Raw genomic sequence first — 57,671 nt, 5'->3', positions numbered from 1 at the left:
CTCCCCCGATGTAGTAGTGGAACGGGGTGATCCAGGCAAGCCAGTCGGCGTCGAGCTGACCGGCGAAGGTGCTGGCCGTGTAGGCCAGGACGCCGACGGCGGCGCTGACGGCGAGCACGACGTTCCGCTTGCCCGTCGCCGCGCCCACGCCCAGGGCGAGGGCGCCGAAGAAGACGGCGAGCAGCGCCAGGTTCAGGCACTGCGCCAGGAACTCCAGCGGCGTGACGCTCGTCAGCTCCGCACTGCTGCGGACGGTCAGCAGTCCGAGCCAGACCAGCACGGCGATGCCCAGGGCGCCGACGGTCAGCGCCCAGAAGCGCTGCGCCGCCAGACTCGTCCGCGTCACCGGATGGGCCAGCAGGAGGTCGAGCTGCCCGCTCTCCTCGTCACTGGCGACGGCGCGGGAGCCCGCCATGATGCCGTAGACCATGGCCAGCAGGGGCAGGATGACGCCGAAGACGCTCGCGTGCAGGTAACCCGCGGCGGTCGCGTCGATGTTGAGGCTCTCGCGGAGGGCCTCCGGAAGGTTGGCGGTGTTCTCCTTCTGGGACGGGTAGGTGCTGGCGTACACGACGCCGACCAGGGCGATGCCGACGGCCCAGCCGATGAGGCCGCGGCGGCTGTCGGAGAGGGACTTGGCGAAGACGGCGGAGCTCACGTGGGTCCTTTCGAGGGTTCCGGGCGGCGGGCGACGGTCAGGACCGACTCGCCGACGTCGCCTGCGGGGCGGCTTCCGCGCCGTCGTAGTACGAGTGGAAGAGCTCCTCCAGGGCGGGCTCGGTCGCCCGCAGGCTGAGGACCGTGTGGGCGGCGAGCGCCTTGACCAGCGCGTCCGGGCTGCCCGCCACCTGGCCCGTCAGGACCGTCCGCGTCTCGTCCAGCCGCAGCCGGTCGGCCCCCGGCACGCCCTCGAACGCGCCCGGGGGTACGGCCGCGTCGAAGGTGACCTCGATGTCCCTGACCGTTCCCGAGCGCAGGTTGGCCACCGCGTCGAGGGCCACCAGGCGCCCGTCGCGGATGATGCCCACGCGGTCGGCGACGGCCTCCACCTCGCTCATGATGTGGCTCGACATGAAGACGGTCTGCCCGGCGGCCGCGGCCTCGGCCACCATGTCCAGGAAGGTCTGCTGCACGAGCGGGTCGAGACCGGCGCTCGGCTCGTCGAGGATCAGCAACTCCGGCTCGTGCATGAACGCCTGCACGAGACCGACCTTCTGGCGGTTGCCCTTGGACAGGCTCTTGATCCGGGCCGTCTGGTCGAGCCCCAGCCGGTCGGCCAGCGCGTCGATCGCGGTCTGCGGGACACCGCCGCGCAACGCGGCGAGGAACCGCAGGTAGGCCCGGACCGACTGGCGACCGTCGCAGACGAAGTCACCGGGGAGGTACCCGACCCGGCGGCGCAGGGCCACACCGTCCGCACAGGGGTCCAGCCCCAGCACCCTCGCCTCACCCGACGTCGGCTTGATCAGGTCGAGGAGCAGCCGGATGGTCGTGGACTTGCCCGCGCCGTTGGGCCCGAGGTAGCCGAACACCTCGCCCCGCCTCACCTCCAGCGTCAGCCCGGTGAGGCCACGGCGCGCACCGTACGCCTTGGTGAGCTCTCGGAGCTCCATCACATTGTCCATGGCGACAGAGTAACAGTGTTCAGAGATTTTTGAAGCCTCTGATTTCTGTTCGGATTCGTTATGCTGGTGCCAGTTGCCGAGGAGGAATCGCGTGGACGAGATGGATGAGAAGGACGCACAGCTCCGTGAAGCGGCCGAGCGGCTCGCCCTGACGCTCTCCGAGAGCGGCATGCAGAAGGCCACGGCCCGGGTCATGACCGCGCTCCTCTTCAGCCGACACGAGACCATGACCGCGGCCGACCTGTGCAAGGAGCTCCAGATCAGCACCGGCGCGGTCTCCGGCGCCGTCAAGCAATTGATCCCCACCGGCATCGTCGAACGCGCACCGGCCCCCGGAAGCCGCCGCGACCACTACCGCTTCCGCGAGCACGCCTGGGCCACTTTGATGGGCAAGCAGAACGCCCTGCTGGACAGCATGTGGGACGCGGCCTCCGAGGGCCTCAAGGTGGTGGGCAAGGACAGCGCCCCCGGCCGCCGCCTGGACGAGATGCAGCACTTCTACGGCTTCATGCAGCGGGAGATGGCCGCCCTCATCGACAAGTGGCTGGAACAGTACGAGGCAGGCCAGGACTGACCACGACCGTCACGCCCACCTCACCGCGGTGAGGTGGGCGTGACGGTTTCCGAGGGTCTCAGGCGCCCATCATGTGCACGCCGCCGTCGACGTGCACGATCTCGCCGGTCGTCTTGGGGAACCAGTCCGACAGCAGGGCGACGACGCCGCGCGCGGCCGGCTCCGGGTCCGTGAGGTCCCAGGTGAGCGGGGCGCGGGAGTTCCACACGTCGGCCAGCTCCTCGAAGCCCGGGATGGACTTGGCGGCCATCGACTTGATGGGTCCGGCCGAGACGAGGTTGCAGCGGATGTCCTTCTCGCCCAGGTCGCGGGCGAGGTAGCGGGAGGTCGACTCCAGCGCGGCCTTGGCCACACCCATCCAGTCGTACTTCGGCCAGGCCACCTGGGCGTCGAAGTCCATGCCGACGACCGAGCCGCCGCGCTGCTCCAGCAGCGGCAGCAGGGCCATCGTCAGCGACTTCAGGGAGTACGCCGAGACCTCGACGGCCGTGGCGACGGACTCCCAGCCGGTGTGCAGGAAGTTCCCGCCGAGGGCGTCCTGGGGGGCGAACCCGATGGAGTGCACGACGCCGTCCAGTCCGACGCCCTCCCCGAGGTGCTCGGTGACGCGGGCGGCGAGGGAGTCCAGGTGCTCCTGGTTCTGGACGTCCAGCTCGATGACGGGCGCCTCCTTGGGCAGCCGCCGGGCGATCCGCTGCACCAGGGTCAGCCTGCCGAACCCGGTGAGGACGACCTCGGCACCCTCCTCCTGGGCGAGCCTCGCGACGTGGAAGGCGATCGACGCGTCCGTCAGCACCCCGGTGACCAGGATGCGCTTGCCGGCAAGCAGTCCACTCATATCGTTCAGTGCCCCATGCCCAATCCGCCGTCAACGGGAATGACGGCTCCGGTGATGTACGCGGCCTCGTCCGAGGCCAGGAAGCGCACGGTCGCGGCGACCTCGTCGGGCTGCGCGTAGCGGCCCAGCGGCACCTGATCGGTGATCGCGGCGCGCTGCTCGTCGCTCAGGACGCGGGTCATGTCGGTGTCGACGAACCCGGGCGCGACGACGTTGCAGGTGATGCCGCGCGAGCCGAGCTCCCGGGCGAGGGAGCGCGCGAAGCCGACCAGACCGGCCTTGGAGGCCGCGTAGTTGGCCTGTCCGGCCGAACCGAGCAGCCCCACGACGGAGGAGATCAGGACGATCCGGCCGGTGCGGGCGCGCAGCATGCCGCGCGCGGCGCGCTTGACGACGCGGAAGGTGCCCGTGAGGTTCGTGTCGAGTACGGCCGCGAAGTCGTCCTCGGACATGCGCAGGAGGAGCTGGTCGCGGGTGACGCCGGCGTTGGCCACCAGCACCTCGACCCGGCCCTGCTTCTCCTCGACCTCCTTGTAGGCCTGCTCCACCTGCTCGGGGTCGGTGATGTCGCACTTGACCGCGAGGAATCCGGCCGGCGGCTCGCCCGATCGGTAGGTGATGGCGACCTGGTCACCGGCGTCCGCGAGTGCGCGGGCGATGGCGAGGCCGATGCCGCGGTTTCCTCCGGTGACGAGAACCGAGCGGCTCAAGGGACCACCCTCCCAATCTGTCGAGCTGTGCGTCTTGTCCGTCGTGTGGTCAGGCCCGGTCGTGCCGGTCAGGCCGTGCACCATGCAAACTATCGGTCCCGCCGACGCGGTACGGACTCGGGCGCCCACAGGGCCCCCGGCACACCCCTGTGGACTTCCTACAGAACCGGCGCCCCGCCCCGCCGGTGGCCCGGAACCGGGTGGGAAACGCGGCGGGGGCAGGGCATGATCGGCGTGCGACCTCGGGAGGACTGCTGTGCCACGATCGATCGACGAGACCTTCGCGGCGTTGCCGCTGCGACAGCTGGCGGACGCCGCCCTGGCCCGGGCCAGGGCGCTCGGCGCCGACCACGCCGACTTCCGGTGCGAGCGGGTGCGCAGCGCCGACTGGCGGCTGCGGGACGCCCGGCTCTCGGGCTCCTCGGACACCACGGACGCGGGATACGCGGTGCGGGTGGTGCACGGCGGGGCGTGGGGCTTCGCCGCCGGTGTGGACATGACGATGGAGGCGGCCGCGCGGGTGGCCGCCCAGGCGGTGTCGATGGCCAAGCTGTCGGCGCAGGTGATCCGGGCGGCCGGCTCGGGCGAGTGGGTGGAGCTGGCGGAGGAGCCGGGGCACGGCGAACGGACGTGGATCTCCGCCTACGACGTGAACCCCTTCGACGTCCCGGACGAGGAGAAGACGGGGCTGCTGCGCGAGTGGAGCGAGCGGCTGCTGGCCGCCGAGGGCGTGGCGCATGTGGACGCCGCGCTGCTCGCGGTGCAGGAGAACAAGTTCTACGCCGACACGGCGGGCACGACGACGACTCAGCAGCGGGTACGGGTGCATCCGCAGCTGACGGCGGTGGCGGTGGCGGAGTCCGGCGAGTTCGACTCGATGCGCACCGTCGCTCCGCCGGTGGGGCGCGGCTGGGAGTACCTGACGGGCACCGGCTGGGACTGGAACGCGGAGCTGGCCGTGCTGCCGGGGCTGCTCGCGGAGAAGATGGCCGCGCCGAGCGTCGAGGCGGGCGCCTACGACCTGGTGGTGGACCCGACGAACCTGTGGCTGACGATCCACGAGTCGGTGGGGCACGCGACGGAGCTGGACCGGGCGCTGGGCTACGAGGCCGCCTACGCGGGCACGTCGTTCGCCACCTTCGACCAGCTCGGCACCCTGCGGTACGGCTCGCCCGCCATGAACGTCACCGGTGACCGCACGGCCGAGCACGGGCTCGCCACGATCGGGTACGACGACGAGGGTGTGGAGACGCAGTCCTGGGACCTCGTCCGGGACGGGGTGCTCGTCGGCTACCAGCTCGACCGGCGCATCGCGAAGCTGACGGGGCTGGGGCGCTCGAACGGCTGCGCCTTCGCCGACTCCCCCGCGCACGTCCCCGTGCAGCGCATGGCGAACGTCTCGCTGCGGCCGGCGCCGGACGGGCCGTCCACCGAGGAGCTGATCGCCGGGGTGGAGCGGGGCGTCTACGTCGTCGGGGACCGGTCGTGGTCGATCGACATGCAGCGCTACAACTTCCAGTTCACGGGACAGCGGTTCTTCCGCATCGAGAACGGCCGGCTCGCCGGGCAGTTGCGGGACGTGGCCTACCAGGCCACCACGACGGACTTCTGGGGCTCGATGGAGGCGGTCGGCGGGCCGCAGACGTACCTGCTCGCGGGGGCGTTCAACTGCGGCAAGGCCCAGCCGGGCCAGGTCGCCGCCGTGTCGCACGGTTGCCCGTCCGCGCTCTTCCGCGGCGTCAACATCCTCAACACCACCCAGGAGGCCGGCCGATGAGCAAGCCCACCGCACCGCACGAGATCGTCGAGCGCGCCCTGGCCTTGTCGCGGACCGACGGCTGCGTGGTCATCGCCGAGGAGGAGTCGTCGGCGAACCTCCGCTGGGCCGGGAACGCGCTGACGACCAACGGCGTCACGCGCGGCCGCAGCGTCACCGTCGTCGCGACGGCCGACGGCGGGCGGGGCACGGCGTCGGGTGTCGTCTCGCGGGCGGGGGTGACGGAGGCCGACCTGGAGCCGCTGGTGCGGGCGGCGGAGGAGGCAGCGCGCACGGCGGGGCCGGCCGAGGACGCGCAGCCGCTGGTCTCCGGCGTCGCGGCGTCGGCGGACTTCACCGCTCCGGCGGCCGAGACCTCCGCGGAGGTGTTCGGGCGGTTCGCCCCGGCGCTCGGCGAGTGCTTCGCGGCGGCCCGCGCGGGCGGCCGGAAGCTGTACGGCTTCGCCCACCACGGTGTCGTCTCCACCTACCTCGGCAGCTCCACCGGACTGCGGCTGCGGCACGACCAGCCCACCGGAACGCTGGAGCTGAACGCCAAGACCGACGAGCACAGCGCCTGGACCGGGCGGGCGACCCGGGACTTCGGGGACGTCGACCCGGCCGAGCTGGACGCGGAGCTGACGCGGCGGCTGGCCTGGTCGCGGCGCCGGGTGGAGCTGCCCGCCGGGCGCTACGAGACGCTGCTGCCACCGACGGCCGTGGCCGACCTGATGATCTACCAGCTGTGGTCCTCCGGGGCGCGCGACGCCGCCGAGGGCCGGAGCGTGTTCAGCACGCCGGGCGGCGGTACGCGCATCGGCGAGAAGCTGGCCGCGCTGCCGCTCACCCTGCGCAGCGACCCGCACCACCCGGGGCTGGAGGCGGCGCCGTTCGTCGTCAGCCACGCCTCGGGGGACGACGCGTCCGTCTTCGACAACGGGCTGCCGCTCACGGCCACCGACTGGTTGCGTGAGGGCAGGCTGAGCCGCCTCCTCACCACACGGCACTCCGCCGAGCTGACCGGGCTGCCGCTGACACCGCCGGTGGACAACCTCATCCTGGACGGCGGCGGTGAGCGTTCCCTGGAGGAGATGGTCGCCGCCTCCGGCCACGACGGGCCCGCGCTGCTGCTGACCTGCCTGTGGTACATCCGCGAGGTCGATCCGGCGACGCTGCTGCTCACCGGGCTCACCCGGGACGGCGTCTACCTGGTGGAGGGCGGCGAGGTGACGGCGGCGGTGAACAACTTCCGGTTCAACGAGTCGCCGGTGAGCCTGCTGGGCCGCGCCACCGAGGCGGGGCGCACCGAGCGCACCCTGCCGCGCGAGTGGTCGGACTACTTCACCCGGGCGGCGATGCCGGCCCTGCGCGTGCCGGACTTCAACATGAGCTCGGTGAGCCAGGGGGTGTGACCGGCATAGACTCTTCCCCGACCCATCCGTACCCCGATCCTTTGGACGCAACGTGACACGCCTCGGCGATTCCGTGCGGCGCGCTACCGCGCTGCTCGCGCAGGACCTCTCCTCCGACGCCACGGTGGAGCAGCTGCTCACCGAGACGGGCTCGCGGCGCTATATGGACCTGGCCGACCTCTCGGCGAAGGACCAGGCGGAGCTGATCGCCTCGCGCTCGGTGGAGCTCCTGCCAGGCGCGGAGAAGCTGGCCGAGCAGATCGAGGCGCGGCGGGCCGAGGGCCGGGGGCTGCACGTCAAGCTCGGCATCGACCCGACGGGCGCGGAGGTGCACCTCGGGCACGCGGTGCCGTTCATCGTGCTCAGCCGCTTCCAGCGGATGGGCCATGACGTGACGGTGCTGATCGGCGACATCACCGCCAAGATCGGCGACCCCTCGGGCCGGACGGCGGAGCGGCCCCCGCTGACCGACGAGGACATCGCCCGCAACCTCTCCACCTACCGGGAGCAGGTGCGGCCGTTCTTCGACTTCGAGCGGGTCCGCTTCGTGCACAACAGCGAGTGGCTGGGCGGCATCACGCTCCCGCGGCTGATCGGCATCCTCGCGCAGGTCCCGGCCTCGCAGCTGCTCCAGCGGGAGGACTTCCGCAACCGGCTGGCCGCCGGGTCCGGGCTGACGATGTCGGAGCTGATCTACCCGGTCGCGATGGCGATCGACTCGGCCGAGCTGCACTGCGACCTCGAGCTGGGCGGTGTGGACCAGCTGCTGAACATGCAGATGGGCCGGCGGGTGATGGAGATCTACGGCCAGCAGCCGCAGCTCATCGCCGCCATGCCGCTCATCGAGGGCACGGACGGCTCGGGAGCGAAGATGTCCAAGTCCAAGGACAACTACATCGCGCTCACCGCCCCGGCCGACGATGTGTTCGGCAAGATCATGTCCATCCCCGACCGGCTGATGGTCCCGTACCTGCGGGCCTGGACGGAGTGGACGGACGCCGAGCTCGACGTCGTCTCGGCGCGGATCGAGGAGCGTTCCCTGCACCCGATGGACCTCAAGAAGGTCCTGGCGGGCGAGGTCGTCTCGGCGCTCCACGGGCAGGAGGCGGCGATGGCGGCGCGCGCCGGGTTCGTCGCCCAGTTCTCGAAGAAGTCCTTCACCGACGTGGAGACGCTGCCGGTGGTGGACGTCGCCGAGCACGGCGGGGAGGGCATCGCGGCCGTCCTCACCAAGGTGCTTCAGTTCACCCCGAGCGCCTCCGCGGCCCGGCGGATCGCCAAGCAGAACGGACTGCGGATCGTCGTCGAGCCGGCGGACGGCGGTGAGCAGCGGGCGGTCGTCCTGGCCGAGGGGGAGGCGCTGCGCCCGCTGGCCGAGGTGGCGGCCGAGAAGCTGACGGAGCTGGACGTGCGGGGGCCGGTGTACCTGAAGGCGGGCCGGAAGGTCGCCGAGGTGCGCGGGCTGTAGCGGGCGCTGGCGGACGCCGGACGTGCGGCGCCGGACGGACGACCCGTTTCCGGGGGTTCCGTCCGGCGCCGCACGCGGTCCGGCGGGGCGGTGTGGGCCGTCCTCCACCGGGATGGGCGCCATCGGGCACGCGCTACCGGGAATGGGAGCGTTTCCCCCGCCTGATGGACACCCACAGGGGCGCTCCGACGGCGACGATCAGAACGGCGCCGGCGAGTTGCAGCAGGTGCCGGATCCAGTCGATGCCGTCGGTGTCGTCGACGCCCATCCACCCCGCGACCGCGTTGCCGAGCAGACTGCCGAGGATGCCGAAGATGATCGTCAGCCAGATCGGGATGTCCTGCTTGCCGGGGAGGATCGCTCGGGCCAGCACTCCCAGGACCAGACCCACGATGATTGCCCACAACCAACTCATGTCGCCTCCTAGCGCGGCGTGCGTGTGGACGTGCGGCCTCCAGGCTGCCCACAGAATCCGGCGGTGCTCACCCGCTGCTGACCCGAACGGGTGAGGTCCCGGCGGCGGGCCCCGGGGCCGGGCGGCACGGCGGGTGGGCGTACCGTGGAGACGTCGGGCGATATCCACGGATACGCCGGGAACGGCGGGCGAGCGGGTGGTTCAGGGTGAGGCATAAGCAGCACGGCCCCGAGGTGTACCGGATCACCGGGGCACGGCAGGGCCTGACGGACGACGTGCGCCGGCGCCAGCGGCGCTATGTGATCTCCATGCTGATCCGGACGCTCTCCGTGGTGCTGACGGTGCTCCTGTGGAACGTGTGGGTTCCGCTGGCGGTGGTGACGCTGGTCCTGGGCGGGGTGCTGCCGTACGTGGCGGTGGTCGTCGCCAACGCCGGGCGGGAGAACGCGCCGGGGCTGCCGTCGACCTTCGACGTCCCGCCCGAGCGGGCGGCGCTGGCGCCCTCGCACGTCGAGACGGCCGGGGAGCGGCCGGCCGCCCCGGGGGGCGCGGGCACCGGCGCGGAGGACTCCACGGCACGCGGTGCCACGTCGGTGCCGGACGGTGCGCCCGGGCCCGGGCGCCGTTCGGCCTACGGCTGACGGACACCGGGGCGAAGGCTCAGCGGAAGCTCAGACCAATCATGGCCGTTCGGGTCACGCGGCCGTGCCCTGCGTGCCATACTGCCTAAGCGCTCCGTATCCCCCGTCGGAGCGACGATCGACGCCGGGCAGCTCCCCCCGTGGCTGCCCGGCGTCGTCATGTCCGCAGGTCACATGTTTGGATGGGCGGGTGACCGAGGATGCGACGCCGATCTGTTCCGCCAAGGGGTGCCGGGCCCCCGCCGTGTGGGTGCTGGCCTGGAACAACCCGAAACTGCACACCCCGGAACGGCGCAAGACGTGGCTGGCGTGCGAGGAGCACCGCGAGCACCTGGCGCACTTCCTCGGCGTGCGCGGCTTCCTGAAGGACGTGGTGGCGCTGGCGGAGTGGGAGGCGCCGGGCGGACCCGGCGACCCGGGCGGGCCGGAGGGCGGAGCGGGATCAGCCGCCGATCGCTGACATCGGGCGGTCCGGCTGGATGAAGGACGGGTCGTCGATGCCGGCGCCCGCCTTCTTGCCCCACATCGCGGTGCGCCAGAGCCCGGCGACCGTGGCGTCGTCCGCGCCCGAGCGCAGCGCCCCCCGCAGGTCGGACTCCTCGGTGGCGAACAGGCAGGTGCGGACCTGCCCGTCGGCCGTCAGCCGGGTGCGGTCGCACGCCCGGCAGAAGGGCCGGGTGACGGAGGCGATGACCCCGACGCGCTGGGGGCCGCCGTCCACCAGCCAGCGCTCGGCGGGCGCGGAGCCGCGCTCGTCCTCCCGCTCGGCGGTCAGGGTGAAGCGGGTGCGGAGGGAGGCGAGGATGTCCCCGGCCGTGATCATGCCCTCGCGCTTCCAGCCGTGCTGGGCGTCCAGCGGCATCTGCTCGATGAACCGCAGTTCGTAGTCGTGCTCGACGGCCCAGGCGAGCAGGTCGGGCGCCTCCGCGTCGTTGAGGCCGGGCATCAGGACGGCGTTGACCTTGACGGGCGTGAGCCCGGCGGTGCGGGCGGCGGCCAGGCCGCGCAGCACGTCGGCGTGGCGCTTGCGGCGGGTCATGCGCTGGAACACCTCGGGGTCGAGGGTGTCCAGGGAGACGTTGACGCGGTCGAGGCCGGCGTCCTTCAGCGCGGTCGCCGTGCGCTCCAGGCCGATGCCGTTGGTGGTCAGCGACAGCCGTGGCCGTGGCTCCAGGGACGCGCAGCGCTCCACGAGGGACACCAGTCCGGGGCGCAGCAGCGGCTCCCCGCCGGTGAAGCGCACCTCCTCGACGCCCAGCTCCGTGACGGCGATGCGCACGAGGCGGACGATCTCGTCGTCGGTGAGGAGTTCGGGCTTGGCGAGCCACTGCAGACCCTCCTCGGGCATGCAGTAGGTGCAGCGCAGGTTGCAGCGGTCGGTCAGCGATACCCGCAGGTCGGTGGCGACCCGGCCGTACGTGTCGATGAGCATGCGCGCCAGTCCTCCGACGGTTGAAGCCTTGCCTGGCAGCGTACGCGAGCCCGCCGCCATTCAACAGATCGTTGAAGTGACGATATGACCACCCTCTGTTAATTTCTGATGTATATCTGACTCATCATTGCCGTTCGACGTCGGGCGGCGATAGCTTCCCTCCGACCCCCGAACGGCCAACGCCGTTTACCGGACGGCGGGTTGACGCGCCGCGCCCGGACGGCTGACGCCCAGCGGCGCGCCACGCCACAGTCCGATGCGGCCGAACGGCCCGAGGGGACCCGTACGGCCCAAGGGGACCCGGGCAGCCCGAGACCACGAGCACCCCGGGAAGCACGACCACTCAAGTCCACCCCCCGACCACATGGAGACCCCATGGCATTGAGCCCCCTGTCCAGACGGCGCCGCCTGCTCGCGGTACCCGCAGGCGTGGCGCTGACCGTCTCGCTCGGGCTGATGCCCGGCGCGACCACGGCGCTCGCGAAGGGGAAGCCCGCCGCAGAGGAGGGCCCGACGCTGTCGTACGTGCTCAACACCGACGCGTCGAAGAAGGCGGTCAAGAAGGCCAAGAAGGCCGTCAAGAAGGCGGGCGGCACCGTCGTCACGGCCTACGAGGAGATCGGCGTCGTCGTCGCGCACTCCGGCGACCCGGACTTCGGCGACGAGATGCGCGCCAAGCGGGGCATCGACTCGGCGGGCGCGACGCGCACCGCGCCGCTCACGCCCGCGGCGACGACGGACGTCGGCGAGCCGGAGTACGTGAAGCCGCCGAAGGACGGCTTCCGCGCGGCCGGGGCCGACGGTGCGACGAACGAGCCGCTGGAGTCGCTGCAGTGGCCGCTGCCGCAGATCAGGGCGGACGAGGCGCACCGGATCAGCGAGGGCAGCCGCGACGTGACCGTCGCCGTCATCGACACCGGCGTGGACGACACCCACCCGGACCTCGCGCCGAACTTCTCCGCCGCCCAGTCCGCCAACTGCGTCGGCGGCGTCGCGGACACCAGCGCGGGAGCCTGGCGCCCCTACGTGGACGGCAGCTACCACGGCACGCACGTGGCCGGCATCGTGGCCGCCCCCCGCAACGGCATCGGCGTGGCCGGGGCCGCCCCGGGCGTCCAGGTCTCCTCCATCAAGGTGAGTGAGCCCGGCACGAGCCTCTTCTACACCGAGGCCGTCGTCTGCGCCTTCATGTTCGCGGCCGAGACCGGCGTCGAGATCACCAACAACAGCTACTACATCGACCCGTGGCTGTTCGCCTGCCGCGACGACGAGGACCAGGGCGCCCTCGTCGAGGCCGTGACCCGGGCGATGACGTACTCCACGCGTCAGGGCGTCGCACACGTCACCTCCTCGGGCAACTCCAACATGGACCTGGCCGCCGACGAGCTCACCGACACCTCCAGCCCGAACGACACCACCCCCGTCGAACGGACCGTCGACCCGAGCGTGTGCCCGGACATGCCGACCCAACTGCCGGGCGTGACCTCGGTCGCCTCCACCGGCTCACACGGCGTCAAGTCCTACTTCTCCAACCACGGCCTGGGCGAGATCGACATCGCCGCGCCCGGCGGCGACGCCCGCTACCAGATCCCGGACGCCCCGGCCAAGAACGGCGGCGTCCTGTCGACCATGCCGGACGGGGAGTACGCGTTCCTCCAGGGCACCTCGATGGCCGGACCGTACGTCGCGGGCGTGGCCGCGCTCATCAAGAGCGAGGACCCGCGCGTCACGCCGCAGGAGCTGGCCTGGCGACTGAAGGCACAGGCCGTCAGCACCCCGTGCCCCGAGGGCGAGTTCGACCCCAGCGGTGACGGACGCTGGGCCGCCACCTGCACGGGCACCCAGCACATCAACAGCTTCTACGGCTACGGCATCGTCGACGCCCTCGCCGCGGTGAAGTGACCTGACGGCGTCCGCCGGCCCGCCCCGGCCGACGCGCCGCCGTGAGCCTGCGGCCGGACCCCGCCCGGGTCCGGCCGCTCGGCGTTTCCGGGGCGGACGGACGAAGGACGGACAAGCCGGACGAAGCAGGTACTAGGGCGGCAAACCGAACCGGCGTCAAAGCCCTTGCGTGCCAGCGGGCTTGTCCGGGCGCACGGTGGGCGATGTCAGTCGGGGCCCGTATCCTCTGTGACCATGCTCGAAGATCAGACGGCACCGGGGAACCGGACTCAGACGGCGGCCAGCGCACCGCGGATCCCCGCACAGCAGCCCGCGGAGTCCGGCTGGCCGTCGGACTACCCCGCCGGCTACGCCGTGGTGGACGTGGAGACGACCGGGCTGTCCCGCGAGGACAGGATCGTGTCGGCCGCCGTCTACCAGCTCGACGCCCGGGGCGAGGTGGAGGACCACTGGTACTCCACGGTCAACCCGCAGCGCGATCCGGGACCCACCTGGATCCACGGGCTCACGAGCGCGGTGCTGGCGGACGCCCCCCTCTTCGGGGAGGTCGCGGAGGAGTTCGGGCAGCGGCTCGACGGCCGCGTCCTGGTCGCCCACAACGCCATGTTCGACTGGACGATGATCGCCCGCGAGTTCGCCCGCACCGACCGCGAGCCGCCGGTGCGGCAGCGGCTGTGCACCATCGCCCTGTCCAAGTCCCTCGGCCTCCCGCTGGCCAACCACAAGCTGGAGTCACTGGCGGCGCACTACGGCGTCGTCCAGCAGCGCGCCCACCACGCGCTCGACGACGCCCGGGTCCTGGCGGAGACGTTCCGCCCGAGCCTGCGGCTGGCGGCGGCGGGCGGCGTCCGGCTGCCGCTGCTGTCCTGCACCCCGCTGACGGAGTGGTCCGCCACTCCCTACGGCGGCCCGCACGGCCAGGGGGGCGCCCGCCCCTACGCGGCGGCGACGTGGCGGCCCTCGCGCAAGCGGCCGGCCTGCCCCTACCCGAACCCCGGCCGCTACCGGCCGGGCGGCACCCTGGTCCAGGGCATGCGGGTGGCCATCTCCGGGGACACCCAGACCGAGCGGGAGCTGCTGGAGGACCGCGCGATCGAGGCGGGTCTGCACATCGCCACGAGCGTGTCGCGGCTGACGAGCCTGCTGGTGACGAACGACCCCTCCTCCCCCACCGGCAAGGTGAGCCGCGCCCGCTCCTTCGGCACCCCGATCCTCGACGAGGCGGCCTTCACCCAGCTGCTGCGGGACGTGGCCCCAGCGCCGGGGAGGTGAGCGCGGCGCGGTACCGTCGATGGTCGTGTACCGCTTCCTGTTGTCCCGCCAGTGGGTGATCCTCACCCTCCTCGGCCTCGCGCTGATGCCGGTCATGGCGCAGCTCGGCTTCTGGCAGCTGCACCGGCACCAGGACCGCGTCGCGCACAACGAGCTGATCGCCGACAGCCTCGCCGCCGACCCGGTACCCGTCACGGAGCTGACCGGGACGGAGAGGCAGCCTGCCGCCGAGGACCGGTTCCGCCGGGTGACGGCGAGCGGGGTCTACGACACCGAGCACGAGGTCGTCGTGCGCCGCCGCACCGCCGCCGACGGCCGCGAGGTGGGCTACTTCGTGCTCACCCCCCTGATCCGCGAGGACGGCACCGCGCTGCTGGTGAACCGGGGCTGGGTGCCCGGCAACGGCGACCAGCGGGCGTTCCCCGAGGTCCCGGACGCCCCCGGGGGCACGGTCACCCTCACCGGCCGGCTGATGCGCGACGAGACGACGGAGGCGACGGGCATCAAGGTCCGCGAGGGCCTGCCGGACCGCCAGGTCATGCTCATCAACAGCGCGGACCGGGAGAAGGAGCTGGGCCGGCCGGTGCTCGGCGGATTCGTCGAGCTGACGGACACCGCGCCGCGGCCCGGGCCGGACGAGCTCGCCCAGCAGGTCCCCGAGCCCGACCACAGCGGCATCGGCGCGCACATGGCCTACGCCGTCCAGTGGTGGCTGTTCACCGCCGCCGTCCCCGTGGGGTGGGTCGTGCTGCTGCGCCGGGAGCTGCGGGACCGCCGGGCGACCGCCGCTCCGGCCGCACGGACGGCGCACGGGGCGGGGCGTGGCGCGCCCACCGAGGGGCGTGACGCGCCCGCCGGGCCCCCCGCCCGCACGGCCGCCGGGGCGGGCACGGCAGACTGACGCCCATGGATCTCGGGCTCAAGGACACGGCGTACCTCGTCACCGGCGGCACGCGCGGACTCGGCTTCGCCACCGCGCGGCAGCTCACCGCCGACGGGGCGCGCGTACTGGTCACCGGACGGGAGCGGGAGACGGCCGAGGCGGCGGCCGGGCGGCTCGGGCCGTCGGCCGTCGGCATGGCCGCCGACAACGCCGACCCGGCCGCCGCCGAGCGGCTGGTGGACGCCGCCTTCACGCACTTCGGGCGCCTCGACGGCGTCCTCGTCAGCGTCGGCGGCCCACCGGCCGGCGGCGCCGAGACGGCGACCGACGAGCAGTGGCGGACGGCCTTCGACGCGGTGTTCCTCGGCGCGGTGCGGATGGCGCGGGCGGCTGCGGCCCGGCTGCCGGAGGGCGGGGTGATCGGCTTCGTGCTCTCCGGTTCGGTGGCCGAGCCGATCCCCGGCCTGACGATCTCCAACGGGCTGCGGCCGGGGCTCGCGGGCTTCGCCAAGTCACTGTCCCTGGAGCTCGGGCCGCGCGGCATCCGGGTGGTGGGGCTGCTGCCGTCGCGCATCGACACCGACCGCGTCCGGGAGCTCGACGCGCTCTCCGGAGATGCCGACGCCTCCCGCGCGCGCAACTGCGCCGCGATCCCGCTCGGCCGCTACGGCACGCCGGAGGAGTTCGGGAAGGCGGCGGCGTTCCTGCTCTCCCCCGCCGCGTCCTACCTCACCGGCACGATGCTGCCGGTGGACGGCGGCGCCCAGCACCGCTTCTAGGGTGTGTGGGTCAGGTGAGGCGTTCGGGGCGGCCGCGCGCCCCGCGCAGCCGTGCCTCGGCGGGCAGCGACTCCAGCCCGGCCGAGTCCCGGGCGTGTTCCAGCGGGCCCCGGCGCAGCGCGCGGACGAGGTCGGCCGGGCGCGCGTCGGCGCTCACCAGGACCCCCACGCGGGCCCTCGGCGCCCGCCGCCGCCCCACCAGACGGGTGCGGGCGCCGCGCACGCCGGGCAGCTCCTCGGTCTCCGCCGTGATGACGTCGGCCAGCGCCGACCCGCGCACCTCCGCTCCCGCGCCGTCGCCGCTGTCCACCAGGACGGCCGCGACGCGCTGGGAGCGCAGCTGGGCGATCAGCCACCACAGCACCACGAGCAGCAGCACGCCGAGCACGGAGAAGACGACGGGCCACCACCAGCTCTCGTCGGTCCACTGGGTGCGGTCCTCGGGGGTGAGGAGGACCTCGTCGGGGTTGCGCCAGGAGTAGCCGTCGGGCGGCGTGACGTCGAGGCGACGGAAGAGGTCGGTGCCGCCCGCGAGGCAGGCCGCCCCGAGGCCCAGCAACGCCAGGCCGGTGATCGCCAGCAGCACCCGGTTGACGGTTCTCAGCATCGGTGCACCTTCAGTGTCGGTCCGGGCGGCGGACGTGGACCGACAGCCGAGGCTGCCGTGCCAGTCCCAGATCGGCCAGGGTGTCGGCCAGGACGCCGGTCAGGTCCGTGCGGACCTCCTCGACCTCCCGGAAGTGGGCCACCGCCCGCACCCGGGCCCTGCGGCGGCGGACCCGGACCTTGGCGCTGCGCACGCCCGGCACCTGGACCGCCTGCTCACGCAGCACCCCGGCGGCGGTCCCCCGGTCGAGCCCCGCCCGCAGCCCCGGCGCCCCGCGCATGGTCAGCAGGGCCCGCAGACCCGGTGTGAGCGCCAGGAGCAGCAGCCACAGGCCCAGCGCCGCGACGAGCGCCGCACCGGTGATCGTCCAGGCGTCGCCGAGCTCGCGGGTGGCCAGTTCGTCCGCGAGGCCGGTGCGCCACCCGGCGGCCTCGCGGCCGGCCCGGACGGCGATCAGGTCGTACAGGAGGAAGCCGATGCCGAAGAGCAGCACGACGGCGACCAGGACCGAGGGCAGCCGGCGTACCGACCAGAACCGGCCGCGCCGACCGGAGCCGGGTTCCGGCTCCGCGGTGTTCCTCTTCACGCCGGGCGGGTCCGTGACGTCACGGTCGGCGGGCGGTGGGTCGAGGGTGCGGGGTGCGGCGCCGGGGGACTCGTCGGTCACTGCACCCTCCCCGCCCGGTCGCCGCCCAGGTGCGGGGCGTTGAGCCGTTCGACGTCGACGGCCACCTCCCGCACCGCGAAACCGGCCAGCTCCCGCACCCGGGCCACCACCCTGCGGCGCACCGCACGGCACTGGGCGCCGATGTCGCTCGGATACCCGAGCTCGACGGACACGCGCAGCCGGGCGGTGTCCGGCTCACCGGCCCGGCGGGCGCGGGAGCGGGAGGAGACCGAGGCGTTGCGGGCCCGGCTCCCGGGCGCCGGCACCTCAGCCGGTCCCCCGGACGGGTCCTCGGACGGGCCCTCGGGCAGCACGTGTGCTCCCGAGGAGCCACCGGCGGGGGCGGCCGGTGCCGGTCGCGAGGCCCCGGCCGCGTCGTCCGGGCCGCGCAGTGCCTCGTGGGCGGCCTGGACCGCGATCTTGGCGATCACCTTGTCCGCGATCCGCGTGGCCCCGCGCTCAGCGGCGGGGACGGGTTCGAGCGCCACGGATCACCGCCGACGATCGGTACGGCCCCGGGCGCTGAAGAACTCGCCCGGGTCCAGGTCACCGTCGGCGAACCTGCCGATGACGAATCCCACGGCGCCCAGCGCCGCCACGAGCAGAAAGGCTCCGAATCCGCCGAAATAGCCGGCGAAGCCCAGCGCCATTCCGGTGATCAAGCCGACGACCGCCATACTCATCCTGCGCTCCTTGCATCGCTCCGCCCGGACCTCACCGGGGCGCCGCCTCTCCTCGCGGGTCTGCCCCGCCGCGGGCCCGGCCACCCCACCCCGGTCTACCGCAACCTGGGCTCTTCCTCTTCCTCGTCATCGTCCGGCTCGTCGGGGAGCTTGACGTCGCTGACGGCGATGTTGACCTCCACGACCTCAAGCCCGGTCATGCGCTCGACGGCCTCCACGACGCTGGTGCGCACGTCGGCGGCGACGTCGGAGATGGCGACGCCGTACTCCACCACGATCTCCAGGTCGAGGGCCGCCTGCACCTCCCCGACCTCCGCCTTGACGCCGCGCGTCACGGAGCGGCTGCCGCCGGGCACGCGGTCCCGTACGGCGCCGAAGGTGCGGGCCATACCGCCGCCCATCGCGTGAACGCCCTCGACGTCCCGCGTGGCCATACCGGCGATCTTGGCCACCACTCCGTCGGCAATGGTCGTCTTGCCGCGGCTGGCGGGGTCGCCGCCGCCCCGGTTGGCGCCCTGGGAACGGCCTGCCTGGCCGGTGTCCTTGGCCCCGGCGGATGTCGTCTCGGTCATCGCCTTCACCCCTTTCCGATAAGGCTGCTGGGGAGGCGGAGGGGCCTGCCCCACTCCGTGACTCACCCTAGGTCTGCCCCAGACGCGTACCCACCCGTTGCACGGCCGAACGGGTGGGTACGGGCCGTTTTCCGGCCGCGTACCCACCCGTTCGGCGTGCTGCGGCCACTCGCCGAGGCCGATCGCGCCTACTCGCCGAGCCCGGTCGCACCTACTCGCCGAGCCCGGTCGCACCTACTCGCCGAGCCCGACCGCACCTACTCGCCGAGCCCGGCGAGGTCTTTCAGCCGCCGGCCCTGGGCCGCCCGCTCGGCCACCCGCTGCTCCTCGTCGTCACGGTGGAGTGCGCCCTGGAGCAGCGCCTTCGTCTCGATCACCGCGTCGCGCGGGGCGGCGATCAGGGCCGCCGCGAGATCGGCGGTCGCCGCCGCCAACTCGGCCTGCGGCACGGTGAGGTTGGCCAGCCCGCAGCGTTCGGCCTCCTGGGCGTGGACGAAGCGGCCGGTGGCACAGATCTCCAGGGCGCGGGCGTAGCCCACCAGATTGACCAGGGGATGGGTGCCCGTCAGGTCGGGCACGAGGCCGAGGCTCGTCTCGCGCATGGCGAACTGGGCGTCGTCCGCACAGACCCGCAGGTCACAGGCGAGGGCCAGCTGGAAGCCCGCGCCGATGGCATGCCCCTGGACGGCGGCGATGGTGACGACGTCCGGCCGCCGCCACCAGGTGAACGCCTCCTGGTACTCGGCGATGACGGCGTCCATGTCGGCCGCCGGGCCCCGTGCCAGGTCCAGGAACGAGGGCTCGCCCTCGAAGCCCTCCGGCGTGAAGGCCTGCCGGTCCAGCCCGGCGGAGAACGACCGGCCCTCGCCGCGCAGCACGACGACCCGGACGCTGCCGGGCAGTTCCCGGCCCGCCGCCGCCAGCGCGCGCCACATGGCCGGGGACTGGGCGTTGCGCTTGTCCGGGTTGGCCAGCGTGACCGTGGCCACGGCACCGTCGTTCTCCGGATCGACGGTGAGTCGCACACCGTCCTGGTCGAGCAAGGTCATCGCGTCCTCCGGTGGCTTGCCGCAGTGAAGTGACTGCAGAGTAACCACCCGGCCGGTCCGGGGATCGGCCGGGTGGGCGCCGAAGGATGCGTCCCACCCGCTCCGGGGGAACGGGTGGTCAGCCGGCCTTCTTGCCCCGCGTGGCACCGCCGCGACCGCGCAGGGTCACACCGGCCTCGCTGAGCATGCGGTGCACGAACCCGTAGGACCGGCCCGTTTCCTCGGCCAGCGCCCGGATGCTCGCGCCTGAGTCGTATTTCTTCTTCAGGTCCGCCGCGAGTTCCTCGCGCGCGGTGCCGGTCACCCGGCTGCCCTTCTTCAGAGTCTCGGTCACCCGTGCCTCCTCTTGGGAAGTGCGCTCTGAGTTCTCATGATCACCCCTCCCGCCGGTTCTGGCCACCCATTCGGCAAGGTCGATGGGATGAGCTTGACGCTGCGGACACGCGCTGTGACGGGCGCCGACGCGCCGGGAGCGCGGCACGGACACCGCCGAAGACCGTCACCGGAGCGCAAAGGGGCAGGTCAGCAACGAGCACCCGAGCGCCGACGCGGATGCGCGGTGAGCGCCCGCCCGGTGACGTCCGCATTCCGGAGTGACCGGGGATACGAGCCGTCCTCACTCGGATGAAGGATCATGCGTCTACCCGCGCTCCGCGCGGCGACGTGAAGTTCGTGACGTCTCGCACCCGGACGATCGCACGGCGTCATGAAGGGTGGCTCAGGCCAGCGCGACGAGATCCGCGTAGTCGGCACCCCACAGGTCCTCCACGCCGTCCGGCAGCAGGATGATCCGCTCCGGCTGGAGGGCGTCGACGGCGCCCTCGTCGTGGGTGACCAGCACCACCGCGCCGGAGAACGTGCGCAGGGCGCCGAGGATCTCCTCGCGGCTGGCCGGGTCGAGGTTGTTCGTCGGCTCGTCGAGCAGCAGCACGTTGGCGGAGGAGACGACCAGGGTGGCCAGCGCCAGCCGCGTCTTCTCGCCCCCGGACAGCACACCGGCCGGCTTGTCGACGTCGTCCCCGGAGAAGAGGAACGAGCCGAGGACCTTGCGGATCTGCACGAGGTCCATGTCGGGCGCCGCCGTGCGCATGTTCTCCAGCACCGTGCGCCCGGGGTCCAGCGTCTCGTGCTCCTGGGCGTAGTAGCCGAGTTTGAGGCCGTGCCCGGGGCGCACCGCGCCCGTGTCGGGTTCCTCTACCCCGGCCAGGAGCCGCAGCAGCGTCGTCTTGCCGGCGCCGTTGAGCCCGAGGATGACGACGCGCGAGCCGCGGTCCACGGCGAGGTTGACGTCGGTGAAGATCTCCAGGGAGCCGTAGGACTTGGACAGGCCCTCGGCCGTCAGCGGCGTCTTCCCGCAGGGGGCGGGGTCCGGGAAGCGGAGCTTGGCCACCTTGTCGGACTGCCGCTCGGCCTCCAGGCCCTGGAGCAGCTTCTCGGCACGGCGGGCCATGTTCTGGGCCGCCACCGCCTTCGTCGCCTTGGCCCGCATCTTGTCGGCCTGGGTGTTGAGCGCGGCGGCCTTCTTCTCGGCGTTGGCCCGCTCCCGCCTGCGACGCTTCTCGTCGGCCTCGCGCTGGGTGAGGTACTGCTTCCACCCCATGTTGTACTGGTCGATCTGCGAGCGGGTGGCGTCGAGGTAGAAGACCTTGTTGACGACCGTCTCCACGAGGTTGATGTCGTGGGAGATGACGACGAGTCCGCCCCGGTAGGTCTTGAGGAAGTCCCGCAGCCACACGATCGAGTCGGCGTCGAGGTGGTTGGTGGGCTCGTCGAGCAGCAGGATGTCGGCGTCGGAGAAGAGAATGCGGGCCAGTTCGACGCGGCGCCGCTGGCCGCCGGAGAGCGTGTGCAGCGGCTGGGCGAGCACCCGGTCGGGCAGCCCGAGGCTCGCGGCGATGGTCGCGGCCTCGGCCTCGGCGGCGTAGCCGCCCTTGGTGAGGAACTCCGTCTCCAGGCGCTCGTACTTCTTCATGGCGCGCTCGCGGGTGGCGCCCTTGCCCCCCGCCATCCGCTCCTCGTTCTCCCGCATGCGGCGGATGACGACGTCGAGGCCGCGCGCGGAGAGGATGCGGTCGCGGGCGAGGGTGTCGAGGTCGCCGGTGCGGGGGTCCTGGGGGAGGTAGCCGACCTCGCCGGTGGAGGTGATGGTGCCCGAGGCCGGCTGTGCCTGGCCGGCCAGGCACTTGGTGAGGGTGGTCTTGCCGGCGCCGTTGCGGCCGACGAGGCCGATGCGGTCGCCTCGGGCGATGCGGAAGCTGGCCGACTCGATGAGGATGCGGGCGCCGGCGCGCAGCTCAAGGCCGGAAACGGTGATCACGGAAGAACTCCTGGACAGGGCGACGTACGTACGGGCTGGCGGGCTTCGGGACGCGTGCCGCGGAACGCCACGTGGGCGACGAGCGCGTCGGGCGCGGCGGACGGCAGGCGGACGTACGTCGTCTGCTAATGCGTGCGGGGAGTTTCCATGCCGGGAAGTCTACCGGCGCGCCGCAACCGCTTTTCCCGCCGCCCGCGTCCCGTCAGGCGCCGCCGGAGTGGACCTGGAAGGCCGCCCGGCGCACGGCGCGGGCCAGGGCCGGGTCGGGATGCGCGGCGGCGAGCGCGACCAGGACCTGGACGGTGCGCGGGTGCCCGGTGGCCCGGACCTCCTCCAGGAGCCGGGGCACCGAGTCCCGCACGGCCGCTTCCAGGTGGTCCACAAGGAGCTGGCTCTCCCCGTGGTCCGCGACGGCGGCCGCCGTGTCCACCCACAGCCAGGCGGCCTCCGCCCGGCTGAGGACACCGGGGGCGCCACCGGCCAGGTCCTCGGGGTCGGCGCCCTCGTGCTCCGCGAGCCACAGCAGCGCGTAGGGGCGCAGCGCGGGCTCGTCGGCGGCCTCCCGGACGGCGGGCTCGGCCGGGGCGCCGACGACGCGCAGCGCCTCGAAGGCGAGGGCACGCACGAGGGCGTCCTCGCCGCGTGCCGCCGTGAGCAGCTCGCCGACGGCCGGGCCAGTCGGTCGGGCCGCCAGCCAGGCCCGGTACTCGGCGCGGGCCGGGCCCGGGGAGAGCCGCGCGCAGCCGCGCAGCATGTCCTCGGCGCACTGCTCGATGTTCCCGGCCGGGCTGAGGGCCGCGACGCAGATCTGTTCCAGCTTGACCCACACCGCCCAGTCGCCGAGGGGGGTCAGCACGGCCTGGCCGGGCCCGTCCTCCTGCCCGGGAGCCTCGCAGCGGGTGAGGGCGCCGACGGCGGAGAGACCGTCCAGGACCCAGCCGAGCAGGGTCGACAGCTCCGCCGCGTCGGCGGGACGGGCCGGGGCGCCGGCCGCGGCGCGCTCGGCGTGGAGTTCGTCGATGCGCTGGTTCAGCAGCTCCAGGAGGGCCGGTTCGGCCATGGGTCCGGACGTCAGGTGCATGACCGACAGCAGCTGGGGCGCGGCGACGACGACGTCCCCCACCAGCGCGGCGTCGGCGCTCTCGGGGGCCGGACAGGCCAGCGACCAGGCGTCGAAGAGGGCGACCCAGCCGCGCAGCACGGCCGAGTCGTCCCGGTCCCAGGCGCGCAGCCGCCAGCCGGCCCGCACCGTTCCGGCGTGCAGCTCGACCAGTCCGGCCAGCCGGGCCCGGTCCCACTGGACGGCCACCTGGTCCAGGGGCATGCGCAGGGCCTCGGCGGGCGGCCCCGGGTCCAGGGCCGGGGAGACGTAGGTCAGCGGGTCCAGCGGGCCCAGCGGGTCCAGGGGCCGCCCGTCGGCCCAGCGGGCGAGGCGCACGGCCTCACCCAGGGCCGCGCGGGCCTGGCGGGCGAGCCGGTCGCGGGGCAGCAGCCCGGCCGGAGGACGCGGTGCGGGCCGGGAGCGCCGCACGGAGACGGATCGGCGGGCCGAGGCGAGGGCCTGCCCGGGGACGATGCTCAGCCTGGTGTCTCGCGGGGTACGGGACGTCACGGGGTGCAGTCTTCCTGCTGAGCCCCGAAAAGCCCAAACCGTGGTCGGCGTCACCCACATGGCGGGCCTCGGCGGGCCCGGCGCGACGGGGCCGGGCCAGGACGTCCGGCGGGCCCGGCAGGCTCACATGAGCGGGGTGAGGAAGCGCCGCAGGGCCTCCTCGCAGCCCATCGGGTCGGCGTTCCAGGCGCCGCCGTGCCGGCCGCGCAGCACCTCCCGGACGGTCACCAGGTCCGGGCGGGCGGCGGCGTAGTCGATCGAGTCGCCCCAGGAGGCGACACGGTCACCGGGGCCGTGCAGGATCAGCACCGGCTCGGTCAGCCGTTCCGGGTCGGTGGCGTCGGCGAGCCGTTCGGGGACTCCTTCGGTGCAGCTCTCCGCGGCCCGGACGGCCAGCGGGAGGAGCGGGCGGGGCACGCGGCGTCCGGCGAGGGCGCGCACGGTGGTGCGCCAGTCGAGCACCGGGGAGTCCAGCACCATGCCCGCGACGTGGGCCCGCAGCGCCGAGCGGGCGGCGGCGTACAGGGCCATGGTCGCGCCGGTGGACCAGCCGATGAGCACGATGCGGGCGGCGCCCCGGCCGACCGCGTAGCGCAGGGCCGCGTCCAGGTCGCGCCACTCGGCGTCGCCGAAGTGGTTGGCCCCGTCGCGCGGCGCGGGCGCCCCCGGGTCGCCCCGGTAGCCGACGGACAGGACCGGGAACTGCATGCGGTGCAGCAGCGGCAGCACCACCAGCGGGTGGTCCCTGGACGTGCCGAGGCCGTGCACGGCGATCACCCAGGTCTCCCGGGGGCCCGGGAGGTGCCAGGCGGGCAGCGGACCGAGCTCGCCGGGGACCAGGACGTCCTCACAGTCCAGCCCGAGGGCGTCGTGCGGGGAGCCGGAGTAGACCTGGGGAGTCAGCCGCACCCTGGTTCCGGGCCGCAGTTCGCCCCGGGTGACGCGCACGAGCCGTCGTACGACGGTGTCCGGGGACGCCCCGTCGGCATGACCGTTGTGCCGCGAGGTCTCCAGCACGTTGCCGACCACGGCGTGGCAGCCGCGTCCGGTCAGCCCGTAGATGCCGGGGAGCAGGGAGTCGAGCGAGCGGGTGAGGGTGACCTGTCCGGCGGCGGTGCCGTGGACGGTCAGCGGTGGCCCGTCGAAGCCGGGGGGCAGCCCCCCGGCGTTGGGCCTCAGGGCGGCTCCTGCCGCGTACCGGCCGGCCGCGACGGCGGCTCCGGCACCCAGCACCGTGGTGGAGGCGGCTACGGCCGCCGCGGCTTTGGGACTCATCCCGCTCAGTGTGCGGCGCGTGGCCCGGAGTCGCCAGCGGACGGCGTCCGGACGGGCCGCGCGCGCCTCACGCGCGCGGCTGGCCGTACCCCCGGAGCCGGGCTGCGACGGCGTCGAGCTCCTCGGCGGGCAGGACGGCGGGGGCGCGGCCCGGCACGGCGGCGGCCGCCAGCCAGACCCGGCACATCCACTCCAGCTGGGCGGTGTGGTCGTACGCCTGGTCGAGGTCGCGGCCGTACACGACCGTGCCGTGGTTGCGCAGGAGGCATCCGGTGCGTCCGCGCAGGGCGGTCAGGAGGTGGTCGGCCAGCTCGGGCGTGCCGTAGGTGGCGTAGGGCGCGACGCGGACGGGGCCGCCGAGCGCCGCCGCCATGTAGTGGACGGCGGGCAGCTCGTCGACGAGCGTGGAGGCGGCCGTGGCGTGGACGGCGTGGGTGTGCACGACGGCGGCGGCGTCCGTCTCCCGGTAGACGGCCAGGTGCAGCGGCAGTTCGCTGGTGGGCGTGCGGTGCCCGGCGGCCGGGCTGCCGTCGAGGTGGACGGCGCAGAGGTCGGCGGGCGTGAGGCGGTCGTAGGGCATCCCGCTGGGCGTGACGAGGACGACGTCCCCGACACGGGCGGAGACGTTGCCGGAGGTGCCGACGACCAGCCCGGAGTCGGCGGTGCGGCGTGCGGTGGCGACGACGTCGCGCCACAGGGCCTGCCAGCGCGGCGGCGCGTCCTCGGCGGGTACGGGACCATGGGGGGACGGCGGGGGCATCGGGTACTCCTCGGCAGGCGTCGGCGGGCGCGGGCAAGGTCTCGGAACGGTCACGGCGGTCGGGGCCCACACCACGGCGACGGGCAGCGGACCCGGCCCGCGACACTCCCACCTCCGCGCTGCGGCACAGGCGTTGACCTGCCGTGTGACGGGAGTCTCCCCCGAGCGTTCACGACGGCGGAACCCCCTGTTCACGCGGCGGACGGACGACCCGCCCAGCACCCGCCGAGGCGCGACACCCCGAAGCCCGCCCCAGTTCACCTTCCGTTCACTCGGCGTCCTTACGTTCACCGAGCAACCTGACCGCCAAACTGATTGCCGGGTGAATGGAACACTTCACGCTGCTGATCGGGATCGTGATCGTCACGGCCCTGGTGTTCGACTTTACGAACGGCTTCCACGACACAGCCAACGCGATGGCCACCACCATCTCCACCGGGGCCATGAAGCCCAAGGCGGCGGTGACCATGTCGGCGATCCTCAATCTCGTCGGAGCGTTTCTCTCCATCGAGGTCGCCACCACCATCTCGAAGGGCATCATCGACGAGACGGCCGGCATCCAGCCCGAAGTGATCTTCGCGGGCCTGGTCGGCGCCATCCTGTGGAACCTGCTCACCTGGCTGGGCGGCATCCCCTCCAGTTCCTCCATGGCACTCATCGGCGGTCTGATCGGTGCGACGGTCGCGTCCGTCGGGATCGGCGCGGTCGACGGTGACGCCGTCCTGAGCAAGATCCTCATCCCCGCGTTCATCGCCCCGGTCGTCGCCGGCCTCGCCGCCTTCCTGGCGACCAGGCTGACCTACCGGGCGGCGCGCAACGCGGACCCGGAGAAGACCTCGCGCGGCTACCGCACCGGCCAGATCACCTCGGCCGCCCTCGTCTCGCTGGCACACGGCACGAACGACGCGCAGAAGACCATGGGCGTCATGACGCTCGCCCTGATCTCCGGCGGCGTCATCGCCGGGGACGCCGACCCGCCGCTGTGGGTCATCGCCTCGGCCGGTATCGCGATCGCCCTCGGCACCTACCTGGGCGGCTGGCGCATCATCCGCACCATGGGCCGCGGCCTCACCGACATCCACCCGCCGCAGGGCTTCGCCGCGCAGACGAGCTCGGCCGTCACCATCCTGGCCTCCTCGCACCTCGGCTTCTCCCTGTCCACCACGCAGGTCTGCTCCGGTTCGGTGATGGGCTCGGGCTACGGCCGCAAGGGCGGCGTGGTGCGCTGGAACACGGCGTACCGCATGTTCGCGGCCTGGGGCCTGACGATCCCGGCGGCCGGTCTGGTCGCCGCGCTGGCGGCGCTGCTGGCCGTCCAGGGCGACTGGGGCGTCACCGTGGTGGCCGTCCTCTTCGTGGCCGCCTCCGGCGCGATCTGGGCCGCCTCCCGCCGCGCCGTCGTCGACCACACCAACGTCAACGACGACGAGCCCGGCCCGTCCGCCGAGCCGGCCGGCCAGGGCGCGGGCGACGCCGGGGACTCCGGCGTGATGTCCGCCGCCGTCCAGGCCGTCAGCCCGCCGCCGGTCGGCGCGCAGCGCGGCGACTCCCAGCCGGACGACGACCCGAACGCGGCCGAGCGCCGCACCCCGAGCGCCGTCTGACGGCGCACCCCCAGCGCCGTCTCACGGCGACGGAACTGGCTCCCCGCACCACGACCCCCCAAGGACAAGCCTGATGGACATCGACTGGGCAGCACTCGGCCAGGTCTTCGGCGTCAGCCTGGTGGCGACGGTCGCCCTCGTGGGCGTCTTCACCCTCGGCATCGTCGGCGGCTCGGCGCGCAAGGCGGACGGCAGCACCGGTGCGCTGGCCCGCGTGGGCTCCTACGCCGCCTACGCGGTCTGCGCCGGCGCCGTGGCGCTGGGCATCTACACCATCGCGGCGTAGCCGCCGACAGCCCGCACACGTCGGGCCCTCGCGAGCGCGCACGCAGCACGGCGGAGGGGCACGGATCAGGTCCGTGCCCCTCCGCCGTGTGTCTGCTCACACTCTCCCGACGCAGGTCAGCGCCGAGTTGACGCCTTCTGCGGGCCGTGGTGGACTTCGCGTTGCCAAACGGCGGCAGGGGAGGAAGCCGGTGCGAATCCGGCGCGGTCCCGCCACTGTCACCGGGGAGCACTCCCCCACCCGAGGTCACGGCCGCGCGCGGTTGGAAGGCCGGGGGACGTGTCGATCCGGGAGCCAGGAGACTCTCGTCGCCGGACACGTCGAGCCAGGGCGCGGACCCTGAGTGAGGACACATCGCATGCCCGGCACCGCCATGCCTCCAGACCGCTGCGCCCCGCCCACCGAGCAGGTGCCGACGGCGAGCTGACGACGCCATGGGCCGCACCTCTGCCGGGGTCCTCCTCGGCTTCCTCGGCGACGCCCTCCTCGCCGATCCGCGCCGCGCGCACCCCGTGGCCGCCTTCGGGCGCGCGGCGGGACGCGCCGAACGCCTGCTGTGGCGCGACCACCGCGCCGCCGGGGCCGCGCACACCGCCCTGTGCGCCGGGTCTGTCGTCCTCGCCGCCGCCGCACTCTGCCGTGCGCCGGACCGGCTGCCCGCCCGGCACGCGAACCCGGCGGCCGTCGCGCTGAGCGCCGCGGTCACCTGGAGCGTGCTGGGCGGTACCTCGCTCGCCCGGGAGGCGCGGGCCGTCGCCGCCGCGCTGGAGGCCGGTGACGTCGAGGCGGCACGCGCCCGGCTGCCGCACCTGTGCGGCCGCGACCCGCAGGCGCTGGACGCGGACGGCATCGCCCGCGCGGTCGTGGAGTCCGTCGCCGAGAACACCTCCGACGCCGTCGTCGGTGCCCTCGTGTGGGGCGCGCTGGCCGGTGTTCCGGGCCTGGCGGGCTTCCGGGCCGTCAACACGCTGGACGCGATGGTGGGTCACCGCTCGCCCCGCTACCGCCGGTTCGGCTGGGCGGCGGCGCGGCTGGACGATGTCGCCGGGTGGCCCGGCGCGCGGCTGACGGCGGCGCTGGCCGTCGCGCTGGGACCCGACCCCGTCGGGGCGCGGGCGGCCTGGCGGGCCGACGCGCACCGGCATCCCTCCCCCAACGCCGGGCCGGTGGAGGCGGCGTTCGCCGGGGCGCTCGGTGTCCGGCTGGGCGGCACGCTGGCCTACGGCGGCCGGGTCGAGCACCGTCCCGTCCTGGGCGGCGCCTCGGGCCGGGAGGTGACGGTGGCGGACGTGGAGCGGGCCGTGCGGCTCTCCCGCCACGTCGGACTGGCGGCGCTGGCCGTGACCGTCGCCGGACGCACGCTGGGCCGCGCGGCGGTGCGGGCGGGTCGTCCGGTGGGAGCGGGACGTCCGGGGCGGCGTGACAGGAGGAACCATGGCGGACGGTGACGCGGGCGGAGCGCTGCTCGTCGCGGGGACGACGTCGGACGCGGGCAAGAGCGTGGTGACGGCGGGCATCTGCCGCTGGCTGGCCCGGCGCGGGCTGAAGGTCGCGCCCTTCAAGGCGCAGAACATGTCGCTCAACTCCTTCGTGACGCGGGAGGGCGCCGAGATCGGACGGGCGCAGGCCATGCAGGCCGCCGCCGCCCGCGTCGAGCCGAGCGCGCTGATGAACCCGGTGCTGCTGAAGCCCGGCGGCGACCGCACGAGCCAGGTCGTCCTGCTGGGTCGGCCGGTCGGGGAGCTGAGCGCGCGCGGCTACCAAGGGGGCCGCTCCGAGCGGCTGCTGGGGACGGTGACGGAGTGCCTGGCCGAACTGCGCCGCACCCATGACGCGGTCATCTGCGAGGGCGCGGGCAGCCCGGCCGAGATCAACCTGCGCCGCACGGACATCGTCAACATGGCGCTGGCGCGGGCCGCCCGGATGCCCGTCGTCGTGGTCGGCGACATCGACCGGGGCGGCGTGTTCGCGTCCTTCTTCGGGACGACGGCGCTGCTGTCCCGCGCGGACCAGGCCCTGGTGTCGGGCTACCTCGTCAACAAGTTCCGGGGGGACGTCTCCCTGCTGGAGCCGGGCCTGGACATGCTGCGGCGGCTCACCGGACGCCCCACCCTGGGCGTCCTCCCCCACCGGCACGGCCTGGGCATCGACGAGGAGGACGGGCTGCGCGTCTCCCTGCGCGGGACCGTGCGGGAGGCGTCCTCCGCTCCCCCGCACGGCGCGGAGGTGCTGCGGGTGACGGTGCTGCCGGTGCCGCTCATGTCGAACTTCACCGACATCGACGCCCTGGCCGCCGAACCCGGCGTCGTCGTGCGCTTCGGCGACCGGCCCGAGGAACTGGCCGACGCCGACCTCGTCGTCGTCCCCGGCACGCGCGGCACCGTCGGCGCGCTGCGCTGGCTGCGGCGGCGCGGGCTGGCCGAGGTGCTGGCCCGCCGGGCCGCCGAGGGCCGCCCGGTGCTGGGGATCTGCGGCGGCTTCCAGCTCCTCGGGGAACGCGTCGAGGACGACGTCGAGTCGCGGGCCGGCGTCGTCGAGGGGCTCGGTCTGCTGCCGGTACGGGTGCGGTTCGCGCGCGGGAAGACCCTCGCCCGGCCGTCCGGCACGGCGCTGGGCGAGCCGGTGGAGGGCTACGAGATCCACCACGGCGTCGCCGACGTGCTGGGCGGCGAGCCCTTCCTCGACGGCTGCCGCGTCGGCGCGGTGTGGGGTACGCACTGGCACGGCTCACTGGAGAGCGACGCGTTCCGCCGCGCGTTCCTGCGGCGCGTGGCCGCGCAGGCCGGGCGGGCGTTCGTCCCGGCCCCGGACACGGAGTTCGGCGTGCTGCGGGAGGAACAGCTCGACCGGCTGGGGGACCTGATCGAGGAGCACGCCGACACCACGGCCCTGCTCCGGCTCATCGAGGACGGCGCCCCGGCCGGGCTGCCGTTCGTACCGCCGGGCGCACCGGCACCCGAGGAAGAGGACTCCGTATGAGCAGCATGAGCACGCCCTACCCGTTCACCGCCGTCGTCGGAATGGCGGACCTGCGGCTCGGCCTGCTGCTGAACGCCGTGTCCCCCGCGATCGGCGGGGTGCTCGTACGGGGCGAGAAGGGGACCGCCAAGTCCACCGCCGTGCGGGCGCTGGCGGCGCTCATGCCGGAGCTGGCGGTCGTGCCGGGGTGCCGCTTCTCCTGCGACCCGGCCGCGCCCGACCCCGCCTGCCCGGACGGGCCGCACGCCCCGGACGCCGGCTCCGGCACGGTCGGCGGCGCGGCGCGGCCCGCCCGCATGGTGGAACTGCCCGTCGGCGCCTCCGAGGACCGCCTGGTGGGCGCACTGGACATCGAACGGGCGCTGGCCGAGGGCGTGAAGGCCTTCGAACCGGGCCTGCTGGCCGACGCCCACCGGGGCGTGCTGTACGTGGACGAGGTGAACCTGCTCCACGACCACCTGGTCGACCTGCTGCTGGACGCGGCCGCGATGGGCGCCTCGTACGTGGAGCGCGAGGGCGTCTCCGTGCGGCACGCCTCCCGGTTCCTGCTGGTCGGGACGATGAACCCGGAGGAGGGCGAGCTGCGTCCGCAGCTGCTGGACCGGTTCGGGCTGACCGTGGAGGTCGCCGCGTCCCGTGCGACGGAGGAGCGGGTCGAGGTCGTCCGGCGCCGGCTGGCCTACGACGCCGACCCGGCGGGCTTCGCCGCGCGGTGGACGGCGCAGGAGTCGGCGCTGCGGGAGCGCATCGCCACGGCGCGCGCCCTGCTGCCCGAGGTGCGGCTCGGTGACGGGGTGCTGCGCCAGATCGCGGCGACCTGCGCCGCGTTCGAGGTGGACGGGATGCGCGCCGACATCGTCATGGCGCGCACGGCGACGGCGCTGGCCGCCTGGGCCGGGCGCACGGACGTGCTGGAGGAGGACGTGCGCCAGGCCGCCCTGCTGGCCCTCCCCCACCGCAGGCGCCGGAACCCCTTCGACGCGCCGGGCCTGGACGAGGACAAACTCGACGAGGTCCTGGAGGAGAACGGCGCCGAGGACGCCCCGGACCCGGACGACGACCCGCAGGGCCCGTCGGACGGACCGGACGGACCGGACGGTGGCCCGGACGGCGGTGGCCCGGACGGCGGACCGGACGGCGGGCCGGGTGGAGTGCCGCCGCAGGACGACACGTCGGCGCCCACCGACGCCCCCGCCGACGGCTCCACCGAACCGCCCGCCGACGCGTCCGGCGAGGACCCCGCCGTGCCCGAGCCGTCCGTCCCGCAGCAGGGCGCGGCGCCGGGTGAGGGGCGCCCGGCCCCCGCCACCGAGCCGTTCAAGGCCCGCACGCTGTCCGTGCCCGGCCTCGGTGAGGGCGCGGCCGGGCGGCGCTCGCGGGCGCGCACCGCGCAGGGGCGCACGACCGGCGCGCGTCGGCCGAGCGGGGCGCTGGGCAAGCTGCACCTGGCCGCCACCGTGCAGGCGGCGGCACCGCACCAGCGGGCCCGCGGACGGCGCGGGGCCGGACTGCTGGTCCGGCGGGACGACCTGCGGGAGGCCGTGCGCGAGGGACGCGAGTCGAACCTCGTGCTGTTCGTCGTGGACGCCTCCGGGTCGATGGCGGCCCGGCAGCGCATGAGCGCCGTCAAGGGCGCCGTCCTCTCGCTGCTCCTGGACGCCTACCAGCGCCGCGACAAGGTCGGCATGGTGACGTTCCGCCGCTTCGGCGCCGAGGTGGTCCTGCCCCCGACCTCGTCCGTGGACGCGGCGGCGGCCCGGCTGGAGGCACTGCCGACGGGCGGCCGCACGCCGCTGGCGGAGGGGCTGCTGACGGCCCGCGACGTGCTGCGCGTCGAGCGGATGCGCGATCCCGCGCGGCGCCCACTGCTGGTCACCGTCACCGACGGCCGGGCCACGGGCGGCGTCGAGCCGGTGCCGCGCGCCCGGCGGGCGGCCCGGCTGCTGGCCGCCGAGGGCACCGCGTCCGTCGTCGTGGACTGCGAGAGCGGACCGGTGCGGCTCGGCCTGGCCGCCGAGCTGGCGCGGGACCTCGGCGGGCCCGCGGTGACGCTGGAGGAGTTGCGCGCGGACACCGTGTCCGCGCTGGTCAAGGACGTACGGAGGGTCGCGTAATGCCGAAGGGACAGCCGAGTGTGGTGCCGCAGGACGGGCTGACGACGCGTCAGCGGCGCAACCGTCCGCTGCTCATGGTCCACACGGGCACGGGCAAGGGGAAGTCGACGGCGGCGTTCGGCATGGCGCTGCGCGCCTGGAATCAGGGCTGGCCGGTCGGCGTCTTCCAGTTCGTGAAGTCGGCGAAGTGGAAGGTCGGCGAGGAGCGGGCGCTGAAGGTGCTGGGCGCCTCGGGCGAGGGCGGCAGCGTCGCCTGGCACAAGATGGGCGAGGGCTGGTCGTGGGTCCAGCGGGACCTGGAGAGCAGCGAGGAGGCCGCCCGCGAGGGCTGGGAGCAGGTCAAGCGGGACCTCGCGGCCGAGACGTACCGGTTCTACGTGCTGGACGAGTTCGCCTACCCGATGCACTGGGGCTGGGTGGACGTCGAGGAGGTCGTCGGCGTCCTGCGGGAGAGGCCCGGCACCCAGCACGTCGTCGTCACCGGACGCAACGCGCCGCAGCCGCTGCTGGAGGCGGCCGACCTGGTGACGGAGATGGGGAAGGTCAAGCACCCGATGGACGCGGGCCAGAAGGGCCAGCGGGGCATCGAGTGGTGATCGCGTGACGCACATCCCCCGGCTGGTCCTGGCGGCGCCGGCCTCCGGGAGCGGCAAGACCACCGTGGCGACGGGCCTGATGGCCGCCTTCGCCGAACGCGGCATGGCCGTCTCCGGGCACAAGGTCGGGCCCGACTACATCGACCCCGGCTACCACGCCCTCGTCACCGGCCGCCCGGGCCGCAACCTGGACGCGTACCTGTGCGGGCCCGAGCGGGTCGCCCCGCTGTTCCTGCACGGTGCCGCCGGGGCCGAACTGGCCGTCGTCGAGGGCGTGATGGGCCTGTTCGACGGCGCGAGCGGGCTGGGTGAGACGGGTTCGACGGCGCAGGTCGCCAAGGTGCTGCGGGCTCCGGTGGTGCTCGTGGTGGACGCCTCCTCGCAGTCCCGTTCGGTCGCGGCGCTCGTGCACGGCTTCGCCTCCTGGGACACCGGGGTGCGGCTGGCCGGGGTGATCCTCAACAAGGTGGGCTCCGCGCGCCACGAGGCCCTGCTGCGCGAGGCGCTGGAGGAGTCCGGGGTACCGGTCCTCGGCGCCCTGCTGCGCAAGCCGCAGGTGAGCGCCCCCTCCCGGCACCTGGGTCTGGTCCCGGTGGCGGAGCGCCGGGCGGACGCGGTGGACGCGGCCTCCGCGCTGGCCGCGCAGGTGCGGGCGGGGGTGGACCTGGACGCCGTCCTGGCACTCGCCCGCAGCGCGCCGCCGCTGCCCGACACCCCCTGGGAGCCGCCGGTGGTGAGCCGCCCGGCACGCCGCCCGGTGGTCGCGGTCGCGGGCGGTGCGGCGTTCACCTTCGCCTACACCGAGCACACCGAACTGCTGCGGGCCGCCGGGGCGGACGTCGTCCCCTTCGACCCGCTGCGCGACGAGCGGCTGCCCGAGGGCACGTCCGGGGTGGTGATCGGCGGCGGCTTCCCGGAGGTGTACGGCCCGGAGTTGTCGGCGAACAGCCGCCTGCGCGCGGCCGTGGCCCGGTTCTCCGGCCCGGTCGCGGCGGAGTGCGCCGGGCTGCTCTACCTGGGCCGGGAGCTGGACGGGCTGCCGATGTGCGGGGTGCTGGACGTCTCCGCGCGGATGACGGGACGGCTGACGCTGGGGTACCGGGAGGCCGTGGCGCTCGAGGAGAGCGTGCTGGCGGTGCCCGGCACCCGGGTGCGCGGCCACGAGTTCCACCGCACGACGACCGAGCCCGGTGCGGGCCCGCGTCCGGCATGGGGCATGACGCGCCCCGAGCGGCGCGTCGAGGGCTTCGTGCGGGAGAACGTGCACGCGTCCTACCTGCACGTGCACTGGGCCGCCGAACCGGGCCTGGCGCAGCGGTTCGTGGAGAGGTGCGCGGCGTGGCCGCCCCCGGCCGGGTGACCGTGGGGCTCGGCGCCCGGCGCGGGGCCACGGTCGAGGAGGTGCTGGCCGTCGTCGCCGCCGCGCTGTCCCGCGCCGGTGTTCCGGCCGGCGCCGTGGAGCACCTGGCCACGGTCGAGGCCAAGGCCAGCGAGCCCGGGCTCGTCGCGGCGGCCGGGCGGCTGGGCGTGCCGTTGCGCGGCCACAGCGCGGCGGCCCTGGCCCAGGTGCCGGTGCCGAACCCGTCGGCGCTCCCGGCGGCGGCCGTCGGGACCCCGGCCGTCGCCGAGGCCGCGGCCCTCCTGGGGGCGGGTCCGGGGGCCGAACTGCTCGTTGCCAAACTGAGGTCGGCGCCCCTGGCCGGCGGATCCCGGGTCACGTGCGCCGTGGCCGGGCGCCGCGCCCGTTGATCGCCCGCCCCGCCCGCCCCGTCCGCACGCACCAGCACCAGCACCAGCACCACAGGAGTACACGTGACCACCGCGCCAGCCCTGCTCGCCGTCGGCCCCGGCACCCGCGACGAGTCCGGGGCCGAAGCCGTCCGTTCGTTCGTCGGCCGCCTCGGTGACGGCGGGGCCGGGGCACCGGTGGCCTGGGCCCTGACCGGGCCGGGCGGCCCCTCGCCCGCCGAGGCCGTCGCCGACCTCGCGGGACGGGGGGTGCGGCGGCTGGCCGTCGTCCCGCTGACGCTCGACGCCGGCCCCGCCCCGACGGGGCCGGGGGACGCCGTCGCCCGCGCCGTCGCCGCCCACCCCGGGCTGGAGGCCGTCTGCGGACAGCCCCTCGGCGCGCACCCGTTCGTCCTCGAAGCGCTGGAGCACCGGGTGGACGAGGCCCTGGGCACGACGAGCCGGACGCCGGGCGACCGCGCGGACACGACCGTGCTGCTCGTCGGGCGGGGCGCCGTGGAGCCCGAGGCCAACGCCGAGCTGCACCGGGCGGCGCGGCTGCTGTGGGAGGGGCGGGGCTTCGCGGGCGTGGAGACCGCCTTCGTCTCCGTCGCCGCCCCGGACGTCACCTCGGGACTGGAACGCTGCCGCGCGCTGGGGGCCCGGCGCGTCGTCGTCCTGCCGTACTTCCTCTTCCCCGAGGACGCCACGGACCGCGCGGCGCTCCAGGTGGAGGGCTGGTCCGCCGTGTACCCCGAGACGGACGTGCGGCTCGCGGGTGTCCTCGGCTCCGGTGCCTCACTGGCCGAACTCGTGTGGCAGCGCTACCGGGAGGCGCTGGCCTGCCCCGGCCGCTCCGGTGCCGTCTGCTGCGCCCATCCCCGGACGGCGGCCCCCGGCGGCGAACCGTGCGGGGAGCCCGGCGCGGGCGCCGGCGCGGACTCAGGCCCAGGGCCGGCGTCGGACTCCGACGAAGGGCCGGCACGGGCATGAGCACGCACGCTGCCACCGAACCGGACCTGCGCCACCACGGGGACGCGGAGGTGCGCGACGACGCGGGCCTGACCGACCTGGCCGTCAACGTGCGGACCGGCACGCCCCCGGCGTGGCTGAAGGCCCGCATCGCGGCCTCTCTCGACACCCTCGCCGCCTACCCCGACGGCCGCCCGGCCCGGCGCGCGGTGGCCCGGCACCACGGAGTACCGGAGGAGTGCGTCCTGCTCACGGCCGGGGCGGCCGAGGCGTTCGTCCTGCTCGCCCGCGCGCTGCGGGTCCACCACCCCGTCGTCGTCCACCCGCAGTTCACCGAGCCGGAGGCCGCGCTGCGCGACGCGGGCCACGCGGTGACGCGCGTCCTGCTGGAGGCCGCCGACGGGTTCCGGCTGCGGCCCGGCGCCGTGCCCGACGAGGCGGACCTCGTCGTCGTCGGCAACCCGACCAACCCGACGTCCGTGCTGCACCCGGCGGGCGCCCTCGGCGCACTGGCCCGCCCGGGCCGGACGCTGGTGGTGGACGAGGCGTTCATCGACGCGGTCCCCGGCGAACGGGAGTCGCTGGTGCCGCACCTGGCGGAGCTGCCCGGCTCCGTCGTCGTCCTGCGCAGCCTCACCAAGACGTGGGGCCTGGCGGGCCTGCGGATCGGGTACGTCCTGGCCGGTGCCCCGGTCATCGGTGCGCTGGCGGGGCAGCAACCGCTGTGGCCGGTCGGCGCCCCGGCCCTGGCGGCGGCCGAGGCCTGCTGCTCGGCGCGGGCCCGCACCGAGGCCGAGGCGGCGGCCCGGGTCTTCGCCGAGGACCGGGCCCACCTGCTGGCCCGGCTGCGGGAGTTCGGGGAGCTCGGCCACGCCACGGCGGCCCCCGAAGGGCCGTTCCTCCTCATCCACCACCCGGAGGGCGCGGAGGTCCGCGAGCGGCTGCGGCGGTCCGGGTACGCGCTGCGGCGCGGTGACACCTTCCCCGGGCTGGGCCCCCAGTGGCTGCGGCTGGCCGTCCGGGACCGCGCCACGACGGACGGGCTCGTGCGGGCCCTGGGCGCGGCGGGGGTGCGCTGAGCGGCGCTGTGTTTCACGGTGCCTGCGGTCCCTGCCGCCCCCGCCGCGCCCCGGCGGCTCAGGCCCCGCGCCGCCGCAGCAGGAGCAGCGCGCCGCCGACGGCGAGCAGGCCCGCCGCCCCGCCCAGCAGGTAGGGGGTGCGGGAATCGCCGCCGGTCGCGGCGAGGTCCGGGCCGTCGTCGGGCTGCTCGACGCGCGCGGCGGGCCCGCCCTGCGGCTCGGTGCCCTCCGGCTCCCGCGCGTCGGGAGCGGGCCGCTCCGGGTCGGCGGGCTCCGGCTCGGCGGGCTCCTCGGAGGCCACGGGCGTGCGGCAGCTCACCTCCGCCAGGGTGACGCGGCCCTCGACCTCGGCCACGTTCAGGTTCAGCGGGTCGACGGAGACCGCGAGCTCCAGCGCCGCGGCCGCCGCACCGTCCGGGGTGCTCTCCCGCTGGGCGAACGTCAGGCTCACCTCACCGACGCCCGGCACGGAGACCGCCGTCGGGCCACCGGCACTGAGCGCGACGCGCTTGCCGAGCACCGTCACCGAGCCCGGCACGTCGACCTCGGCGGTGGCGTCCGTGCCGAGGGCGCACTCGACCTCGGCGGAGATCGTCTCGGCCTCGATGACGGACAGCAGCGGCAGGCCGGGCAGGTGCACGCGGGCACGGGCGAGCGTGACGCCGGCGGCGGCGCGGTCGGCGGTGGCCTCGGCCCGCGCCTCGGCGACCTCGGCGCGCAGCACGCTGAACGGCCGGCCGCCGTGCACCCCGTCGAGTTCGGCGGTGAGCGCCGTCTCTCCGGCGGTCTCGGCCTGTGGCCCGGCGCCGGGCGCGGAGACCTCGTTGAGCGCGGTCTCCAAGGGGATCTCGACGGTGTCGTCGAGCAGGGAGACGTCGAGCTGCGCACGCAGCACCGCGGCCTGGGCCGCGCCTTCCCGGCCCGCTCCGTCACCGTCCCCGGTGGCGTGGGCGGGCACGGCCGCGGCGCCGGTGAGCGCGGTGGCGGCGAGCAGGCTGAGGACGGACGTGTTCACGGCAGGGAACCCCCACGGACGTACGGGTGGCACCGCACGGCTCATGAGGGGACATCGCTCGTGTCGGTGACCGGGACCCCGTCATGGTTGACGCGCGCCGCCGCCCCCGTCCGCGTTCCGGGACCGGTTCACCCGGACGGGGCACAACCGAACACCGTGGCGAAACACCGGCCGCTACTGCACGACGCGTCCCCGCAGCACCACGCGGCGCGGCTGCGCCAGCACCCGGACGTCGGCGCGCGGGTCCTCGTCGTACACGACGAGGTCAGCCGGCTCGCCCTCCCCCAGCGCCGGGCGGCCGAGCCAGGCCCGCGCGCCCCAGGTCGTGGCGGAGAGCGCGTCCAGGGCGGGGATCCCGGCCCGGACCAGTTCCGCCACCTCCTCGGCCACGAGCCCGTGGGCCAGCGACCCGCCCGCGTCCGTCCCGACGAAGACGGGGATGCCCGCGTCGTAGGCGGCCCGTACGGTCGCGTAGCGCCGCGCGTGCAGCCGCCGCATGTGGTCGGCCCAGCGGGGGAACTTCTTCTCCCCGCCGTCCGCCAGGTGCGGGAACGTGGCGATGTTGACCAGGGTCGGCACGATGGCGATGCCGCGCTCGGCGAAGAGCGGGATCGTCTCCTCGGTGAGCCCGGTGGCGTGTTCCACGCAGTCGATGCCGGCCTCCGCGAGGTCCCGCAGGGAGTCCTCGGCGAAGCAGTGGGCGGTGACGCGGGCACCCTCCTCGTGCGCGGCGGCGATGGCCGCCCGCACGGACTCCCGGGGCCAGCAGGCCGTGAGGTCGCCGGCCTCCCGGTCGATCCAGTCGCCGACGAGCTTGACCCAGCCGTCGCCGCGCCGGGCCTCCCGGCGCACGTAGGCCACCAGCTCCTCGGGCTCGATCTCGTGGGCGTAGTTGCGGATGTAACGGCGGGTGCGGGCGATGTGACGCCCCGCACGGATGATCTTCGGCAGGTCGGCGCGGTCGTCGACCCACCGGGTGTCGGCGGCCGAGCCCGCGTCCCGGATGAGGAGCGTGCCGGCGTCGCGGTCGGTGAGGGCCTGCTTCTCGCTGGTGATCGCGTCCACGGCGCCGTGCGCGTCCAGTCCGACGTGGCAGTGGGCGTCGACGAGTCCGGGAAGGGCCCAGCCACGGACCGTGACGACCTCGCGCGCCCGGGTCGGCCGGGTGTGGCTGACCCGTCCGTCGACCACCCACAGCTCGTCGCGAACCTCCTGCGGTCCGACCAGGACCCGGCCCGTGATGTGCAGCACCGCGCTTCCGCTCATGCCCGCACTGTACGAGGGCGGCACCGGCGGGCACGAGCCCCCTCCGTCCCGGCGGAGACGGACCACTCCGGCCCGGCCGGGTACCGGACACAGTGGGTCGCGAAGAATTCACCGACACGCTACGCTCACGGAATCAAAGGGATTGAATACCTTCTGAATTCGTTATTCTGCGTAGCCGCCCGTTCTCTTCTTCCCGCTTTTTCGCAGGTCAAACCAACTTCTTTATCGACCCCCAGGAAAGCCCGCGATGCGGACAGGTGCCTCGGTCGTTATGCACCTGTGACAGACTCCACAGAGGCGGCGTTCTGACCCGGCATGCCCGACATGACCAGTCATTTTACCCGCAGTCGGCGCCCCAGGCGCGCCCGCGCGCGATACCATATACGGCCGCCGCACGTAACCCCGCGCCGCGATGCAATCTGACTTTTTCCTGGGTAAATTAAATCGACATGACCCCCGCACAAGCTGACCATGCACGTGCTCGAAGCGAATTCATCGGAATGCCCGAGGAACTGAAGCTCGACACCCCACGGGTGGACGACGGCGCCGCAATCTGGCGCATCGCCCGCGACTCCCGGGTGCTCGACCTGAACTCGTCCTACAGCTACCTCCTGTGGTGCCGCGACTTCGCCGCCACCTCCGTGGTGGCGCGGGACGGGAACGGCGACCCGGTCGGCTTCATCACCGGCTACATCCGTCCCCAGGAGCCCCGGACCCTGCTCATCTGGCAGGTCGCGGTGGACGAGAGCCAGCGGGGCCGCGGCCTGGCCGGAGCCATGCTGGACGGGTTGACCGCCCGTGTCGCCGAAGAACTGGGCGCGGACCGGATCGAGACCACGGTCACGCCCGACAACGTCCCCTCCAACCGGCTGTTCACCTCCTTCGCCGACCGCCACGGCGCGGGGCTGCACCGCGAGGTGCTGTTCGACGGTGAGGTCTTCCCCGGTGACGGGCACGAGCCCGAGGTGCTGTACCGCATCGGCCCGGTGCGCGCCCTCGCCGGCGCGCCCGGCTGAGGCACCGCCTCACCGACCACCCCGCCGCGGCGGTCCCGCACGGCCGCCGCCCCACAGACTTCCTCCTCTTCACGACTCACTCCCAGGAGCCTTCCGTGACCATCACCCAGCCGGACCTGAGCGTCTTCGAGACCCTGGAGTCGGAGGTGCGTGGCTACTGCCGTGGCTGGCCCACGATCTTCGACCGCGCCCAGGGCAGCCACATGTACGACGAGGACGGCCACACGTACCTCGACTTCTTCGCGGGTGCGGGCTCTCTCAACTACGGGCACAACAACCCGGTGCTCAAACGCGCCCTGATCGACTACCTGGAGCGCGACGGCGTCACGCACGGCCTGGACATGTCCACGGTCGCCAAGCGGGCGTTCCTGGAGACCTTCCAGAACGTGGTGCTGCGCCCGCGTGACCTGCCCTACAAGGTCATGTTCCCCGGCCCCACCGGCACCAACGCCGTCGAGGCCGCGCTCAAGCTGGCCCGCAAGGTCAAGGGCCGCGAGTCGATCGTCTCCTTCACCAACGCCTTCCACGGCATGTCGCTGGGCTCGCTCGCCGTCACCGGCAACGCCTTCAAGCGCGCCGGCGCCGGCATCCCGCTGGTCCACGGCACCCCGATGCCGTTCGACGCCTACCTCGACGGGTCGACGCCGGACTTCATCTGGTTCGAGCGCCTGCTGGAGGACTCCGGCTCCGGCCTCAACCAGCCCGCCGCCGTGATCGTCGAGACGGTGCAGGGCGAGGGCGGCATCAACGTGGCCCGGCCCGAGTGGCTGCGCGCCCTGGCCGACCTGTGCGAGCGGTACGACATGCTGCTCATCGTCGACGACATCCAGATGGGCTGCGGCCGCACCGGTGCCTTCTTCTCCTTCGAGGAGGCGGGCATCACGCCGGACATCGTCACCGTCTCGAAGTCCATCAGCGGCTACGGTCTGCCCATGTCGCTGACCCTCTTCAAGCCGGAACTGGACATCTGGGAGCCGGGCGAGCACAATGGCACGTTCCGCGGCAACAACCCGGCGTTCGTGACGGCCACCGCCGCCCTGGAGACCTACTGGGCCGACGGCCAGATGGAGAAGCAGACCCTCGCCCGGGGCGAGCAGGTCGAGGCCGCCCTGAGCGAGATCGCCCGCGAGCACCCGGACGCCGTCGTGGAGTACCGCGGCCGCGGCCTGGTGTGGGGCATGGAGATGGCCGACAAGGCCGTCGCCGGCAAGATCGCCCGGCGCTGCTTCGACCTCGGTCTGCTGATCGAGACCTCCGGTCCGGAGAGCGAGGTCGTCAAGCTGCTCCCCGCGCTGACCACCACTCCCGAGGAGCTGGACGAGGGCCTGCGCATCCTGGCGCGCGCGGTCCGCGAGACGCTCTGACCCCTCTGCGGCACCCCTCAAGGCCCGCTCCCCTCTGGGGGGCGGGCCGCCCCGTAGCCCAAGCGAGCAGAAAGGCACCACGAAGTGATCGTCCGTTCCCTTCAGGAGATCGAGGACACCGACCGGGACATCCGTTCCGCCTCCGGGACCTGGCGCAGCAAGCGCCTCATCCTGGCCAAGGAGAAGGTCGGGTTCTCGTTCCACGAGACCGTGCTCTACGCCGGTACGGAGACCTCGATGTGGTACGCGAACCACGTCGAGGCCGTCCTGTGCGTGGAGGGCGAGGCCGAGCTGACGAACGACGAGACCGGTGAGAAGCACTGGATCAGCCCCGGCACGATGTACCTGCTCGACGGTCACGAGAAGCACACGCTGCGCCCGAAGACGGACTTCCGGGTGATCTGCGTCTTCAACCCGCCGGTCACCGGTCGTGAGGACCACGACGAGAACGGCGTCTACCCGCTGCTCACCGAGAGCGACTAAGCCGTCGGCGCGGGTCACGAAGCCCCGAACAGGGGTTTTCGTGGCCCGCGCCGCCTTTGGAACGTTTCCTGTGGGGAACACGCCGACCCAGGGGTAATCACCCCGCAGGCGAACGACCTGGAAAGAGGACAGGGCCGTACGAGAGGAGAGGAAGGAAACTCCATGACCACCGCACCCGAGCGCATCACCGACCTGTATCCGACCCGGGGGACCACCGAAGTGGCCAGCCCGCGGCAGGACCCGGTGGTGTGGTCCGCACCGGGAGCACCCGGCCCCATCTCGGCCGGGCACCTGGCGGACTACGAGCGTGACGGGTTCCTCGCGATCGACCGGTTGATCACCCCTGACGAGGTGACGGCGTACCGCGCGGAACTGGAAAGGCTCATCTCGGACCCGGGGATCCGCGCCGACGAACGCTCGATCGTCGAGCCGCAGTCGCAGGAGATCCGGACCGTGTTCGAGGTGCACAAGATCAGTGAGGTCTTCGCCGCGCTGGTCAGCGACCCCCGGGTCGTCGGCCGGGCACGGCAGATCCTCGGGTCGGACGTCTACGTCCACCAGTCCCGGATCAACGTCAAGCCGGGGTTCGGGGCCCGGGGCTTCTACTGGCACTCCGATTTCGAGACCTGGCACGCGGAGGACGGCCTCCCGAACATGCGGACCGTGTCGGTGTCGATCGCTCTCACCGAGAACTACGACACCAACGGCGGCCTGATGATCATGCCGGGCTCCCACAAGAAGTTCCTCGGCTGCGCCGGGGAGACTCCGAAGGACAACTACAAGAAGTCCCTGCAGATGCAGGACGCCGGCACCCCGTCCGACGAGGCGCTGACCGAGTTCGCGACAGCACACGGTATTCGGCTCTTCACGGGCAAGGCCGGTTCGGCCACCTGGTTCGACTGCAACTGCATGCACGGCTCCGGCGACAACATCACGCCCTATCCGCGCAGCAACGTCTTCATCGTGTTCAACAGCGTCGAGAACACCGCTGAGGAACCGTTCGCCGCTCCGATGAGGCGACCGGAGTACCTGGGAGCGCGCGACTTCACGCCGGTGCGCTGACGCTCCGCCTGTCCCTTTCCAGATCACGCCGTGGGTGCCGGTCGGGCCTGTCCAGGCCCGGCCGGCACCCACGAGCGCGTCCGGCCCCGTCCGCGGGCCGGTCCGTCCGGCCCGCTCCCCGTCCGCGCACCGCCGAACAGGTGCCCGTACGGGGGGCCTGGGTGGGCACCGCGAACGGGCGGCGCACCTGCGGCTGCCCGGCACCCCACGGCGCCGCCTACCGTGCCCGGGCGCGGATCGGGACCTCCGGCCCGCGCCGACGGCAGGGACGCGGACCGCGGGAGCGATGTGGTGGAGGATCACCGGACGAGACGCACGTGGGCCCTGACCGTGCTGTGCGCGGCCCAGTTCGTGTCCATGCTCGACATCACGGTGGTCAACCTGGCGCTGCCCAGCATCCGCCGCGACCTCGGCACCGGAGTGGCCGGACTCCAGTGGATCGTCGGCGCCTATGTGCTGGCCTTCGCCTGCTTCCTGATGTCCGGCGGTTCCCTCGGTGACCGGCTGGGCCGCCGGCGGGTGTTCCTGTGGGGGTTGACGGTCTTCACCGCCGGCTCCCTGCTGTGCGCGGCCGCGCCGACGCTTGAGGTCCTGGTGGCGGGCCGGGCCTGCCAGGGGATCGGCGCGGCGCTGTTCGTACCGGCCACCCTGGCCGTGCTGACGCACCTGTACCCGCAGCCGGGCGAGCGGGCCCGCGCGATCGGGGTGTGGTCGGGCGTCTCGGCACTGGCCCTGCCGCTGGGTCCCGTGCTCGGCGGGGTCCTGGTGGACTCGCTGGGCTGGGCGAGCGTGTTCTGGATCAACGGCCCGTTCGGCGTGGCGACCGTGGTGCTCGCCCGCCGGGTGCTGCCCGCGATCCCGGCCCTTCCGCGCCGGGTCGACGTCCCCGGCCAGCTCCTCGCCGTCGGCTGGCTGGGCTGCCTGGCCGCCGCGCTGATCGAGGCCGAACGGTCGGGATGGTCCTCCCCCGGGATCCTGACCCTGCTCGGCCTGGCCGGTGTGCTGCTGGCGGCGTTCCTGGCGGTCGAGCACCGCTCCGCACAGCCGATGGTGCCCCTCTCGCTGTTCCGCGACCGCCGTTTCGCGGCCTGCAACGGCATCCTCTTCGCCGTCGCCTTCGGCCTGCTCGGGTCGTTCCTGTTCCTGTCGCTGTTCGTGCAACAGGTGCAGGGGTACACCCCCGCGCAGGCCGGGCTGCGCATGCTGCCCCTGCTGCTGCCCGCCGCGGTGGCCGCGCCCGTGGCCGGGCGGCTGGCGGCCCGCTACGACCCGGCGCTGCCCATGGTCTGCGGACTGGTGAGCACCGGCATCGGGCTGCTGGTCCTGGCCACGGTGGACGCCACCACCCCGTACGCCCACTGGTGGCCGGCACTGGTGCCGGTCGGCGCGGGGGTGGGACTGACGATGGCCCCCACCAACGCCGCCCTCATGAGCGCCGTCCCCCCGGCCCGCGCCGGCATCGCCTCGGCGACCTCCGTCGCCAGCCAGCAGGTCGGGAACGTACTCGGGGTGGCGGTCGTGGGGGCCGTGGTGGCCACGGGGTTCTCGGCCTCGCTCACCGAGCGGGCCGACCGGCTCGGACTGTCCCCGTCGGCCGGCCGGGAGGTGGTGCGGGAAGCCGTCGACGGCGGCCTGGGCACCGGTGACCCGGCCGAGGGGACGCGGGAGGGCGCGTGGGAGGAGGAGGTGAACGCCTCGCTCACCGACGGCATCCACCGCGGGCTCGCCGTGAGCGGTGGGGTGTACCTGGCGGGCGCCGCCGCCGCGGCGGTCCTCGTCCCCGCGCGACGGCGTCCGCGGACGACACCGGCCGCCGGACGGGAGGGCGGGGGCCCGCAGGAGCCGGACCGGGGAGCGGTCAGACGCTGACGGCCGTGGACAGTTCCTCCAGCAGGGCCCGCTCCTGCCGGTGCAGGAAGAAGTGGTCCCCCTCCAGCACCTTGAGGGTGAAGCCGGCGTGGGTGTGCCGCCGCCACTGGCCGACGGAGGCGACCGGTACCTCGGTGTCATCGCTTCCGGCGAAGGCGGTGATCGGGCAGGTCAGCGGCCGGTCCGGGCGGTGGCGGTAGGTGCCGGCCACCGCGAGGTCGGCACGGAGGATCGGGAGGAGCAGCTCCATCAGGGACGCGTCGGCCAGCACGTCCTCCGGGGTGCCGTTGAACGCCCGCAGCCGCTCGCGGAACTGCGGTTCGGGCAGGTCGTGGTCGGGCACGGCGGGACCCGGCAGATGCGGGGCGCGGAACGCGCCCACGAACAGGTGGACCGGCGGGCGGTGGTGGCGCCGCTCCAGCACCCGGGCCAGTTCGAAGGCGACCAACGCGCCCAGGCTGTACCCGAAGAGGGCGTAGGGCGCGTCACCGGCGGCGAGCAGCCGCGGCAGCAGGTCGTCCACCAGCGGTTCCAGGCGGGTGTGCGGGGTTTCGCGCAAGCGGCTGCCGCGCCCCGGCGGTTCGACCGGCACGACCTCGACAAAGGGGGGGAGGTGCCGTTCCCAGTCGGCGTACATCCGTGCGGAGCCCCCCGCGTAGGGCAGGCAGAACATCCGCACGGGGGGCCGGGCGCCCGTGCGGTCGGTGGGGTGGTGGGCGGTGTGGCGGGTGTGGTCCACGGTGCTCACTCCTCACGCTCGGCGGCGGCCGCGGAGGAGTGCGCGGCATTCCCCGCCAACAGCGAGACGACGGTCTGGAACTGGATGTTGGAGGTGCCCTCGTAGATCGCGCCCACCTTGGCGTCCCGGTAGAACTTCTCCACCGGATGCCGGGTGGCGAAGCCGTTCCCGCCGAGGGTCTCCACGGCCTGCGAAGCGGCGCGCTCGGCGATCCGCGAGGCCACGTACTTGGCCATCGAGGTGGCCCTGAGCCGTTCGTCCTGCGGCGCTCCGTGCTGGAGGAGGCGTGCGGTGTCGTAGAGCAGGGTGCGCGCCGCCTCCAGTTCGGCCGCCAGCCCGGCCAGCGGGAAGCCGACCCCCTGGAAGTCGATGAGGCGGGTGCCGAACTGCCGCCGGGCGCCCGCGTAGTCCCACGCGTACCGCAGGGCGCCGTCCGCCAGGCCGACCAGCTGGGCGGCGATGCCGAGCTTGCCGACGACCAGGGTCTCCACCATGAGCGCGGCGCCGCCGTCCGGGCCGCCCACCAGGTTCTGACGGCCCACCCGCACCCCGTCGAGGACCACCTCGCACGTGGAGCTGGCCCGGATGCCCATCGTGCCCACCGGCGCGCCGACGGACAGTCCCGGAGCGTCGCGTTCGACGAGGAACGCGCCCAGGCGGGGCGCCCGCGCGTCGCCACCGGTCCGGGCGAAGACCAGGAACAGGCCGGCCCGCTCGGCGCTGGTGATCCACTGCTTGCGCCCGGTGAGGCGGTAGGCGTCGCCGTCGGGTTCGGCGCGAGTGGCGAGGGCGAAGGCGTCACTGCCCGCGTCCTCCTCGGAGATGGCGTAGGCACCGACCAGCCCGGTGGCGAGCCGGGGCAGGAAGCGCCGCTTCTGGTCGCCGCTGCCGTGCCGCAGCAGGGCGCTGGCGACCAGCGCGTTCTGCACGTCGACGAACACGGCGACCGAGGGGTCGACCTTGGCGAGTTCCTCGATGGCGAGCACCACCTGGAACAGGTCGCCGCCCGCGCCGCCGTAGGCCCGGGGCACCTCGATCCCCATCAGTCCCGCCGTGAACAGTTCCTGGACCAACGCGTCGTCGAGCCGCCCCGCCTCGTCCATGGCCCGTACCCGGGGTGCCACGGCGGTGCGGGCGACCTCACGGACCGTCCGGCGCCAGTCGGCGGCGGGCTCGGGCAGGACGGTCAGCGGCGGGGGGCAGCCCGCAGGCGTGCTCGCGGTCATCACGGTCCTCTCAGCGGTGGGTGGACGGCGGCTGGTCCCGGGCGGGCGGCACCGGGAGGGGGACGGGCAGGTCCGGCGGACGCTGCAGGCCACGCCACATCTCCTCCTGGCCACGGACGGCCAGGAGACGGGTCAGCCGTACGAACAGCGGCCGCAGCAGTGGGTGGTCCACCCGGGGCGCGCCGCCGACCTTGAAGACGCACCCGCGCACCCAGCCGACGCGCTCCTGGCGGACGCGCTCGTAGGAGCGCAGGGCGGCGACCGGGTCGGCCGGGGCCGCCGCCAACTCACCGGCGAGGACGGCCGCGTCCTCGATGGCCTGGCAGGCGCCCTGGCCGAGCACCGTCGGCATGGCGTGGGCGGCGTCCCCGAGCAGAGTGACCCGTCCCACGCCCCAGGTCTCCCGCCAGGGGCGGTGGTAGAGGTCGGTGCGGATGATCCGATCCTCGGGGGTGTCGGCGACGATGGCGTAGGGCGGTCCGGCGAAGCCCTCGACGAGGCCGAGCGCCCGTTCGCGCAGCGTGCCGGGCTCGTCCCGCTCCCCGGCCGGGGCGAAGTGGCCCACGGTCCACGCCACGCGGCCCCGCCCGACGTGCCAGGCACCGCCGTTGACACCGCGCGGCCCCTGGAAGAAGTGGACGGTCTCCGGGGGCACGCCGCCACTGCCCTCGCTGACCCCTCGGTAGGTCGTCACCCCGCTGTAGACGGGTTCGGCGTCGCCCGGCACCTGCGCGGCGATGCGGGAGCGGATCCCGTCGGCGCCGAGCAGGATGTCCCCCTCGGCCTCGGCGCCCCCGTCCAGCAGCAGGCGGACGTGGTCGCCCTCGTCACGATGGCCGGTGACCGTGCGGCCGAACACGATGTCGGCCCCGGCGGCCTCGCAGGCCTCCAGCAGCACGCGCACCAACTCGCCGCGCGCGAGGGTGACGCCGGGGCTGCTGCCCGGTGCGGTGTAGCGCTGTACCGGGATGCGGACCATGGGCACGTTCCGCTCGGACACGACCTGGCCGCGCTCGATCCGGGTGGTGCTCGCCGCCAGGCGCTCACCGAGGCCCAGACGGTCAAGGAGCGTGGTGGCGTTGCTCCAGAGGTTCAACCCGGTACCGCCGGTCTCGATGGCGCGGCCGGTCCTGCGCTCGTACAGCCGGACCGGGAACCCGTGCCCGCGCAGGGCCAGGGCTGCGGTCAGGCCGCCGACGCCGGCGCCGGCGATCAGGACGGTGGGACGTGCGGTCATGCGGTGCCTTTCGGGGAGTGCGGTGCGGGGGGCGGGGGGAGGAACCCGATGGCGGCCAGGGAGCGCAGGTAGCGCTCCATCAGCGCGGCGTCCACCGTCGCGGGGCGCAGCCCGCCGGAGGCCCGGCGGGTGTGGGCGGTGTCGAAGACGGGCTCACGCAGGCCGCTCCGGTCGTCCTCGACCCGTTTGCCGAACAGCGAGAGGGTCGGACCCAGTCCGCTGTCGGGACGGGCCTCCGCGTGACGTCGGCAGGCCTCGTACCAGTCGGCGTAGGGCAGCCGACGGACCGGGTAACCGGCCCGCTCCAGCGCCTCGGAGACGGTGTCGAAGTCGAGCCGCTCCGCGCCCGCGAACTGGTACGTCCCGCCCAGGTTCTCCCGCCCCCGGGCGACGCGGGCGATGACGGCCGCGATGTGGTCCACGGGGACGATGTCGGTGCTGAAGGCGAGCTCGGGCACCGAGCCGACCACCGCACAGGCGCGCAGGACGTGGCAGAACACGTCGTCGGTGCGCCAGATCCCGCTCGTGGTGTCCCCGGCGATGCGTCCGGGGCGGTAGACGGAGACCGGCACGCCGCGCTCCCGGGCCAGCGCGACGATCTTCTCGGCCACCCACTTGCTCTGGTTGTAGCCGTTCTCGGCGGACGGGGGCGCGGCGGGCAACTCGTCCTCGTACGCCAGGGGATCGCCCTCGCCGCGCAGCGGGAACACCGAGAGGGTCGAGACGTGGTGGACGGGCTTGACGGGCCCGGTGCAGGCCAGCCGCAGGATCTCCCGGACGCCGCCGACGTTGGCCTCGCGCAGCTCGGCGTAGGGGCGGCCGAAGTTGACGCTGGCGCCGCAGTGGTGGATCTCGTCGATGTCGGCGGCCAGTTCGGCGAAGGCCTCCTCCCCCAGGCCCAGCGCGGGCCGGGAGAAGTCGCCCGGCAGGGCCCGGGTCCGGGCGCGGGCGCGCTCGTCCCACACCCCCAGTCCGCGCAGGTGCTCCTCCAGCCGGGCGGCGGCGTGCTCCGGGCCCTCGGCGCGGACCAGGCACACCACCCGGGCCGAGGTGGTCTCCAGCAGCGCCTTCAGGAGGAAGGCGCCCAGGAAGCCGGTGGCACCGGTGAGCAGGATCGTCCGGGGGTCCTGCCGCCAGGTCCACGCTCCGCGCACCCGCACGGCCGGATCGAGCGAGACGTCGGCGGCCGGGTCCGGTACGTGGTGGCCTTCCGGGCCACCGGCCACCGCCTCGGCCACGGCGCGGGGGGTGGGTCGCTCGAAGAGCAGGCGCAGGGGTACGCGGGCCTCCGGCCACGCGTCCCTGACCAGGGCGTGCAGCCGGGAGAGCGACAGGGAGTTGCCGCCGAGGGCGAAGAAGTCGTCCTGCGCGCCGACCCGCTCGGCTCCGAGCACGCGCGCGAAGAGCCCGCACAGCCGTTCCTCGGTGGGGGTGGCCGGTTCGACGTGGGCCCCGTCGTCGGCACGGGCCCCGCCGGTGACGGGCGCGGGCAGCGCCGCGCGGTCCACCTTGCCGCTGGGGGTCGAGGGGAACGCGGCGAGGAGCATCAGGTGGGCCGGGACCATATAGGCCGGGAGGTGTTCCCGGGCCAGGGCCCGCAGTTCGCCGACGAGGCCGGGCTCTCCCGCCCCGTCGGAGACGGCGGACGGGCGGGGCACCACGTAGGCGACCAGCGCCCGGTCGCCCGCACCGTCCTCGCGGGCGGCGACCACGACGTCCGCGACGGACCGGTGGCCGCGCAGCACCGCCTCGACCTCGCCCGGCTCGATCCGGAAGCCGCGGATCTTGATCTGCGCGTCCAGTCGGCCGAGGTACTCCAGCTCGCCGGTCGGCAGGTACCGCACCAGGTCCCCGGTGCGGTACACACGCCGGCCGGGGTCGCCCGGGTGCTCGGGGTCGGGGAGGAACCGCTGTGCGGTGAGGTCCGGCCGACCGAGGTATCCGCGCCCCACCCCCGGCCCGCCGATCCGCAGTTCGCCGGGCGCCCCGACGGGCACCGGCCGCCCGTCGGCGTCGGTGACGGAGAGCCGGGCGTTGGGCACGGGACGCCCGATCGGCGGGTGCCCCTCTGCGGTCAGCGCCCCGGAGAGGGTGGCGTAGACGGTGGCCTCGGTCGGGCCGTAGGCGTTGACCAGCCGCACGTGCGGTGCCCACCGGGCCGCCACGGCCGCGGAGCAGTCCTCTCCGCCGGAGACGACGGTGCGCAGCGTGGGCGTCTTGGCGGGGTCGAGGAGGGCGAGCAGCGACGGCGGCAGCAGCGCCACGGTCACGTCGTGGGCGCGGACGGTCTCGGCGACGCCCACGCCCGCCACGGCGTCGTCCGCCGGGGGCAGCACCAGGGCGGCGCCGCCGAGCAGGGCCATCGTCCACTCCCACACCGAGGCGTCGAATCCGGTGGAGGCGAAGGCCAGCACGCGGTCGCCCGGGCCGACCGGGATCAGGTCGCGGCTGAGGTGGAGGCCCGCCACGCCCCGATGGGTCACCACGGTGCCCTTGGGACGCCCGGTGGAGCCGGAGGTGTAGATGACGTACGCCGGATCGTCCGGGCCGCTGAGCGGTTCGAGGTCGGCCGCGTCCGCGTCCCCCGGGCCGGGGTCCTCCCGGTGGTCACGGTCGAGGAGCACGACGTGGCGGTGCTGCGCGCCGAAGAGGCCGCCGAGGCGTTCGCGCACGTCCTGCTGGGTGAGTACGACGGACGCCGCGCAGTCGGCCAGCATGTACCGCACCCGCTCCGGGGGGTAGCCGGGGTCGACCGGGACGTACGCGCCGCCCGCCTTGAGGATCCCGAGGATGCCGGTGTAGGTGTCGGCCGAGCGGTGTGCGCACAGCGCGACGAGGGTGCCGGGGCCGACCCCGAGCGTGCGCAGCCGGCGGGCGAGCCGGTTGGCGCGGGCGTTGAGCCGGGCGTAGCCGAGCTCACCCCCGGGGCCGACCAGGGCGGGGGCGTCCGGGTGTGCGCGGGCCCGTTCCTCGAACAGCACGTGCGCCGGCACGTCGGGCAGGGCACGCTCCGGGCCACAGCCCCAGCGCTCCAGGTCGGCGCGGTCGGCCGCGCGGGTGGCGGGCAGCTCGGACAGCTTCCGCCCGGGTGCCTCGGCCACGGCGTCGAGGATCTCGGTCAGGTGGTCGAGCAGGCGGTCGGCGGTCGTCCCGTCGAACAGGTCGGTGTTGTACTCCAGGGCGGCCTGCCAGGCGCCGTCGCGCGGCAGGACCTCCAGCACCAGGTCGAACTTGGAGGTCCCGGCGGAGACGTCGAGCGGGCGGACGTCCGCACCGCCCATGCGGACCTCGGGGATGTCGATGTTGCCGAAGGAGAGCACGGCCTGCACCAGCGGGGCGCGGGACAGGTCGCGGGAGGTCCCCACCTCGTCGACCAGGCGCTCGAAGGGCACGTCCGCGTGGGCGTAGGCGTCCAGGCAGGTGCTCCGGACCCGGGCCAGCAGCTCGGTGAAGGCGGGATCGCCCGCCAGGTCGGTGCGCAGCACCAGCGTGTTGACGAAGAACCCGATCAGGTGCTCCGTCTCCGACCGGTCCCGGCCGGCCACCGGCGATCCCACGGCGAGGTCCTTCTGCCCGCTGTAGCGGGACAGCAGCACGCCGAAGGCCGCGAGGAGGACCATGAAGACGGTGGCGTCCCCGCGCCGACCCACCTCCTCCAGGGTGCGGAAAAGCTCCGCCGGAAGGGTCCTGGTACGCCGTGCGCCGCGGAAGGTCTGCACGGCCGGGCGGGGCCGGTCGGTGGGCAGGTCGAGTACGGGAAGGTCGCGCAGGCGGTCCCGCCAGTGGGCGAGCTGACGGTCGGTCTCCGGGCCCGTCAGCCGGTCGCGCTGCCAGGCCGCGTGGTCGCCGTACTGCACCGGCAGGTGCGGCAGATCCACGTCCCCGCCGCGCAGCAGGGCGTCGTAGGCGGCCACCAGCTCGCGGACGAAGACGGCGACGGACCAGCGGTCGCACACGGCGTGGTGGAAGACCACCGAGAGCACGTGCCGTTCCGGCGCCGTGCGCAGCAGCGTCACCCGCAGCAGGGGCGGTCGGCCCAGGTCGAAGGGCGCGGACGCCGCCTCGCCCAGCAGGCGTTCTCGCGCGGCGGCGCGCTCCCCCTCCGGCAGGGCGGTCAGGTCGACCGCTTCGACGGGCACGCGCGCGGCGGGCGCGACGGCCTGGACGAGCTCGCCGTCCACCTCGGCGAAGGCGGTGCGCAGCGTCTCGTGCCGCCGCACCAGCAGGTCCACCGCGCGGCGCAGGACGTCCGCGTCCAGCGGACCGTCCAGTTCCACCCGGCCGGGCATCAGGTAGGCGCGGGCGCTGTCCGGTTCGAGCCGGTGCAGGAACCACAGCCGCTTCTGGCCGGGCGAGGCGGGCAGCAGCAGGCGGCCTTGATGGGGGCCGTCCGCCTCGGGACGCCTCGGTAGCGCCACCGGCCCGCCACGGGGGTCCGGCGGGGCGGCGGTCAGGCGGTCGAATGCGGCGGCGAGCTCGGCGACGGTGCGGTGGTCGAACAGGAGCCGGACGGGCACCTTGCCGCCGCGTTCCTCGCCCAGCCGGACCGCCGCGCGGGCGGCGAGCAGCGAGTGGCCCCCGAGGGCGAAGAAGTCGTCGTGCGCCCCGACGCCCTCCAGCCCCAGGACATCGGCCCACACGGCGGCCACGCTTCGTTCCGTCGGCGTGCGGGGCGCGGTGAACTCCGGCGCGCGGTCGCGGGAGGCGGCGCCGGGCACGGGCAGGGCGCGGCGGTCCACCTTGCCGTTGGGGGTGCGGGGGAACGCGGGGAGGACGACGACGGCCGCCGGGACCATGTACTCCGGAAGGCGCGCTCGGGCCGTTTTCCGCAACTCCTCGGCCAGGGCGTCGGCATCGTCCGGGACGCGTTCGGGCACGGCGTAGCCGACCAGCCGCCGGTCCCCCGGGGTGTCCTCCCGGAGGACGACCACGGCGTCGCGCACGTCGCCGTGCTCGCGCAGCACCGCCGCGATCTCGCCGGGCTCGACGCGGAAGCCGCGGACCTTCACCTGGGAGTCCGCGCGGCCGACGAACTCCAGGACGCCGTCGGCCCGGTAGCGGACGAGGTCGCCGGTGCGGTACACGCGGTCGCCGCGCTCCCCGCCCCGCGGGTCCGGCACGAAGTGGGCCCGCGTCAGCTCCGGCTTCCCGTGGTAGCCCCGGGTCACGCCCGGGCCGCCGATGTACAGCTCGCCGGGCACGCCCAGCGGTACCGGGCGGCCTGCTCCGTCCAGGACCAGGAAGCGGGTGTTGGCCAGCGGACGTCCCAGCGGCACCGGGTTCTCACCCTCGGTGTAGCGGTGGCAGGACGCCCACACCGTGGTCTCGGTCGGCCCGTACACCTGCCAGGTCTCGACCCCGGCCCGGACCATCCGCCGGGCCAGTTCCGGGGACAGCGGCTCGGCCCCGCACAGGCCCCGGAAGGGCCCGGTGGCCCGCCAGCCCGTGTCCAGGAGCAGCTGCCAGGCGGCCGGTGTGGCCTGCCAGTAGGTGGCCCCGGTGGCCTCCATGCGGGCAGCGAGCCGGTCCCCGTCGACCGCGTCGGCCCGGGGCACCAGCGCGATGGCGGCGCCCGTCGTCAGCGGCAGGAAGAAGTCGAGCACCGACATGTCGAACGCGTGGGTGATGGTGGCGGCCACGACGTCGTGCTCGCTCAGGCCGGGCTCGCGGCGCATGGAGTCCAGGAGGTTCGGCAACCGCCCGTGGGGCACCAGCACGCCCTTCGGGCGCCCGGTGGAGCCGGAGGTGTAGATGACGTAGGCGAGGTCCTCCGCGGTGTTGACCGTCTCCGGGTACTCGGCGCTCTCGGCCTCGACGGCGGCCCGGCAGCGCTCCTCGTCCAGCAGCACCAGGTGCACGTCGTGCTCCGGGAGCCGGTCGGTCAGGCTCGCGTGACCCACCAGGACCCGCGCTCCGGAGTCGGCCAGCAGGTACCGGATGCGCTCGGCCGGGTAGTCGGGGTCGACGGGGACGTAGGCGCCCCCCGACCTGAGCACGCCGAGGAGGGCGACCAGCAGCTCGGGGGTGCGCTCGGTGAAGACCGCGACGCGGTCCTCCGGACGGACGCCCAGGCGCCGCAGGTGGTGAGCGAGGCGGTTGGCGCGCGCGTCGAGTTCGGCGTACGTCAGCCGGGAGTCGTCCAGGAACACGGCGGTGCGTCCCCCGTCCCGCGCCGTCCGCTCGCGCACCATGTCGTGGAGGAGGACCTCGCGCACGGGGGCCGTCCCGCCGGTGCCCCACCGCTCCAGCAGCCGCGCCTCCTCGTCGGGCAGGGCGGGCAGCTCGGACAGCCGGCGGTGCGGCGCGGCGGCGGCCGCCTCCAGCAGCGTGCACAGCTGGGTGAGCATCCGGTCCGCGGTGGCGGGGTCGAACAGGTCGGTGCTGTACTCCAGTTCGGCGCGGAGTCCGCCGTCCTCCCCGGACGCGTCCGGCTCCGCCCCGGTCTCCGTTCCCGTCTCCGGCAGGAACGTCAGGAAGAGGTCGAGCTTCGCCGTACCGGGGTCGATCCGGACGGGTTCGGTCTCCAGGCCCGGCATCCGCAGGTCGTCGCGCGGTGTGTTGCCCAGCATGAGCATCACCTGCGCCAGCGCGCCCCGGGACAGGTCCCGGGGCGGCCGGAGCTCCTCCACCAGCCGCTCGAAGGGCACGTCCGCGTGGGCGTAGGCCTCCAGGCAGGTCTCCCGGGCCCGGTCGACCAGCTCGGCGAAGGACGGGTCGCCGGAGACGTCGGTGCGCAGCACGAGGGTGTTGATGAAAAGCCCGATCAGGTGCTCCAGCTCGGGCCGGTCGCGGCCGGCCACCGGCGAGCCGACGGGCACGTCCCGCTGGCCGGAGTAGCGCGACATGAGGACCGAGAACCCCGCGAGCAGGACCATGAACAGACTGGCGCCCCGCTCCCGCCCGAGCCGCCTGAGCCCGCGCACCAGCGGGGCGGGCAGCCGGGTCGTACGGACCGCGCCCCGGAAGGACTGGACGGCCGGACGGGGCCGGTCGCAGGCGAGCTCCAGCACCGGCAGGTCCGCGAGCCGCCGTCGCCAGTAGGCGATCTGGCCGAGCAGTTCACCGCTCTCCAGCAGCTCGCGCTGCCACGCCGCGTAGTCGCCGTACTGGACCGGCAGGTCGGGCAGCTCCGGCTCGGCCCCCCGGGCGTGGGCCCGGTAGCAGGCGGCGAGTTCACGCACCAGGACCGCGCCGGACCACATGTCCCCGATGCCGTGGTGGAAGGTCACCACGAGCACGTGGTCCTCGGGTGCGAGCCGGTAGAGGGTCACCCGGGCCAGCGGCGCGGTGTCCAGGGGGAAGGTCCGGGCGACCTCCCGTTCCACCAGGGTCCGCAGCCCGGCCTCCGGGTCGGCCGAGGCGGACAGGTCCGTCACGGTGACGGGGAGCCGACCGTCGGGACGGACGAGCTGGACCGGCTCGCCGTCCAGCTCGGCCAGAGACGTGCGCAGGGTCTCGTGCCGCCGTACCAGGGTGTCCACGGAGCGCTGCAGCAGCGCGGTGTCCAGGGGGCCCCGCAGGCGGGTGGCGCCGTGGCCGAGGTAGGCGGCGGCGCTGGCGGGGGCGAGCTGGGCGAGGAACCACAGCCGCCGCTGCCCGAAGGAGGTGGGCAGGACGTAGCAGTTCTCGTCGGTGCCGCTCTGCGGTGCGGGGGGCGCGGAGACCGGTCCGGCCGGGCCACCGTGGTTCGCGTCGACGGTCACGGGCGCTCCTCACCGGCCGCCGGGCGGCGGACCGTGGTGCGGGGCCGGGCGAGGAGGGCGGGGCCCTCGGCGGCCGGGGCGGCCGGACCGCGCAGGGCCTCGGCGAGTTCGGAGAGCACCGGCCGGTCGAACAGGGTGCGCACCCGGACCTCCCGGCCCAGCGCGACCCGCAGCCTGCCGACGACCCGGGTGGCCAGGAGGGAGTGCCCGCCGAGCGCGAAGAAGTCGTCGTGCGCGCCGACCCGGTCCACGCCGAGGACCTCCGCCCACACCCGGGCGATCTGCGTCTCCAGTGCGTCCCGGGGCTCGGTGTAGTCGCCGGCGGCGCCCGGGCGGCGTCCGTCCGGTGCGGGCAGGGCGCGCCGGTCCACCTTCCCGTTGGCCGTCAGCGGAAGCTCGTCCAGGAGCACGAACGCCGAGGGGACCATGTACTCCGGCAGCCGGTCCCGGGCCCGGGCGCGCAGCCCGGCCGCAAGGGGCTCGTCACCCGTCCCGGTGTCGGACCCGGTCCCGGTGTCGGACCCGGAATCCGCCCCGGACGGAACCACGTAGGCGACCAGGCGCACGTCGCCCGGGGCCTCCTGCCGGGCGGCCACCAGCACCTCCCGCACGCCCGGGTGCCCGCGCAGCGCGGCGGCCACCTCTCCGGGCTCCACCCGGAAGCCGCGGATCTTGACCTGGTCGTCGGCCCGGCCGAGCACTTCCAGCTCCCCGTTCTCCAGCAGCCGGGCCAGGTCGCCGGAGCGGTACATCCGCGAGCCGTCGTCGGTGAACGGGTCCTCCAGGAAGCGCTCGGCCGTCAGCTCGGGCAGGCCGCGGTAGCCGCGGGCCACGCCCGGGCCGGAGACGTACATCTCGCCGGCCACCCCGGGCGGCACGGGCCGGCCGTGCCGGTCGAGCAGGTGGATGCGCAGGTCCGGCAGGGGGCGGCCGATGGTGCTGCGGACGCCGGAGACGGTGTCGGCGGCGGTGACGCGGTGGAAGGTGGCGTGGACGGTGGTCTCGGTGATGCCGTACATGTTGACCAGGTGGGGCGCGTCGTCGCCGAAGCGCTCGATCCACGGCGCGAGCGAGGGGACGTCGAGGTACTCGCCGGCGAGGATCACGTAGCGCAGGGGCGGCTGTTCGCCGCCGTGGTCCAGCGCGTGCCGGGCGTAGGGGCCGAACGCCGAGGGGGTCTGGCTGATCACCGTGACCCCCGCACGCCCGAGCAGGCCGTGCAGGGCCTCGGGCGAGCGTGCGGTGTCGCGGTCCACGACCACCAGGCGGGCCCCGGTGGCGAAGGCGCCCCAGGTCTCGAAGACGGACACGTCGAAGGCGTAGGAGTGGAACATGCTCCAGACGTCCTGCGGGCCGACCTCGAAGAGGGTCTCGGCGCCGCGCACCAGGCGGACGACGTTGGCGTGGGTCACCTCCACCCCCTTGGGGCGCCCGGTGGAGCCGGAGGTGAACAGGACGTACGCCAGGTCCCCGGGAACGGCCCCGGAGTCGGGGGCCGAGGGCTCCCGCGCGGCGATCTCCGCCGCGTCCCGGTCGAGGTCCACCACGGGCCCGGCGACCGGCGGCACGCGGTCGGCCGCCGCCGCGTGGGTGACGAGGACGCGCACGTCGGCGTCGTCGAGGACGTCGGCCATGCGGGCGGCGGGCTGCGCCAGGTCCAGAGGGACGTAGGCGGCGCCGGACTTCAGGACGCCGAGGACGGCCGTCAGCTGGTCGGTGGAGCGCTCCAGGCACAGGCCGACGCGCTCGCCGGGCCCGGCCCCGAGCTCCCGCAACCGGTGAGCGAGGCGGTTGGCGCGCTCGTCCAGTTCCCCGTACGTGAGCCGGTCGTCGCCGCAGACGAGGGCGGTGGCTCCGGGGGCGCGAGCGGCCTGCTCCGCGAAGATCTCGTGCAGGCAGGGCGCGTCAGGGACGGGCTGCGGGGCGTGGCCGCCGCTCAGGAGGCGGGTCCGCTCCCGGGGGGTGTAGGGCTCGATGTCGCCGAGTCGGCCGCCGGGGGCCGCCGCCATCTGGGCCAGGAGCTCGTGGAAGTGGCCCGCAAGCCGTTCGGCGGCCGGTTCGGCGAACCGCCGCCGGTCGTGGAC

At 74.3% G+C, this 57,671-nt stretch carries 49 protein-coding genes and 1 riboswitch (2 of these 50 cut by a window edge); of the genes, 25 read left to right on the top strand and 24 right to left on the bottom strand.

Going from position 1 to position 57,671, the window contains the following annotated elements:
- Together V6D49_RS23205 and V6D49_RS23200 are read right to left on the bottom strand one after the other, a co-directional pair.
- A protein-coding gene (locus V6D49_RS23205; RefSeq protein WP_340562545.1) for an ABC transporter permease subunit crosses the window boundary here: on the bottom strand, positions 1-658 show its 5' portion. 113 nt of this gene lie to the left of the window's left edge; 658 of the gene's 771 nt are visible here — the first part of the coding sequence; it begins with the start codon at positions 656-658; the stop codon falls past the left edge of the window.
- A 37-nt stretch (positions 659-695) separates the two neighbouring features.
- The gene (locus V6D49_RS23200) at positions 696-1,625 is read right to left on the bottom strand and encodes an ABC transporter ATP-binding protein (RefSeq protein WP_340562543.1); all 930 of its coding nucleotides are present in this window, start codon (positions 1,623-1,625) and stop codon (positions 696-698) included.
- Positions 1,626-1,725: 100 nt separating this feature from the next.
- Between V6D49_RS23200 and V6D49_RS23195 the strand changes: the two genes are divergently transcribed.
- Complete coding sequence (locus tag V6D49_RS23195; RefSeq protein WP_340564240.1) at positions 1,726-2,199, top strand: GbsR/MarR family transcriptional regulator; 474 nt, start codon at positions 1,726-1,728, stop codon at positions 2,197-2,199.
- 58 nt (positions 2,200-2,257) lie between these two features.
- On the opposite strand, the gene fabI is transcribed toward V6D49_RS23195, so the two are convergent.
- Positions 2,258-3,037, bottom strand: coding sequence for an enoyl-ACP reductase FabI (fabI, locus tag V6D49_RS23190; protein ID WP_340562542.1), 780 nt, complete (start codon positions 3,035-3,037; stop codon positions 2,258-2,260).
- Positions 3,038-3,042: 5 nt separating this feature from the next.
- Complete coding sequence (gene fabG / locus V6D49_RS23185) at positions 3,043-3,747, bottom strand: 3-oxoacyl-[acyl-carrier-protein] reductase (protein WP_340562540.1); 705 nt, start codon at positions 3,745-3,747, stop codon at positions 3,043-3,045.
- A 256-nt stretch (positions 3,748-4,003) separates the two neighbouring features.
- Between fabG and V6D49_RS23180 the strand changes: the two genes are divergently transcribed.
- The 3 genes from V6D49_RS23180 to tyrS are packed head-to-tail and all read left to right on the top strand — an operon-like array spanning position 4,004 to position 8,383.
- A complete protein-coding gene (locus V6D49_RS23180) occupies positions 4,004-5,524 on the top strand; it encodes a TldD/PmbA family protein (RefSeq protein ID WP_340562539.1) in 1,521 nt (506 codons plus the stop codon).
- Complete coding sequence (locus tag V6D49_RS23175; protein WP_340562537.1) at positions 5,521-6,915, top strand: metallopeptidase TldD-related protein; 1,395 nt, start codon at positions 5,521-5,523, stop codon at positions 6,913-6,915. The genes V6D49_RS23180 and V6D49_RS23175 overlap by 4 nt, the downstream gene beginning before the upstream one ends.
- Positions 6,916-6,967: 52 nt before the next feature.
- A complete protein-coding gene (gene tyrS / locus V6D49_RS23170; RefSeq protein WP_340562535.1) occupies positions 6,968-8,383 on the top strand; it encodes a tyrosine--tRNA ligase in 1,416 nt (471 codons plus the stop codon).
- Positions 8,384-8,516: 133 nt separating this feature from the next.
- Here the strand turns inward: tyrS and V6D49_RS23165 are convergent, their stop codons facing one another.
- Positions 8,517-8,798, bottom strand: a complete 282-nt coding sequence (locus V6D49_RS23165) for a GlsB/YeaQ/YmgE family stress response membrane protein (RefSeq protein WP_340562534.1) — start codon at positions 8,796-8,798, stop codon at positions 8,517-8,519.
- Between the two features lie 206 nt (positions 8,799-9,004).
- Between V6D49_RS23165 and V6D49_RS23160 the strand changes: the two genes are divergently transcribed.
- Together V6D49_RS23160 and V6D49_RS23155 are read left to right on the top strand one after the other, a co-directional pair.
- Positions 9,005-9,439: a DUF3099 domain-containing protein gene (locus V6D49_RS23160; protein ID WP_340562532.1), complete on the top strand. Its 435-nt coding sequence runs from the start codon at positions 9,005-9,007 to the stop codon at positions 9,437-9,439.
- A 190-nt stretch (positions 9,440-9,629) separates the two neighbouring features.
- A complete protein-coding gene (locus V6D49_RS23155; protein WP_340562531.1) occupies positions 9,630-9,899 on the top strand; it encodes a hypothetical protein in 270 nt (89 codons plus the stop codon).
- On the opposite strand, the gene moaA is transcribed toward V6D49_RS23155, so the two are convergent.
- Entirely contained in the window at positions 9,882-10,871 is a 990-nt protein-coding gene (gene moaA, locus V6D49_RS23150) for a GTP 3',8-cyclase MoaA (RefSeq protein WP_340562527.1), read from the bottom strand. The genes V6D49_RS23155 and moaA overlap by 18 nt on opposite strands.
- Before the next feature lie 375 nt (positions 10,872-11,246).
- Between moaA and V6D49_RS23145 the strand changes: the two genes are divergently transcribed.
- The 4 genes from V6D49_RS23145 (at position 11,247) to V6D49_RS23130 (ending at position 15,707) form a co-directional block, all read left to right on the top strand.
- Complete coding sequence (locus V6D49_RS23145) at positions 11,247-12,773, top strand: S8 family serine peptidase (protein ID WP_340562525.1); 1,527 nt, start codon at positions 11,247-11,249, stop codon at positions 12,771-12,773.
- Positions 12,774-13,007: 234 nt separating this feature from the next.
- Entirely contained in the window at positions 13,008-14,045 is a 1,038-nt protein-coding gene (locus V6D49_RS23140) for a DEDDh family exonuclease (protein WP_340562524.1), read from the top strand.
- A gap of 25 nt (positions 14,046-14,070) precedes the next feature.
- The gene (locus V6D49_RS23135; protein ID WP_340562523.1) at positions 14,071-14,946 is read left to right on the top strand and encodes an SURF1 family cytochrome oxidase biogenesis protein; all 876 of its coding nucleotides are present in this window, start codon (positions 14,071-14,073) and stop codon (positions 14,944-14,946) included.
- A 5-nt stretch (positions 14,947-14,951) separates the two neighbouring features.
- Positions 14,952-15,707, top strand: a complete 756-nt coding sequence (locus V6D49_RS23130; RefSeq protein WP_340562521.1) for an SDR family oxidoreductase — start codon at positions 14,952-14,954, stop codon at positions 15,705-15,707.
- Between the two features lie 10 nt (positions 15,708-15,717).
- On the opposite strand, the gene amaP is transcribed toward V6D49_RS23130, so the two are convergent.
- The 11 genes from amaP to V6D49_RS23075 all read right to left on the bottom strand — a co-directional run bounded on the left by amaP (position 15,718) and on the right by V6D49_RS23075 (position 25,249).
- Positions 15,718-16,314, bottom strand: a complete 597-nt coding sequence (amaP, locus tag V6D49_RS23125) for an alkaline shock response membrane anchor protein AmaP (protein WP_340562520.1) — start codon at positions 16,312-16,314, stop codon at positions 15,718-15,720.
- A 10-nt stretch (positions 16,315-16,324) separates the two neighbouring features.
- Positions 16,325-16,981 (bottom strand): DUF6286 domain-containing protein, encoded by a 657-nt coding sequence (locus V6D49_RS23120; RefSeq protein ID WP_340562519.1) that lies wholly within the window; start codon positions 16,979-16,981, stop codon positions 16,325-16,327.
- Positions 16,978-17,469, bottom strand: a complete 492-nt coding sequence (locus tag V6D49_RS23115) for an Asp23/Gls24 family envelope stress response protein (protein ID WP_340562518.1) — start codon at positions 17,467-17,469, stop codon at positions 16,978-16,980. The genes V6D49_RS23120 and V6D49_RS23115 overlap by 4 nt, the downstream gene beginning before the upstream one ends.
- Positions 17,470-17,472: 3 nt before the next feature.
- On the bottom strand, positions 17,473-17,664 hold the full coding sequence (locus V6D49_RS23110; protein WP_340562516.1) for a hypothetical protein: 192 nt from the start codon (positions 17,662-17,664) through the stop codon (positions 17,473-17,475).
- Positions 17,665-17,759: 95 nt separating this feature from the next.
- Positions 17,760-18,236 carry an Asp23/Gls24 family envelope stress response protein gene (locus V6D49_RS23105; protein WP_340562514.1) on the bottom strand — a complete coding sequence of 159 codons (477 nt, stop codon included), beginning with the start codon at positions 18,234-18,236 and terminating at the stop codon, positions 17,760-17,762.
- A gap of 257 nt (positions 18,237-18,493) precedes the next feature.
- Positions 18,494-19,285, bottom strand: a complete 792-nt coding sequence (locus tag V6D49_RS23100) for an enoyl-CoA hydratase/isomerase family protein (protein ID WP_340562512.1) — start codon at positions 19,283-19,285, stop codon at positions 18,494-18,496.
- A 118-nt stretch (positions 19,286-19,403) separates the two neighbouring features.
- On the bottom strand, positions 19,404-19,619 hold the full coding sequence (locus V6D49_RS23095) for a helix-turn-helix domain-containing protein (RefSeq protein WP_191207341.1): 216 nt from the start codon (positions 19,617-19,619) through the stop codon (positions 19,404-19,406).
- 384 nt (positions 19,620-20,003) lie between these two features.
- Positions 20,004-21,602, bottom strand: coding sequence for an ABC-F family ATP-binding cassette domain-containing protein (locus V6D49_RS23090; RefSeq protein WP_340562511.1), 1,599 nt, complete (start codon positions 21,600-21,602; stop codon positions 20,004-20,006).
- Between the two features lie 202 nt (positions 21,603-21,804).
- Positions 21,805-23,214 (bottom strand): hypothetical protein, encoded by a 1,410-nt coding sequence (locus V6D49_RS23085; protein WP_340562510.1) that lies wholly within the window; start codon positions 23,212-23,214, stop codon positions 21,805-21,807.
- 123 nt (positions 23,215-23,337) lie between these two features.
- Positions 23,338-24,489: an alpha/beta hydrolase family protein gene (locus V6D49_RS23080; protein WP_340562508.1), complete on the bottom strand. Its 1,152-nt coding sequence runs from the start codon at positions 24,487-24,489 to the stop codon at positions 23,338-23,340.
- A 67-nt stretch (positions 24,490-24,556) separates the two neighbouring features.
- Positions 24,557-25,249, bottom strand: a complete 693-nt coding sequence (locus tag V6D49_RS23075; protein WP_340562506.1) for a class II aldolase/adducin family protein — start codon at positions 25,247-25,249, stop codon at positions 24,557-24,559.
- Positions 25,250-25,575: 326 nt separating this feature from the next.
- Between V6D49_RS23075 and V6D49_RS23070 the strand changes: the two genes are divergently transcribed.
- The 10 genes from V6D49_RS23070 (at position 25,576) to cobC (ending at position 36,607) form a co-directional block, all read left to right on the top strand.
- Positions 25,576-26,853, top strand: coding sequence for an inorganic phosphate transporter (locus tag V6D49_RS23070; RefSeq protein ID WP_340562505.1), 1,278 nt, complete (start codon positions 25,576-25,578; stop codon positions 26,851-26,853).
- A 73-nt stretch (positions 26,854-26,926) separates the two neighbouring features.
- The gene (locus V6D49_RS23065) at positions 26,927-27,139 is read left to right on the top strand and encodes a hypothetical protein (protein WP_340562503.1); all 213 of its coding nucleotides are present in this window, start codon (positions 26,927-26,929) and stop codon (positions 27,137-27,139) included.
- Positions 27,140-27,320: 181 nt separating this feature from the next.
- Positions 27,321-27,443: riboswitch (cobalamin riboswitch) on the top strand.
- Positions 27,444-27,573: 130 nt separating this feature from the next.
- A complete protein-coding gene (locus V6D49_RS23060) occupies positions 27,574-28,587 on the top strand; it encodes a cobalamin biosynthesis protein (RefSeq protein ID WP_340562501.1) in 1,014 nt (337 codons plus the stop codon).
- Entirely contained in the window at positions 28,574-30,118 is a 1,545-nt protein-coding gene (locus V6D49_RS23055; RefSeq protein WP_340562499.1) for a cobyric acid synthase, read from the top strand. The genes V6D49_RS23060 and V6D49_RS23055 overlap by 14 nt, the downstream gene beginning before the upstream one ends.
- A 5-nt stretch (positions 30,119-30,123) precedes the next feature.
- Positions 30,124-32,232, top strand: coding sequence for a putative cobaltochelatase (locus V6D49_RS23050; protein WP_340564238.1), 2,109 nt, complete (start codon positions 30,124-30,126; stop codon positions 32,230-32,232).
- A complete protein-coding gene (gene cobO, locus V6D49_RS23045; RefSeq protein ID WP_340562497.1) occupies positions 32,232-32,828 on the top strand; it encodes a cob(I)yrinic acid a,c-diamide adenosyltransferase in 597 nt (198 codons plus the stop codon). Before V6D49_RS23050 ends, cobO begins: the two co-directional genes overlap by 1 nt.
- Before the next feature lie 4 nt (positions 32,829-32,832).
- A complete protein-coding gene (locus V6D49_RS23040) occupies positions 32,833-34,188 on the top strand; it encodes a cobyrinate a,c-diamide synthase (protein ID WP_340562495.1) in 1,356 nt (451 codons plus the stop codon).
- Positions 34,167-34,577 (top strand): cobalamin biosynthesis protein, encoded by a 411-nt coding sequence (locus V6D49_RS23035; protein WP_445330583.1) that lies wholly within the window; start codon positions 34,167-34,169, stop codon positions 34,575-34,577. The genes V6D49_RS23040 and V6D49_RS23035 overlap by 22 nt, the downstream gene beginning before the upstream one ends.
- A gap of 63 nt (positions 34,578-34,640) precedes the next feature.
- Entirely contained in the window at positions 34,641-35,549 is a 909-nt protein-coding gene (locus V6D49_RS23030) for a sirohydrochlorin chelatase (protein WP_340562494.1), read from the top strand.
- Positions 35,546-36,607 (top strand): Rv2231c family pyridoxal phosphate-dependent protein CobC, encoded by a 1,062-nt coding sequence (cobC, locus tag V6D49_RS23025; RefSeq protein WP_340562492.1) that lies wholly within the window; start codon positions 35,546-35,548, stop codon positions 36,605-36,607. The genes V6D49_RS23030 and cobC overlap by 4 nt, the downstream gene beginning before the upstream one ends.
- Positions 36,608-36,665: 58 nt before the next feature.
- Here the strand turns inward: cobC and V6D49_RS23020 are convergent, their stop codons facing one another.
- Positions 36,666-37,667, bottom strand: a complete 1,002-nt coding sequence (locus tag V6D49_RS23020; protein WP_445330582.1) for an SCO1860 family LAETG-anchored protein — start codon at positions 37,665-37,667, stop codon at positions 36,666-36,668.
- Positions 37,668-37,796: 129 nt separating this feature from the next.
- A complete protein-coding gene (locus V6D49_RS23015) occupies positions 37,797-38,888 on the bottom strand; it encodes an amidohydrolase family protein (protein WP_340562489.1) in 1,092 nt (363 codons plus the stop codon).
- 500 nt (positions 38,889-39,388) lie between these two features.
- Between V6D49_RS23015 and ectA the strand changes: the two genes are divergently transcribed.
- From ectA to V6D49_RS22990, 5 genes are all read left to right on the top strand, one after another.
- Positions 39,389-39,904: a diaminobutyrate acetyltransferase gene (gene ectA, locus V6D49_RS23010; protein ID WP_224754187.1), complete on the top strand. Its 516-nt coding sequence runs from the start codon at positions 39,389-39,391 to the stop codon at positions 39,902-39,904.
- A 95-nt stretch (positions 39,905-39,999) separates the two neighbouring features.
- Complete coding sequence (gene ectB / locus V6D49_RS23005) at positions 40,000-41,268, top strand: diaminobutyrate--2-oxoglutarate transaminase (RefSeq protein ID WP_340562488.1); 1,269 nt, start codon at positions 40,000-40,002, stop codon at positions 41,266-41,268.
- A gap of 84 nt (positions 41,269-41,352) precedes the next feature.
- Positions 41,353-41,751, top strand: coding sequence for an ectoine synthase (locus tag V6D49_RS23000; RefSeq protein WP_191207358.1), 399 nt, complete (start codon positions 41,353-41,355; stop codon positions 41,749-41,751).
- 162 nt (positions 41,752-41,913) lie between these two features.
- Positions 41,914-42,813 (top strand): ectoine hydroxylase, encoded by a 900-nt coding sequence (gene thpD, locus V6D49_RS22995; RefSeq protein WP_340562485.1) that lies wholly within the window; start codon positions 41,914-41,916, stop codon positions 42,811-42,813.
- A gap of 291 nt (positions 42,814-43,104) precedes the next feature.
- Positions 43,105-44,682, top strand: coding sequence for an MFS transporter (locus tag V6D49_RS22990; RefSeq protein WP_340562483.1), 1,578 nt, complete (start codon positions 43,105-43,107; stop codon positions 44,680-44,682).
- Here V6D49_RS22990 and V6D49_RS22985 read toward each other — a convergent pair.
- The 5 genes in view from V6D49_RS22985 to V6D49_RS22965 are tightly spaced (at most 10 nt apart) and all read right to left on the bottom strand, a layout consistent with a single transcriptional unit that may run on beyond the window.
- Complete coding sequence (locus tag V6D49_RS22985; RefSeq protein WP_340562481.1) at positions 44,672-45,421, bottom strand: thioesterase II family protein; 750 nt, start codon at positions 45,419-45,421, stop codon at positions 44,672-44,674. The genes V6D49_RS22990 and V6D49_RS22985 overlap by 11 nt on opposite strands.
- Positions 45,422-45,426: 5 nt before the next feature.
- The gene (locus V6D49_RS22980; protein WP_340562479.1) at positions 45,427-46,647 is read right to left on the bottom strand and encodes an acyl-CoA dehydrogenase family protein; all 1,221 of its coding nucleotides are present in this window, start codon (positions 46,645-46,647) and stop codon (positions 45,427-45,429) included.
- 10 nt (positions 46,648-46,657) lie between these two features.
- On the bottom strand, positions 46,658-47,884 hold the full coding sequence (locus tag V6D49_RS22975; protein WP_340562477.1) for an FAD-dependent oxidoreductase: 1,227 nt from the start codon (positions 47,882-47,884) through the stop codon (positions 46,658-46,660).
- Positions 47,881-55,587 carry an amino acid adenylation domain-containing protein gene (locus V6D49_RS22970; RefSeq protein ID WP_340562475.1) on the bottom strand — a complete coding sequence of 2,569 codons (7,707 nt, stop codon included), beginning with the start codon at positions 55,585-55,587 and terminating at the stop codon, positions 47,881-47,883. The genes V6D49_RS22975 and V6D49_RS22970 overlap by 4 nt, the downstream gene beginning before the upstream one ends.
- On the bottom strand, positions 55,584-57,671 hold the 3' portion of the coding sequence (locus V6D49_RS22965) for a non-ribosomal peptide synthetase (RefSeq protein ID WP_340562474.1). 1,197 nt of this gene lie beyond the right edge of the window; the window shows 2,088 of its 3,285 coding nt (coding positions 1,198-3,285); the start codon falls outside the window, past its right edge — the gene reads right to left on this strand; its stop codon occupies positions 55,584-55,586. The genes V6D49_RS22970 and V6D49_RS22965 overlap by 4 nt, the downstream gene beginning before the upstream one ends.

Source organism: Streptomyces sp. GSL17-111, from assembly GCF_037911585.1.
Classification (GTDB): Bacteria; Actinomycetota; Actinomycetes; order Streptomycetales; family Streptomycetaceae; genus Streptomyces.
The sequence above is the reverse complement of the archived record's forward strand: the minus strand, read 5'-3'. Positions and strand labels throughout refer to the sequence as shown.

Excerpts from the sequence above, each read along its gene's own strand:
- V6D49_RS23080 (WP_340562508.1), bottom strand. The coding sequence starts at position 24,489 with ATGAGTCCCAAAGCCGCGGCGGCCGTAGCCGCCTCCACCACGGTGCTG.
- V6D49_RS23070 (WP_340562505.1), top strand. The coding sequence starts at position 25,576 with ATGGAACACTTCACGCTGCTGATCGGGATCGTGATCGTCACGGCCCTG.
- V6D49_RS23130 (WP_340562521.1), top strand. The coding sequence starts at position 14,952 with ATGGATCTCGGGCTCAAGGACACGGCGTACCTCGTCACCGGCGGCACG.
- fabI (WP_340562542.1), bottom strand. The coding sequence starts at position 3,037 with ATGAGTGGACTGCTTGCCGGCAAGCGCATCCTGGTCACCGGGGTGCTG.
- V6D49_RS23050 (WP_340564238.1), top strand. The coding sequence starts at position 30,124 with ATGAGCACGCCCTACCCGTTCACCGCCGTCGTCGGAATGGCGGACCTG.
- V6D49_RS23165 (WP_340562534.1), bottom strand. The coding sequence starts at position 8,798 with ATGAGTTGGTTGTGGGCAATCATCGTGGGTCTGGTCCTGGGAGTGCTG.
- V6D49_RS23100 (WP_340562512.1), bottom strand. The coding sequence starts at position 19,285 with ATGACCTTGCTCGACCAGGACGGTGTGCGACTCACCGTCGATCCGGAG.
- V6D49_RS23105 (WP_340562514.1), bottom strand. The coding sequence starts at position 18,236 with ATGACCGAGACGACATCCGCCGGGGCCAAGGACACCGGCCAGGCAGGC.
- V6D49_RS23055 (WP_340562499.1), top strand. The coding sequence starts at position 28,574 with ATGGCGGACGGTGACGCGGGCGGAGCGCTGCTCGTCGCGGGGACGACG.
- cobC (WP_340562492.1), top strand. The coding sequence starts at position 35,546 with ATGAGCACGCACGCTGCCACCGAACCGGACCTGCGCCACCACGGGGAC.
- V6D49_RS22975 (WP_340562477.1), bottom strand. The coding sequence starts at position 47,884 with ATGACCGCACGTCCCACCGTCCTGATCGCCGGCGCCGGCGTCGGCGGC.
- V6D49_RS23015 (WP_340562489.1), bottom strand. The coding sequence starts at position 38,888 with ATGAGCGGAAGCGCGGTGCTGCACATCACGGGCCGGGTCCTGGTCGGA.
- V6D49_RS23110 (WP_340562516.1), bottom strand. The coding sequence starts at position 17,664 with ATGAGTATGGCGGTCGTCGGCTTGATCACCGGAATGGCGCTGGGCTTC.
- V6D49_RS23200 (WP_340562543.1), bottom strand. The coding sequence starts at position 1,625 with ATGGACAATGTGATGGAGCTCCGAGAGCTCACCAAGGCGTACGGTGCG.
- V6D49_RS23075 (WP_340562506.1), bottom strand. The coding sequence starts at position 25,249 with ATGCCCCCGCCGTCCCCCCATGGTCCCGTACCCGCCGAGGACGCGCCG.
- ectA (WP_224754187.1), top strand. The coding sequence starts at position 39,389 with ATGCCCGAGGAACTGAAGCTCGACACCCCACGGGTGGACGACGGCGCC.
- V6D49_RS23060 (WP_340562501.1), top strand. The coding sequence starts at position 27,574 with ATGGGCCGCACCTCTGCCGGGGTCCTCCTCGGCTTCCTCGGCGACGCC.
- amaP (WP_340562520.1), bottom strand. The coding sequence starts at position 16,314 with ATGCTGAGAACCGTCAACCGGGTGCTGCTGGCGATCACCGGCCTGGCG.
- V6D49_RS23020 (WP_445330582.1), bottom strand. The coding sequence starts at position 37,667 with ATGAGCCGTGCGGTGCCACCCGTACGTCCGTGGGGGTTCCCTGCCGTG.
- moaA (WP_340562527.1), bottom strand. The coding sequence starts at position 10,871 with ATGCTCATCGACACGTACGGCCGGGTCGCCACCGACCTGCGGGTATCG.
- cobO (WP_340562497.1), top strand. The coding sequence starts at position 32,232 with ATGCCGAAGGGACAGCCGAGTGTGGTGCCGCAGGACGGGCTGACGACG.
- V6D49_RS22980 (WP_340562479.1), bottom strand. The coding sequence starts at position 46,647 with ATGACCGCGAGCACGCCTGCGGGCTGCCCCCCGCCGCTGACCGTCCTG.
- thpD (WP_340562485.1), top strand. The coding sequence starts at position 41,914 with ATGACCACCGCACCCGAGCGCATCACCGACCTGTATCCGACCCGGGGG.
- V6D49_RS23195 (WP_340564240.1), top strand. The coding sequence starts at position 1,726 with ATGGATGAGAAGGACGCACAGCTCCGTGAAGCGGCCGAGCGGCTCGCC.
- V6D49_RS23145 (WP_340562525.1), top strand. The coding sequence starts at position 11,247 with ATGGCATTGAGCCCCCTGTCCAGACGGCGCCGCCTGCTCGCGGTACCC.
- V6D49_RS23065 (WP_340562503.1), top strand. The coding sequence starts at position 26,927 with ATGGACATCGACTGGGCAGCACTCGGCCAGGTCTTCGGCGTCAGCCTG.
- V6D49_RS23175 (WP_340562537.1), top strand. The coding sequence starts at position 5,521 with ATGAGCAAGCCCACCGCACCGCACGAGATCGTCGAGCGCGCCCTGGCC.
- V6D49_RS23140 (WP_340562524.1), top strand. The coding sequence starts at position 13,008 with ATGCTCGAAGATCAGACGGCACCGGGGAACCGGACTCAGACGGCGGCC.